The following is a 56,046-nucleotide window of genomic DNA, read 5'->3' on the forward strand; positions in this document are numbered from 1 at the left end:
CGGTGAGCCCAGGGCGTCCCGTCCCCAGCGGCCTCGCCGTGGCGCTGTTCGCCGGGGCGCTCGTGCCCGCCGCGCTCGCGGTGGCGAGCCCCGCCTTCGGGTGGCTGGCGCTCGCGGTGGACGTGGCCGTGCTGCTCCTGTGCGCGGTGGACTTCGTGCGCGCGCCCCGCGCCCGCGACGTGGAGGCCCACCGCGAGGTGGAGCCCATCCTCTCCTCCGGCGTGGACAACACCGTGCGCTGGGAGCTGCGTTCGCGCACGGACCGGCCCGTGCGCGGGGAACTGCGCGACGAGCCGCCCCTGGACGTGGAGAGCCACGGCCACCGGCAGCCCTTCACGCTGGAGGCTTCGAACGCGTCCACGCGGCTGACGTACCGGGTGCGGCCTCCGGCTCGCGGCGACGCGCGCTTCGGCGACGTGAACCTGCGCCTGATGGGGCCCCTGGGGCTTTGCTCGCGGCAGGTGAAGCTGCCCGCGGCCCGCGACGTGAAGGTGTACCCGGACCTGAGCGCCCTGTCGCGCGAGGCGCTGACGCTGGCGCGCGCGTCAGAGGCCGTGTCCGCGCGCACGCTGATCCGCAAGTCGGTGGAAGGCCGCGAGTTCGAATCGCTGCGCGAGTACCGCCCCGGCGACGACTACCGCCACATCGACTGGAAGTCCTCCGCGCGCCATGGCCGTACGCTGGTGCGCACGTGGCAGCCGGAGCGCAACCAGCCGGTGCTGCTCCTCCTGGACTGCGGCCGCCACATGGCGGGCCGGGTGCAGGGCCGCAGGAAGCTGGACCACGCGGTGGACGCGGCGCTGCGGCTGGCGCGCGTGAGCCTGGACGCGGGGGACGTGGTGGGCGTGCTCGCCTTCGCCAGCGACGTGCGCGCCTTTCTGCCCCCGCGAAAAGGGGCGGAGCACCTGCGCCTCATCACCGAGTCCCTCTACCGCGCGGAGGCCGGCCTGGAAGAGAGCGACTACGGCCGCGCGTTCGACTTCGCGTTCGCCCGCCAGACGCGCCGCGCGCTGGTGGTCCTGTTCACCGACCTGGTGGACCCGGACGCGTCCGCCGCGCTCCTCACGCGGACGCTGGCCCTGCGCCCCCGGCACCTGCCTGTCGTCGCGTCGCTGCTGGACGAGGACCTGGAGGCCGCCGCCACCGACGTGCCCGGCGACGCCCCTTCCGCGTACGCACGGCAGGCCGCCTCCCGCATGGAGGCCGAGTACCGCCGCACCGCCACCACGCTGCGCGACGCGGGGGCGCTGGTGGTGCGCGCACCGGCGCGCGGCTTCGGCGCCGCTGCACTCAACGTGTACCTGGACGTGAAGGCGCGCGGACGGCTCTGAGGAGTCCTGTCGCATTCGTCAAGCCCTTTGAGACATCCCCGCGCGTGCGCACGCGTGTGGCGTTTCGCCGAACGCCACGCTTGCCAATCGCGCGGAGGCCGAGTTTTCGGCCTCGGGGAGGACCCCCTTTACAGATGCGGATCGCTGCCCAGAATGGCGCGCCTCAACTGTTCGCGCGCACGCGCGCACGCTCCAAACCGGACGGGAGGCGGGACTTGGCGGAGGTCGCGAGGGGTTTGAAGCTGGAAGTGGAAGCGGACGCCGCGGCCATCGCGGCCCGTGCCGCGGAGGAGCTGGTGGAGGCGGGGCTGACGCCCTTCCACGAGCGGCTCCTGGCCGAGGAGCTTCTGGCGCGCAGCGGTGACACGCAGCAGCGGCTGGCCGGCGCGCTGGCCGAAGCGAAGGTGGACCTCAACCCCCACCAGGTCGAAGCGGCGATGTTCGCGCTGGACGCGCTGTCGCGCGGCGGCTGCATGCTCGCGGACGAGGTGGGCCTGGGGAAGACCATCGAGGCGGGCCTCGTCGTCGCCCAGCTCATGGCGGAGGGCAAGAACCGCATCCTCATCCTGGCCCCGGCGGTGCTGCGCGCACAGTGGGCCGCGGAGCTGCGCGAGAAGTTCGATCTGGACAGCGTCCTCGTCGACGGCCGCGACGTGAAGAAGCACAACAACTGCTTCGACCAGCCCTTCCCCGTCATCTGCTCGCACCCGTTCGCCGCGAACCGCTCCGCGCTGGTGGCGGAGATCCCGTGGGACCTGGTCATCATCGACGAGGCCCACCGCCTGCGGAACGCGCACCGCCCCAACAACAAGACGGGCCAGGCGCTGCGCGCGTCACTTGCCGGGCGCCCCAAGCTGCTGCTCACCGCCACCCCGCTCCAGAACGACCTGATGGAGCTGTTCGGCCTGATGTCGCTCCTGGACGAGCAGATCCTGGGCCCCGAGCACGCCTTCCGCAGCCGCTACCGCGCCGACGAGGGCGGCGGCATGACGGAGGCCGCCGCGTGCGAGCTCAAGGAGCGGCTGGCCCCGGTGGTCCAGCGCACGCTGCGCCGCCAGGTGCGCGAGTACGTCCGCTACACCAACCGCCGCAGCATCGTGGAGGACTTCCTCCCCTCCCCTGAAGAGCACGACCTCTACGAGAAGGTCAGCGAGTACCTGCAGCGCTCGGAGGCCGCGGCCATCGAGCCCGGCAAGAAGACGCTCCTGACGCTGTGCTACCGCAAGCTGCTGGCCTCCTCCACGTTCGCCATCGCGCCCACGCTGCGCCGGCTGTCGGAGAACCTGGAGAAGCGTCTGGCGGCCGCGCGGCTGGGACAGCAGGCCCTGGCGCTCTTCGAACCGGAAGAGGCCAAGCAGTTCGTGGAGGAAGGCGAGGAGTGGTCCGACGACCCCTCCAAGGCGCCGCAGGTCCGCACGCTGGAGCAGGAGGTCTGGGAGCTGCGCCAGTACGCGGACCTCGCGGATTCCATCCGCACCAACGCCAAGGGTGAGGCGCTCAAGCGCGCCCTGGACCGCACCTTCGCGGTGATGCGCACGCACTCCTGGCCGGAGAAGGCGCTCATCTTCACGGAGTCCAAGCGCACGCAGCAGTACCTCTTCAACCTGCTGTCGGAGCACGGCTACAAGGGCAAGATCTCCCTCCTGTCCGGCGACGTCGGCGGCACGCCCGAAGAGCGCAAGGCGCTGGTGGACGAGTTCCGCAACAAGACGCAGATCCTCATCTGCACGGAAGCGGGCGCGGAGGGGCTCAACCTCCAGTTCTGCAACCTGGTGGTGAACTACGACCTGCCGTGGAACCCGCAGCGCGTGGAGCAGCGCATCGGCCGGTGCCACCGCTACGGCCAGCAGCGCGACGTGCTGGTGCTCAACTTCCTCAACCGGCAGAACGCGGCGGACGCGCGCCTCTTCGAACTGCTGGAGAAGAAGCTCAACCTCTTCGACGGCGTGTTCGGCGCGTCCGACGAAATCCTGGGCGCGCTGGAGAGCGGCGTCGACTTCGAGCGGCGCGTGCTGGACATCTACCAGTCCTGCCGCGACCCGAAGGACATCAACGCCGCCTTCGACAAGCTGCGCGAGGAGCTGGAGGGCACCATCAGCCAGCGCATGACGTCCATGCGCTCGGTGGTGCTGGAGCGCTTCGACGGCGACGTGCGCCGCCGGCTGCGCGTGGCGGGAGACGCGGCCAAGGAGGTCGTGGCCAAGCGCCAGCAGGAGGCGAAGGCGCTCACCGCCTCCGTGCTGGGCAGCCGCACCTCCGGACGGCTCCAGGTGGCCAAGGCCGCCTACGCGGTGCGCGACCGCACCCAGGACACCGTCAGCTACCTGCAGTTGGACGCGGCGGGCCTTCCCTCACGGCTGGCGCGGCTGGCCGGCAGCGAGGGCTGGTGGTTCGTCTACAAGTTCGAGACCACCGGCCTGAAGCCGGAGGAGAAGCTGGTCCACCTGGTGCTGGTGAAGGACCGGGACGGCGGCTTCCGCGCCCTGCCGCTGACGGACGGTGTCCACTTCACGAAGCTCGACGCCAAGGAAGAGAAGCGGCGGCAGCCCGCGCCGGTGTCGGTCCAGCTCATGCAAGAGCAGTCGCTCATGACCGCCAAGGATGAGCTGATTCGGGCCGCGGAACGGCGCAACGCGTTGGAGCTGGACAAGGCCAAGGAGCGCGCGGACCGCTACGTCGAGGACTGCCTGATGGAGTCGCGCGAGGTGGTGGAGGCCGCCCGCCAGGCGTGGTTCGACGCGCGCAAGGACGTCTCCGGCATCGAGGACGTCGCGGAGCGCGCGAAGGCCCGGGCGCACGCGGACCGCCTGGAGCGCGACTACCGCCGCAAGCTGGCGTCGCTGCGCAACGAGGAGGAGAAGCGCTACGCCTCCAAGGACCGGCAGCTGGCGGAGCTGGCCAACAAGGGGCGCGTGACGGAGAAGCGCACCCTCATCGCCTCCGCGTACTTCTGGCTGTCCTGAGCCTCCGTTAGAGGGGCTTGAGCCGCACCCACGTCGCGCCCCAGCCTCCGTCCGACTCGGAGGCGGTCCGGAAGCTTTCGACTTCCGGCAGGCCCGGCAGCAGGGACTGCACGGTGCGCCGCAGCGCGCCCGTCCCCTTGCCGTGGATGATGCGCACGTCCAGCACGCCCTTCTGGCGGCAGGCCCAGAGGTACTCGGTGACGAGTTCCCTCACCTCGCGAGGCTGGAAGAGATGCAGGTCGAGGTTTCCATCGACCGGAATTTCTACCGCCTCCAGCTCATCGGGCGGGGGCTCGGGCCCCTCCGGCGGCAGGGGCGGGAGTGGCTTTCGGCGTGACACCGTAGCGGGCCTCCTCCTGGCGCTGCTTCTCCTCGGCCGCCAGACGCTGGCGCTCGCGCGCGAGCCGGAACTGTTCCTTGAGGCTGGTGATCTCCCCCTTGAGCGTGGAGATCTCCTCCTTCACCGCTGCGCGGGGGTGGGCATTCGCCTCGTCGACGTGGTTGCCCGCCCGCTTGCCTTCCGAGCCGGCACCACCGGCGGAGGTCATCTGCATCAGCAGGGCAGCCAGGGTCATCGCCATCATGGACTTTCACGTAAGCAAGCGGCGTGCTCGCGCGCAAGTCATGTTGCGTGAGCAGCGCTTCGCTGGCCGCCCTCCTCCTTGTGTGACACGACGCGTTCCGCGAGCCGGACGGCGGACAAAGGAGCGCTGCCTTCCGCCTTGTTGTTGATGGTCACGAAGACGGGTCGCTCGCGCCGCACGGCGGCCATGCACACGCGGGCCAGCACGTCGCGGGTGCCCACGTCCTCGTCCACCAGCCGGTTGAAGGGCGCGTAGCGGGCGTAGGCCTCCTCGTAGCCGAGGTTCGGCGGCAGCATCCAGCGCACCACCACCGCGCGGGCCTCGAAGGCGCGCGTGAGCTTCGCCTGCCGCGCGACGGGCGGCATGTGGGCCCACACCGCGAGCACCGGGCTCACGCCCGTGTCCGCGAGCGCCTGCGCGAAGGCTTCCGTGAGCAGTTCCTCGTTGCGGACCTCCACCGCGTACAGCGGGCCTTTGGGCAGCGCGGAGAAGAACGCGTGCAGCCGCTCCACGAAGCGGCCCGCGCCGCCCAGCGCCGCGGGGTCCTGCGGCGGGAACTGGAAGACGAGCGGGCCGGCCTTGTCGCCCAGCCCCTCCAGGAACGGCGCCACCACGTGGTCCACCGCGTAGGCCGCCTGGAGGAAGCGGTCGTTCACCTGCCCCCGGTGCGCGCCGTAGCGCTCGTGCACGGGGAAGCGCGCCAGCGTGCACGCCTCGTGGGCCTTCACGAGGAAGCGGAAGCCGTCCGGCACCTGCTGGGCGTACTCGGCGAAGGTGGTGGCGGGCACCGGCGCGTAGAACGTCCGGTCGATGCCCACCGTGCGCAGCACCGGGTGGTGCGCGTAGGCGGCCAGGCCCTCGCGCGCCAACTGGGTGGTGCTGGCCTCGTGGTCGTAGACGAGGCCGTTCCAGCCCGGGAAGGTCCACGACGACGTGCCCAGGTAGACGCCCCGGGGAAGCTGCTCGCCCAGCATGCGCAGGCTGTCGGACGGCTCCGCGGGCCCTACCGGCTGGGTCCGGCGCCGCGAGGACACGGGAGGCTCCTCCACCGCGCCGGTGAAGAGGTCGAACTGCGCGGGTCGTCGCGATGCGCTCATGCGTTCAGCTCCTCTCCCAGCGAGGAAGAAACCAGGGTGGGACCCAGGCAGTAATCCCGGAGCCTGGCCGATGCAGCAGGTTGCCTGGAATCGGGACGACGTTCCAGGTTTCTGGCACGCCCTCCAGGCGGACGGGCACGCACGACCTGTCTCCCTGCTGACGCGGCGGTCTGTGATTGCCGTGTGTCCAAATGCAAACGCAATCGGAGCGCGGTAAGATAGTCAAACCGAGGATTTCAGCATCAAATCTGTAAAGCTTGACCGTGGTTGCAACGGCTGGGGGGCATCATGGACTGGTCGTTGACGGCATCCCTGCTCGCCGAGCGGGACACGCGCCCCATCGTGGTGATGGACCGGCGCGGGCGCATCGAGCTGGCGAACGGCGCTTTCACGTCGCTCTTGTGCCGGCCCCGTGAGGAATTGCTGGGGCGGCGATGGACGGAGGTCTGCTCGCCGCGCGAGCACGGCCGCGAGGTGGGACGCGCGCTGCGCGCCATCTTCACCAGCGCCGAGACCCGGCTGGAGACGGAGGTGCTCACCCGCGACGGCGAGCGGCTGTCGGTGGAGCTGGACGTGGCCGCCGTGGGCCAGCCGCCGCTGCGGCTGGTGGCCATCATCACGCGAGCGTCGCCACGCCTCTCCGTCCCGGAGCGCGCCGCCAGCGTGGAGCCGGCCCACGCCTCTGGACCGCACCAGGACCTGAACTACGAAATCTCCACCGAGCTGGCGTCGTTCGGGACGCTCAAGGCGGTGTGGACCTCCGGGCACGCGCAGCAGGAGGAGATGGTGGGCCGGCCCTGCTTCGGCGCCTTCGCCCACCGGGACGCGCCCTGCCTGGACTGCCCGCTGACGGCGACGTCCCCCACGTCCTGGCCCCACACCATCGTGCGGCAGGCCCCCGCGCACGGCGACGGCTACGAGGTCGTCACCGCCACGCCCACCGGCGCCGGCACCGCGCGCGTCAGCGTGCACACCATCGGAGACGCCACGCTCAGCGGCCTCTTCGAGGCGAAGGTGCGGCGCATGGCGAGCGCGGCGCGGCTGTCGGAGCGGGAAGGCGATGTGTTGCGATATCTCGCGCTCGGCCGCTCGCCCGCGGACATCTCGACCGTGTTAGGGATTACCGAGCGCACCGTAAAATTCCATCAGGCGAACCTGCTCCGGAAGCTGGGAGCGGAGACGCGGTATGACCTGCTCCGCCTGTTCTTCTGACCAGGACCCCTTCCCTCCGGGACAGCTTTCTTAAAGCACGCATTGCGCCATGCTGGCGGTTCGACCCTGGAGTCCGGGGGTCGGGGGGGCCGTTGCCCATGGGCAGCGCCAGTCAAAGCCATACCATCAAAGACATACAGTCTGTCTGGACTTCCGTCCAAGGGCGACCTCTCCGTGGGTGAGACTCCGGGCTGGGACGACGTGATGCGGGAGTTCCTCCTCGAGTCCCGCGAGCATGTGCAGAGCATCGAGGCGACGGTGCTGGAGCTGGAGGCGCAGCCGGGCTCGCAGCCGCTGCTGGCGCAGCTGTTCCGCAGCCTGCACACCGTGAAGGGCACCTGCGGCTTCCTGGGCTTCACCCGCCTGGAAGCGCTGATGCACGCCGCCGAGGAGCTGCTCGGGCTGGCGCGCGACCGGCGCCTGGTGCTGGACCGCGAGCGCGTGTCCACGCTGCTGGCGCTGGCGGACGCGGCGCGCGCGGCGCTGGAGCACATCGAGGCCACCGGGCTGGAGCCCGCGGTGGACCACTCCGCGCTGCTCGCGCGCATGGCGGGCGCGGCGACCCCGAGCGCGCCGGTCGTGGTCTCCGAGCCCCTGACGCCTCCGGGCGCCCTGCCCTGGCGCGGCGCCGCCACCGGCGTGGACGCCAAGCTGCGCGTGGACGTGGCGCTGCTGGACCGGCTGATGAACCTGATGGGGGAGCTGGTGCTGGCGCGCAACCGCATCCTCCAGTGCGCCGCCTCGCCCACGCCGGGCGCGGACCTGATGACCGCGTCGCAGCGGCTGGACGTCATCACCACGCAGGTGCAGCAGGTGGTGATGAAGACGCGGCTCCAGCCGGTGGGCCAGGTGTGGAACCGCTTCCCCCGGCTGGTGCGCGAGCTGGCGCACGGGTGCGGCAAGCAGGTGCGGCTGCAGCTCCAGGGTGCGGACACGGAGCTGGACAAGACGCTGGTGGAGGCGCTGCATGATCCGCTCACCCACCTGCTGCGCAACGCCGTGGACCACGGCGTGGAGACGCCCGAGCAACGCCGCGAAGCGGGCAAGCCGCCCGTGGGGTGCGTGACGTTGAGCGCGTCGCACGAGGGCGGGCTCGTGCACCTGGGCATGTCCGACGACGGCGCGGGCATCGACGTGCAGCGCGTGCGGCAGGTCGCGGTGCAGCGGGGCCTGCTCACGGCCGACCAGGCGGCGCGGCTTCCGGACGCGGACGCGATGATGCTCATCTTCATGCCGGGCTTCAGCACCGCGGAGCGCGTCACGTCGCTGTCCGGCCGGGGTGTGGGCATGGACGTGGTGCGCACGCAGGTGGAGCGCATTGGCGGCACCGTGGAGGTGCACAGCCGGCCCGGTCAGGGCACGACGTTCACCCTGAAGATTCCCCTCACGCTGGCCATCATCCCGGCGCTGCTCGTGACGTGCCGGGGCGACCGCTACGCGCTGCCGCAGGCCTCCCTGCGGGAGGTGGTGTGGCTGGATCCGGCCCAGGCCCGCAGGGACATCACCCGCATCCAGGGCGCGTGCGTGCTCCGGCTGCGCGGAGAGCTGCTGCCGCTGGTGGTGCTGGCCTCCGAGCTGGGCGTGGGTCCCGCGACGCCGGACCTGGACGAGGGCGCCACCCTCGTCGTGTTGCAGGCCGGGGAGCGCACCTTCGGGCTGTGGGTGGACGCCATCCACGACACGGAGGAGATCGTCGTCAAGCCGCTGTGGAAGCACCTGAAGGGACTGGCCTGCTACGCGGGCGCGACGGTGCTGGGAGATGGGCGCGTGGCGCTCATCCTGGATGCCATGGGGCTGGGCCGCCGCGTGGGCACCGTCGCCGAGACGCCGGCCCAGGTCGTCGTCCCCGAGGTCGTCCCGGAGGCGCCTGCTCCCGAGGACGCGCGCGAGCGGGTGCTGCTGTGCCGCACCGGCGCGGAGGGCCGGGTGGCCATCCCGCTGTCCCGCGTGGCCCGGCTGGAAGAGCTGCCCGCGTCGGACGTGGAGCGGCTGAGCGGAGGCATGGAGATGGCGCGCTATCACGGCCAGTTGCTGCCGCTGGTGCGCGTGGCCTCCGTGCTGGAGGCGAGGCCCGGCGCGACGGAGCGGCTCACGCAGGGGCTCCAGGTCGCGTTCGGCGAGTCGCTGTCCGTCGTCGTCGCCACGCACGCGGACACGCGCGTGGGGCTGGTGGTGGACGCCATCCTCGACGTCGCGGAGGTGGAGGTTTCACTCCAGCGCGAGACGCGCCGCCCGGGCGTGCTGGGGTCCATGGTGGTGCAGAGCCGGGCCACCGAGTTCCTGGACGTGGAGGGCACCGTGCGCGCCGTGCACCCGGAGCTGCTGACAGGAGGTGCGCCGTGAGCGCGTCCCGACAGATGTGCTCGTTCCTGGTGGGCGACCACCTGTTCGGCCTGGACATCGAACGCGTGCAGGAAATCCTCATGCCGCCTCCGCTCACGCGCGTGCCCGGCGCGCCCCCGGAGGTCGCGGGGCTGCTCAACCTGCGCGGGCAGATCGTCCCCGCCATCGACCTGCGCCGCCGCCTGGACCTGCCCGACGGCAATGCCCCCTCGGACGCGCCCCACGTCGTCCTGCGCGGCGACGAGGGCGCGGTGAGCCTTCGCGTGGATGCCATTGGCGACATCCTCCCCTTCGAGCAGTCGGACCTGGCGCCCCTGCCGGACAACCTGCGCGGTTCACTGCGCTCGCTGCTCCTGGGCGTCCATGCGCTGCCGGACCGGCTGCTGCTCGTGTTGTCCGCGGACGCGGTGGTGAACGGGCTCGCGCCCGCGACCAGCGCCTCCGCCTCCCCTTCCTTCCCCGTGCTTCCCCAGGAGTCCCGCTGATGGCCCGCTCGACCGCGCCCAACTTGAAAACCACCCTCTTCCAGCGCCTGGGCGGCAAGGCCCCGCTGACGGCCGCCGTGCAGAAGCTCTACGCGCGGGTGATGACGGACGCGCTGCTCAAGCCCTTCTTCCGCCGCGCGGACCTGGTGCAGCTCCAGCGCCAGATGGTCGCGTTCCTCACCCAGCACCTGGGCGGCCCGGCCGTCTATCGCGGCCCGTCGATGGGCGAGGTGCACGCGCGGATGGAGCTGCGTCCGCACCACTTCGAGCGCGTCGCCGAACACCTGGCCACCGTGCTGGATGAGCTGGACGTGCCGGGCCCCGTCGCCCGCGAGCTGCTGTCGGCCGTGGGGACGCCGAGCGAGGCGAAGATCCGCCGGCCCGCCGCGAAGCGCACTCCGGCGCGTGCCCCTCGCACCGAGGGACGCCGGGTCGCCGCGGTGTCCGCGCCCGCGGCCCGTTCCTCCCGCCGCCGCGCGGCCACGCCGCTCTCGGGCGCCTTCAATGAAACGCTGCTCAACGCGGCGCGGGTCAACCTGTTCGTCCTGGACGCGGACCTGGGCGTCGTCTTCATCAACGCGGCCGCCACGGAGGCCATCGAGCGCATCAGCGACGGCGCGGGGGACGCGGCGGGCAACGACTTCCTCGGCCACTTCGAGCACCTGCTGCGGCTGGAGGAGGACCGGCTGAGCACGCCCTCGGGGCTGCCGTACGAGACGACCTTCGCGGTGGGCCCCACGCTGCTCAAGGCCCACGTCGACGGCATCGAGGGCCGTGGCGGAGCGCTCAGCGGCTACGTGGTGACGTGGACGGACATCACGGATCAGCAGCGCGTGGACACGGAGATGGCGCGCCTGCGGGCCATGCTGGAGAACGCGCCCACCTGCGTGATGGCGGCCGACAAGGACCTGAAGATCGTCTACCTGAACCCCGCCTCGCGCCGGCTGCTCCAGCGGGTGGAGAAGCACCTGCCCGTCAGCGCGGACCGGGTGCTGGGGGCCACCATCGACATCTTCCACCGCGACTCGGCGTACCAGCGGAAGATCCTGGCCAACGACAAGAACCTGCCGGTGCGCGCGAACATCCCCATCGGGCCGGAGGTCGCGGACCTGCTGGTGACGGCGGTGTACGACGGCCAGGGCCGATACCTGGGCCCCATGGTGACGTGGGAGCTCATCACGGAGAAGCTCGCCGTGCAGAAGCGCGAGCAGGACCTGGACAGCACGCTGCGCGGCATCTTCCAGGAGGTGACGCAGCACTCGCAGACGCTCGCGGCATCGTCGCAGGAGCTGTCCAGCGTCAGCCAGCAGATGGTGAGCAACGCGCAGGAGACCGCGGCGCAGGCCACCCAGGTCTCCGCCGGCGCAGAGCAGGTCAGCCGCAACGTGCAGAGCGTCGCGTCCGGCATGGAGGAGGTCAACGCGAACATCCGAGAGGTGGCGCGCAACGCCAGCGCCGCGGCCAAGGTCGCGGCGTCCGCCGTCAAGCTGGCGGATACGACCTCCGGCCTCGTCGGCAAGCTGGGCACCAGCAGCCAGGACATCGGCAAGGTCATCAAGGTCATCACCTCCATCGCGCAGCAGACGAACCTGCTCGCGCTCAACGCGACCATCGAGGCGGCGCGCGCGGGCGAGGCGGGCCGGGGCTTCGCGGTGGTGGCCAACGAGGTGAAGGAACTGGCGCGCGAGACGGCCCGCGCCACGGAGGACATCGGTCAGCGGATCGGCAGCATCCAGGGCGACACCGAGGAGGTCGTCAACGCCATCCTGGAGATCGGCGCCACCATCAGCCGCATCAACGAACTGCAGACGTCCATCGCCTCGTCGGTCGAAGAGCAGACGGCGACCGCGGGCGAGATCCTGCGCAACGTGGGCGAGGCAGCCAAGGGCAGCCAGCAAATCTCCGAGAACATGGCCGCCGTGGCGGAGGCCGCGCGCAGCACCACCGAGGGCGCGGGCAGCACGCAGCGCTCCGCGGTGGAGCTGGCGCACATGGCGCAGTCGCTGCAACGGCTGGTCGTGCAGTTGGACACCACGGACAAGCAGACGCGGGCGAAGTAGCGCGGGGAGCCACGGCACGTGCGAACCGGATTGAAGCGGTGGTGGGAGCTGGGTCAGGTGGCCCGCGTCTCCACGCGTCTGCGGCGGGTCTCCCGTCCCCAGGACGCGGAGCGCGTGCGGCGCGAGCTGACCCAGCGGCTCCTGGGCCTTCGAGGGCTGCCACAGAAGGTGGGCCAGGTGCTCACGCTCGCGGAGCTGGGCGCGGAGACGCCGGGGTTCGGCTCGCTCGCGGAGGCGCCCTCCCCGCTCGCGCCGGAGGATGCGCTGGCGGAGGTGTCCCGCCGCCTGGGCCGCCCGTGGCAGGAGGTGTTCACGTCGCTGGACGGCGCGGGCATCGCCGCGTCGCTGGGCCAGGTGCACCGGGGCGTGCTGCGCGACGGACGCACCGTGGCGGTGAAGCTGCGGCACCCGGGCATCGCGGAGGCCGTGCGGGATGACCTGCGCGCGCTGGGATGGCTGGCCGCGCCGCTGGGAGGCTGGCGCGGGAAGCTGGACATGTCCGCCTACCGCCACGAGCTGGCCCGGATGATCCAGGGTGAGCTGGACTACCACCACGAGGCCCAGGCCCTGCGCAACGCGGGCGCGCGCATGGCGGACGTGCCGGGCGTCGTCGTGCCCGTGCCCGTGGACGAACTCACCCGTGAAGACCTGCTGGTGATGAGCTGGGTGGAAGGTGAATCCCTCGCGGAGGGATGGCGCTGGAGCGAAGCGGACCGCCGGGCGCTGTCCACCACGCTGGTCCGGCTGTTCCTCCATGGCTGCTTCACGTGGGGCGCGCTCCACGCGGATCCGCACCCGGGCAACTACCGCGTGTCCCGGGGACCCGATGGCAAGCCCGTGCTGGGGGTGCTCGACTTCGGCTGCGTGAAGCCGCTGGCGCCGGAGCTGGCCGCGGGGCTGGGGCGGTTGATCTCCCTCCTCCGGTGCCCCGACACCACGCCGCGTCCGGAGCAACTGGTCTCCGCGTGGGTGATGATGGGCTTCACGCCGGAGCTGCTGGAGCCCATGGCGGAGGCGCTGCCCGCCGTCAGCCGCGTGCTGCTGGAGCCCTTCCTCCTCGACGGACCCTTCCGCGCGAAGAACTGGCGGCTGGGGGCGCGGCTCACCGAAGCGCTGGGACCGCACCGCTGGAACTTCCGCGCGGCCGGGCCCGCGTCGCTCCTGTTCGTCCTGCGCGCGTTCCACGGGCTGGTGCGCCACCTCGACGTCCTGGATGCGCCCATTGCATGGGGGCCGCTGCTGGAGGAGGCCCGCGCCCCGTCGCTCCCGCCTCCGCCGTCGCCGCCCGAGGCGCGGGTGGAGGGCACCGCGCTCTACCTGAAGGTCCGCGTGACCGAAGGGGAGCACACGCGCGTCGCGCTGACCTTCCGCGCGGACGTGACGGCGCACCTGGAGGACCTGTTGCCGGAGGACCTGCCACGGAAGCTCTCGGCGCGGGGGCTGGATCCGGTCGCCATCGGCGCGGAGGCGGTCGCGGCGGGACTGCGGCCGTCGGAGCTGTTCCACCTGGACGAGGGCGACCGCCACGTCCGGGTCTGGCTCGAGTGAAAGACAGACAAGGACGTGACGCATGGTCACCATCGGCATGAACTACGAGGTGCGTGAGGGCAAGGCGGAAGCCTTCGAGCGGAAGTTCGCGCTCGTCCTGGAGGCGATGCGGACGCTGCCGGCGCACGCGCACACGGAGCTGTTCAAGAGCGTGGGGGCGCCGGGGCGCTACCTCATCGTCTCCGAGTGGCACAGCCGCGAGGGCTTCGACGCCTTCATCGCGTCCGAGGCCTTCCACCGCGTGACGGACTGGGGCGCGAGCGCCATCCTCGCGAGCCGCCCGCGCCACGAGGTGTATGGCGATGCGGCCTCCAGCGTCCCCTCCGGCCGCTGCCCGGTCGCGCACGCGGTCCGGTGACACGGGTGCGAATGAACGCCATCCGGGTCCTGGTCGTCGACGACGCGGCCGTGGTGCGGCGACAGGTGTCGCAGCTCCTGGGCTCGGCGCCCGGCCTGGAGGTCGTCGCCACCGCGGCCAACGGCCGCATCGCCCTGGCGAAGGTGGAGCAGTTCCAGCCGGACGTGGTGCTGCTGGACCTGGAGATGCCGGAGCTGGACGGGCTGGAGACGCTGAAGCTCTTGCGCCAGCGCGCCCCGGAGCTGCCCGTGGTGATGTTCAGCGCGCTCACCGAACGCGCCGGCATGCTGACCCTGGAGGCGCTCGCGCTGGGGGCACGTGACTACGTGACGAAGCCCACGTCCGCGGGCGGGATGAACGTCACCGTGGAGTCCGTGCGCGACGAATTGGTGCGCAAGCTCAGGGCGTTCGACGTGCGTCCCCCGTCCCCCACGATGGCGCCGTTCCCGGCGACGCGCGCACTTCAGCCCCGGCCTCGGGTGCCCGCGCGGGTGGAGGCCATCGTCATCGGCGCGTCCACCGGAGGCCCGGGCGCGCTGGTGCGCGTGGTGTCCGCGCTGCCAGCGGACCTGCCGGTGCCGGTGCTCATCGTGCAGCACATGCCTCCCCTCTTCACGCGGCTGCTCGCGGAGCGGTTGCAGGGCGTGAGCCCGCTCTCCGTTCGAGAGGCCGTGACGGGTGCGTCCGTGCAGCCTGGCGCGGTGTGGGTCGCCCCGGGGGACTTCCACCTCGCCGTGTATCGCGACGCGGGGGGCGTGCGGCTGCTCACGCACCAGGGGCCCACGGAGAACGCGTGCCGTCCGGCGGTGGACCTGCTCTTCCGCTCGGCGGCGGAGGTTTACGGCGCGGGCGTGCTGGCGGTGGTGCTCACCGGCATGGGCCAGGACGGGCTGCGCGGCTGCCGCAAGGTGAGCGAAGCGGGCGGTCAAGTGGTGGTGCAGGACCAGGCCAGCTGTGTCATCGGCAGCATGCCGGGCGCGGTGGAGCAGGCGGGGCTCGCGGATGCGGTGGTGCCCCTGGACGCCCTGGCCCTGGAGCTGGTGCGGCGCGTGGATCCGCGCGGACGGAGGACCTGATCATGTCCCTGCTTCCCGACGACTTCGCGTATCTGCGCAAGCGCGTGCTGCGCCGCTCCGGGCTCGTGCTGGAGCCCGACACGCACGCGCTGGTGGAGACGCGGCTCACGCCGCTCATGCGCGAGGAGCATCTGCCGGACATCTCCGCCCTGGTCGCGCGGCTTCGCTCACAGCCGGAGAGCAGCCCGCTCCACCAGCGGCTGGCGGAGGCGCTGGCCAACCACGAGACGGCCTTCTTCCGCGACGCGCCGGTGTTCGACGCCCTGCGCACCACGGTCCTGCCCGCCCTGCTGGCGAAGCGCTCCCGCACGCGGACGCTGCGCATCTGGTGCGCGGCGTGCGCCTACGGCCAGGAGCCCTACAGCGTGGCGATGACGCTGGCGGAGGCCGGGCTGCTCATCACCGGCTGGACGGTGCGCATCCTCGCCACGGACTTCTCCACCCGCGCGCTCATGCGCGCCAGCGAGGCCCGCTACGACGCGCAGGAGATCCACCGGGGCCTGTCACCCAAGCTGCGCCAGCGCTACTTCCATCAGGACCGCGACAAATGGCGGCTGAACGAACAGGTGCGCAGGCCGGTGGAGTTCCGGCCGCTCAACCTGATGGACGACTTCCCACCGGAAGCGCCCGTGGACCTCGTCTTCCTTCGCAACGTGATGATCTACTGGGACGCGACCACCCGGCACGCGGTGCTCGCGCGCGTGCGGCGGATGATCCACGCGGAGGGCTACCTGGTGCTGGGCGCCGCGGAGGCCTCTCCCCTGGGCGAGGACGGCTTCACGCGGCACCTGATTGGACAGACCAGTTGGTACCGCCCCACGCCCGCGTCGCAGACCAGCGCGGGCGCCCCCATGCGGGATGCGCCGCGCCCTCCCCGCTCCGGCGCTACACCTTGAGGCGGATGGCGCCGGGCAGCAGCGTCATGGTGCAGGGCAGCCGGCCCGGCGTCTCGCCGTCCACGTCCAGGAACACGTCGCCGTCCTCCGACTCCGCGTGGATCGTGCGGCAGCGCAGCCGCCGCGTGCCCTTCCAGGTGACGTGGTCGCCGTTGTAGACGCCCTTCGACTTGAGGACGAAGTCGGACAGGCCGTAGTTGGACCAGATGGTGACGTCGAACAGGCCGTCGTGCGTCACCGCGTCGGGCGCGACGAACATGCCGCTGCCGAAGTAGCGCCCGTTGGCCACGGCCACCGCGGTGACGCTCACCGTCTCCGGCGTGCCGCCATCCACCGTGAGGCGCACCTGCCGCTCCTGGTACTTCAGGAGGCCCTTCACGGTGCCCCACATGAAGCTCAGGTTGCCGCCCAGCGCCTTGCTGCCCTGGTTCACCTCGCGGGCCACCACCGCACTCACGCCAAACGAGGCGATGTTGGCGAAGAAGCGCGTGGCCGGGTTGCCGTCGTTGCCGATGAACTCCAGCCGTCCCACGTCGAACGGCTCCGTCTTCTCCGTGCGCAGCCGCTCCAGCGCGGACGTCAGCTCCAGGTCCCACCCGAAGGTGCGGCGGAAGTCTCCGCCGGTGCCGCGGGGCAGCAGGCCCAACGCCGCCTGCGGGTTGATGACCTTCCCGTCGCGGAAGAAGCCGTTGGTGACCTCGTTGAGGGTGCCGTCACCGCCCACCGCGACGATGCACTCATAGCCGTCGTCGATGGCCTGCCGCGCCAGACGCGCCGCATCCATGCCGCCGCTGGTGAAGCCGTGCCCGAACTCGCCGAGCACCTTGCCCACCTGCGCGGAGATCTCCACCCATCGCTTCCCCGTCTGCCCGTTGGCGCTGCGCGGGTTGACCACGAGGAACGTCTTCATTCAGTGCCTTCTCCCTGCTGCCAGAACGGCCTGTTTACGCAATTGTGCGCCCAGGCTCCACTCTGTGACCCGCAGGAGGACCCCGCCGGCCGGGGTGTTTGTCACCCAGACCGCTCCGTGCTGGGCTTCCCGCCCCCCCTCTTCCGCCCCGGACCCCGAGTGAAAGTCCCCACCGCCACCGAGCAGCTCGCGCCCCACCGGGAGGCCACGCGCGCCCTGGACTGGGCGCTGCCCGCGCTCCGGGCGGACCTGGCCGCGGCGGCGCGGCAGCCCTTCCGGGAGACGGGGACCCAGGAGGACTTCCTCCTGCGCCATGACGCACCGGCCCATGAAACGCAGGGGGCCGCGCGGACGGAGCGCTTCAAGCAGGCCCTGGCCCGGGTGCGGCGACTCGCGGACGCGGGCGAGCCGCTGACCTTCGCCCGGATGCTGGAGGTCCAGTCGGAGCTGCTGGGCGGGCCCACGGGCTTTCGCGACGGCGACGCCTTCGCGTGGGGTGGCGCGCACCGCTACGCGCTCGAGCCCGGGCTGGAGGCGGCCTTCCGCGAGAAGGTGGAGGCGGACGCTCGCGAGGACCGCCATCCGGTGGCGCATGCCACGCGGTTGTACCTGGACCTGTGTTTCTTCCATCCCTTCCCGGACGGCAACGCGCGCGCGGCGCGGCTGTGGCTGGAATACATGCTGCGCCGGGGCCGGCTGCCCACACCGCCGCTGGCGCCCGTGGTGCTGTGGCCCAAGCGTCCGGGAGACGCGGTGAACTACACGCGGCTGGCAAGGCTGCTGGCCCGGACCATCGCGGGGCCGGACGCCCCGTGCCGCAATGAGGTGCCTGAATGAGCAGTGATACTTCGGCGTTCACGTGGCGGCGCATCCGCGACAGCCTGGATGTCTATTCGCCGGAGCAACTGGCCTCCCGGCTTCGGGAGGCGTTGGCTCCGCTGCGGGTCGGCAGCATCCATCCGAGCCGGCTCAAGCAGGCGCAGAACGCCGTCCAGGATCTGCTCAAGAACGAGCTGGGGCCCTGGTACACCATGAGCGGCCTGCCCCTGGGCAATGAAGTCCTGGGGGGCTATTGCTGGTGCCACTCGTTCTTCAACCAGAACCCGCCGCATCGCACGACGGATGTGAATGAGAACATTCAGCTCATGCTGACGTCGCTGGAGCGGATCCGTTCGTTTCTGTACGCGCTGGACGGCGTGTATCAGACCGCGCGCCGTCAGATCGAGGCAGCGGGCGACGACAAGGCCCTCCGGGCGAAGGCGCTCGAGGAAGGGCTGGTGCGGAGCGTGGACCTGACGGCGGAGACGACGTCCTGCGAGGAGACCTGGTACTCGGTCGCGCAGGACGCCATGTCGTGGTGCATCGAGGCGATGGGGCTGCCCGTATCGGACGCCACGGAGGAGCTGCTGGACACCGCCTTCGTCTTCGAGTCCTGGATCGCGCCCCCTCCGGAAGTCCTCCGGGCCGCGGCGGCGCGGGTGGCGGAGATAGCGGTATGACCCGGTCGGCCCTGGGCCACTGGTTGCTCATCCGCGACAGCCTGGAGGGGTATGCGCCGGAGAAGCTCATCCGCCTGCTGCGCGAATACCTGGCGCCGCGCGTGCCTCCGGGGACGCGCAAGCTCACGGACGAGCAGCACGACACGATGGCCAAACACGTCCAGCGGCTCCTCGGCCAGAACCTGGGCCCCTGGTACACGGAGACGGGCCTGTACCTGGGCAATGAGAGCTTCGGCGGCTACTGCTGGTGCCATCGCTTCTTCAGACAGAAGCCCACGCCGAACATGGACGTGGAATACAACATCCAGCTCATGATCGACGCGCTGGAGCGGTCACGCGAATGGCTGTTCAAGCTGGACGCCCACTTCCAGGCATTGAAGCGCGACCTGCCCTCCGCCCCCGAGGACACGGACATCCGGTTGCTGGCGCTGGCGGACGGCATCGTCACCACGATGAACCTCACCATCGAAGCCATGGGCGGCGAGGAGGCCTGGTACACCTTCGCGGATGAGGCGCTGTCGTGGATGTTCGACGCCCTCGGCCTGCGCCCGGGCTATCAGGCCGGCAAGCTGATGCGAAAGCTGTTCGCCTTCGAGTCCTGGCACACGCCGGGCGAGTGGGAGCTGCGCGACTCCGCGGAGAAGGTGGCGGCGGCCGTCGTGGAGGACGAGGGCCGCCGGCACACGCACTGAATCACGCGCCCGTCCCTTCAGTGGATGGGCTTCCCGGGCTTCAGCCGGGCCTGCCCGCCCGAGCCTCCCTTCACCTCGATGCGCTTGCCCTGCGGCTGGGGCTGCGGAAGCTTCAGGGAGACCTCCAGCACGCCGTTCTCGAAGTTCGCCTGGACCGTCTCCGTGTCGATGCCTTCTGGCAGCGGGATGGCCCGGTGGAACGAACCGGTGCTGCGCTCCAGGCTCCAGACCCCTTCGGTCTCCGACTCCTCCTCCTTCTCGAAGCTGCGCTCGCCCTCAATCACAAGCATGTCGCTCAGCAGCTCGACGTGGATGTCCTCCTGCTTCATTCCCGGTAGGTCTGCCTTCACGATGAGATTGCCGTTGCGCTCCAGCACGTCCACCTGCGGTGACCAGAGGCCCTCGTCCAGCACGCTGCTCCGGCCGATGAGGCCCCTGCCCCCGAAGTCGGTGAAGAGCTGATCCATGTCCTCCATCATCCGGCGCAGCAGTCCAAACGGGCTCAGGGGAATGGCCTCCCGCCCGGTGATGGGGGCGTAGGACTCGCGGCGGGTGATGCCCGTACCCTTCCTGGGCTCCTGGGCCTGCGAGCCGCCGCCCTGCACGTCGTCGGCCTGGGTGTTCTTCACGGCGGGCGAGGAAGAGGGCCCCCCCTTCGCCCCCGGATTCGGGTTGTTCGTTGCCATGACATCCTCCCCCGGTGGAGTCCGGCTGGCGCCCGGCCGCCGGCTCGCACCGGTGACTCAAGCGGGGATGGAAGTATCCCCCATCCAAATTAGCCGTGCGTGCGGGACCATCAAGGGCGCGGGGTTCGAGCCCCGCTGTCTGTCATTGGCGGCAGCCTCGCTACGCGAGCAGCGTGGCGTCCATCACGGTGAGGGCCACCCCGCCCACGCGGGCCCGCTCGATGTGGCCCGGCCGCCCGGTGACCTGGATGTCGATGCGGCCCGGCTTGCCCAGCGTGTCGCCCTGCTCGACGCGGCTGGCCACCGTGCCGCCCTGCTCGGGCAGCCGGAGGCTCCCATGCTCGGCCAGGTACGCCGCCAGCGGCCCCGCGGCGGAGCCCGTCACGGGGTCCTCCAGGATGCCGAACCCCGGGACGAAGTAGCGCGCCTGGGCCGCGCTCCCCTCCTCCTTCGCTTCGCGGGTGAAGAGGTAGACGCCGCGCAAGCCGTGCGGCATCAGCAGCGCGTTCATCGCCGCGCCTCGCGGCGTCAGCGCCTCCAGGTCCGCGAGCCGCCGCAGCGGCACCACCAGCCGGTGGCCCTGGCGGATCACCGGCAGCGTCGGGTCCACCTGCGCGGCCGTCCCGCCAAGCGTGGCCATCAGCGCCTCCATGGCCACGGGGTTGGGCTCAGCGGGGGGCTGAGGCGTGGTGATCCACACGCGCGTCCCTTGCCCGCCCCGGGGCTCCAGCTCGATGCCGAAGGTGCCACCGGGGCACTCCAGCGTGTACGTCCCCGGGCACTTCAGCAGCCCCTTCTCCGCGAGCAGGTGGAAGGTGGCCACCGTGGCGTGGCCGCAGAAGGGAATCTCATCCACGGGCGTGAAGTAGCGCAGGCGCACCGTGGCGTCGCCGGGCCGGGACAGGACGAAGGCGGTCTCCGACGCGCTGACGGCCGCGGCGGTCCGCTGCATCGTCGGGACGTCCAGCGCCGTGGCGTCGAGCACCACGCCCGCGCGGTTTCCTGCACCGGCGGTGCGGGTGAAGGCATCGATGATGTGGACCTGCATGGGCGGACTCCGGCCAGGGGAAGGGGCTGGGAAACGGCGCAGGCATGCTCCGCTCCCCCGCTGGCGTCAAGCGCTGGACCGACGCACACGGACGCCGCACAACGGGGTTGAACAGGAGGGCGCGAGCAGGCACAGCGATGGCGCATGGGTCTCCTGAAGTCGTGTGGGTGGGTGGTGCTGGGGGTGCTGCTCCACGCGAGCAGCGCGGCGGCACAGATCGTCAACGTGCAGGCGCTCTTCGATGAGAAGGCGGAGCTGGGGCCGGCCGCGGCCATCGAGCTGGGCGGCGACTGGCGCACGGGCAGCACGGAGCTGTTCTCCATCCGGGGCTCGCTGGTAGGGCAGCTGCGCTCCGAGCGGGACGTCTGGCTGGGCGTCATCCGGGGCGAGTACTCGTTCGCCAGCGGTGAGCGCATCGTCAGCCAGGTGCTGGAGCACGTGCGCTACCGGCGCAGGTTCAACGATCGGGTGTCGGGCGAGGTCTTCGCGCAGCACGAGTACAACGAGTTCCGCCGGCTCCAGTTCCGGGCGCTGCTGGGCGCGGGTCCCCGCTTCGTGCTGCTCAACACGGAGGCCACGGGGCTCACCTTCGGCGTGGCGCTGATGGTGGAGCACGAGCGGCTGCGCAAGGACGGCGAGGTGGACGCGGGAGACCGCTACACGGATCCCCGCGTGTCCAGCTACCTGCTGGCCCGGGTGAAGCTGATGGAGAACATCAACCTGGTGGAGACGGTCTACTTCCAGCCGCGCGTCACCCGCCCCTCCGACCTGCGCGTGCTCAACGAGACGCTGTTCGCGGTGACGCCCAATCCCCGGGTCACGGTGGGCATCGGCTTCAACCTCACCTACGACAGCGCGCCGCCCGCGACGGTGCCGCCGCTGGACACGCAGCTGCGCACCACCGTGGGCGTGAAGTTCTAGGGGTAGACTCCGGACATGGCATCCCATCCCGTTCCCGCACCCGTCGCCCTCCTTGGAGGCGGCAAGCTCGCCGAAGCCATCATCCAGGGGCTGCTGCGCTCCGGCCACGCGCGTCCGTCCGACCTCCGCGTCACAGTCCGCCGCTCCGAGCGCGGCGAGGAGCTGCGTTCCCGGTACGGCGTGAACGTCCTCACGGACAACGCGCAGGCGGTGCGCGGCGCGGCGGTGGTCCTGCTGGTGGTCCGGCAGGCGCAGATGCGCGAGCTGATGGCGCTCATCTCCCCGGCCCTGGAGCCGGGTCAGACCGTGGTGTCGCTTTCCGCGGACGTGCGGCTCGCGCAGCTGGAAGCCGCGCTGCCCTCCAGCGTCTCCGTGCTCCGCGCCATGCCCCACACGCCCGTGCGAGTGGGCGCGGGAGTGACGCCCCTGACGCCCGGGACGCGGGTGACGGAGACCGCGCGGCGGGCCGCGGAGTCGCTCTTCGCGGCAACAGGCCGGCCGCTTTGGGTGTCCGAGGAAGCGCTCACGGTGTGCACCGGCGTCTCTGGTACGGGCCCCGCGTATGTCTTCCGGTTCGTGGAGGCGCTGGCCCAGGCCGCGATGGCGCACGGGATGGACGCGGCGGAGGCGGCGGAGCTCGCTCGAGGAACGCTCATCGGCGCGGCGAAGCTGCTGGCCGAACCCGACGCCAGCACCCCGCGCCTCATCGCGGAGGTGGCGACGCCGGGAGGCATCACCGAGGCGGGACTGAAGACGCTGGAAGCCCAGGGCCTCGCCCGCGTCGTGGGTGAAGCGGTGTCCGTCGCCATCCAACGCACGAGGGAGCGCGCGGACGCCTCCGCCGCGGCCTACGTCACGCCGAAGTGACGCTTGAGCCCCCGCTGGCCTCCAGACGTGACGATGAGGCCACGGGAGTCAGGCTGACGTTCCACCCACCCCAGCGAGAGCACCCGGGATGCGAGCGCCGCGCCCAGCGCCCCCGCGAGGTGGTCCCGCCGCTCGCTCCAGTCCAGGCAGCGGTGGGCGAAGTGGCGCCGCTGTTCACGCACGGGCGTCAGGTCGATGCCGAAGTCCTGGAACCAGGCCTCGCTGCTCGGGGTGAGCGCGAAGGCGCGGCGGCGGAGGGACAGGTGCCCGGCCCGAAGCAGCGCGTCGGTGATGCCCATGCCCAGCCTGCCCGCGAGGTGGTCGTAGCAGTAGCGCGCGGCCCGCAGGGGCTCCGGAGTCGCTGAAGCGCGAGGCCCCCGCACCGCCACGGTCATCAACGCTTCCACCATCCGCGCCACGGTGGGCGTGGCGAGGCGGAACACCTTGTTGCGGCCCTGCTTCGTGGAGCGCACCAGCCGGGCCTGCTCCAACCGCTGGAGGTGCGCGGTCGCCGTCGCGGGGCTGACGCCCGTGCCAAACGCGAGCTCCTTGGCCACGAGTGCCCTGCCCTCCATGAGCAGCTCCAGCATCCGGATCCGCGTGGCGTCCCCCACCGCTCCGGCCAGCGTCGTGAGGTCCGGCCCTGCATTCATCGTTCGGTCCATGGCGAACCATTTCCTAGCACACGGCCAGGGCGGTGGGAGGAGAGTGCCCGGGAAGCGAGGACCGATGAAACCGCCCACCGACCCGTATCAGGCCGTCACCCACCCCGACCCCTACCCGTACTACGCGGAGCTTCGCGCCCGAGGCGGCCTGCACCGCATCCCCGGCTTCGGCCCGTGGATCGCGGCGGACGCGGCCACCGTCCGCGCCGTGCTCACGAGCGAGCACTGCCGGGTCCGGCCGAAGGCAGAGCCGGTGCCCTCGCATCTGGAGGGCACCTCCGCCGGAGCACTCTTCGGGCGACTGGTGCGGATGAACGACGGAGGTCCCTACCCTGCCGTGAAGCAGACGCTGTCACGCGCGTTGCCGGAGGCGCTGCGGGAGGTGGAGGCGGAGAGCCGCCAGTGGGCGAGGCGGTTGTTCACGGAGCCGTCCCTGTCGCGGCTTCCAGACGCGGCCCTTCAGCTTCCCGTGTTCGTGCTGGCGTCGCTGCTGGGCTTCCCGGAGGACACACTGGAGGCGAGCGTGCAGGACGTGGAGGCCTATGTCCGCTCGGTCGTTGATCCCACGGTGAGTGGCGAGGGCGCGGCGAGGCTGACCGAGCGCGTGGCAGCCTGTTTCCACGCCACGCCAAGGACCGCGTTCACGACCCTGCTCATGTCGGGCCTGGGCGCGGAGGACCTGCGCGTTCCGAACGCCGTGGGCCTGCTCACCCAGGCGTATGAAGCGACGGCCGGGCTCCTGGGGGCGACGCTGCGGGCCATTGCTCGCGAGCCCGCGCTGCGGGAACAGCTCTCCCGGGGCGAGTGCACGCTCGACGATGTGGTCCAGGAGGCGACGCGCCACGAGTCGCCGGTCCAGAACACGAGGCGCTTCACCCATGCGCCAGCGACCGTCGCGGGTCAGGAGCTGGAGGCCGGTGCGACGGTGGTCGTCGTGCTCGGCGCGGCGAATCGCGATCCGCGGGAGAATCCCCGGCCCGATGCCTTCCTGCCCCGGCGCGTGGGCCGCCAGACCTTCACCTTCGGCCTGGGCGCGCATGCCTGCCCGGGACCATTGCTGGCGACGGCGATGGCCACGGCGGCGGCGGAGCATGTGCTCGCGACCGGCGTGGACCTGACGCCGCTGTCGGGCCCCGTCACTTGGCGAGCTTCCACCAACACCCGCGTCCTGGGAGGACTGCGATGATTGCTGTCATTTTCGAGGTCTGGGAACACGAGGAGCATCGGCAGCGGTACCTGGACCTCGCGGCGGAGCTGCGCCCACTGCTGGCAGGCATTGATGGCTTCATCTCCATCGAGCGGTTCCAGAGCCTGAGCACACCCGGCAAGTTGCTGTCACTGTCCTACTGGCGCGACGAGGCCGCGGTGGCGGAATGGCGGCGGCTGGAAGCCCACCGTGAAGCCCAGCGCGAGGGCCGGGAAGGCGTGTTCAGCGACTACCGCCTGCGCGTGGCGCACGTCGTGAGGGATTACGGCCTGAAGGACCGGGCGGACGTGCCCGCCGACAGTCGCACCGTGCACGGCTGACGCGGCCGACGCACGGCGGCCGTCCCTCGCATGCGGGTCATGCCTCCCCCACCTTCTCCTGGGGGTGCACGATGAAGCGAGGCCAATGGAGAGGAGCCTGGGGGCTGGCTGCCGCGCTGCTTGGGCTTCCGGCGATGGGGCAGCTCGAGGAGCCGCCCGAAGACGCGCCGCAATACTCCTGCTTCGAAGCGGCACGAGAGGCCGGCGTGTTGAGCGAAACCAACGCGGCCCAGCTCTGCCAGGGAGCCCGTTCGGACGCCCCGGCGAAGTGTTTCCAGCGAGTCCAGGAGGAAGGGTTCCTCTCAGAGCCGCAAGCGCTCCAGCTCTGCCAGTATGCCCAGCCCTCGGATGATCCCGCGTCCTGTTTCCTCAAGGCGCGGAAGTCCTCGTTCCTGGACGAGACACAGCTCCTGCTGCTCTGCCGCCCGCTCATCGCGGATCAGATGAACCTGTATCCCTACGGTCTTTGACTCAAGGGGCTGAGCGCCCGCCAATCGCAGGGAACCGCTCGTAGGCCCGCAGGAGCGCGTCCAGGTGGGCAGGGGTGTCCAGGTCGAGCGGCGCGTCGGTGAGCTGCACGACCCATCCGCCCGACTCCGTGCGACGCGCTCGCGAAAGCAGGTCCGCATCCCGGGCCGGGTCCGGGAATCCAATGGCCTGCGCGGCAGCGGCCGACCAGTAGTTCAACCACCCAAGGTAATAGGGAATCTCAGGCGAGCGGATGTGCTCGAAGAGCTTCAGTGCGGGAAGCCCTCGGCGCGGGGACGGTGGACCTTCCAGAGTGGGAGCAGTCTGATACGCGATGTCCACAGCGGTGTCGTATGGCGTCGCGTGTCCCCATGACGCGCGCGCTCCTTCCGCCAGGCCCTCGATTACAGCCGCCGCTGACGCGATCACAGGCTCGTCCAGGGGCATTTTTGCGTGCACCTCAAACTGGGCCTGACCGCCTGCGCTGAAAAGCCCATCTCTTGCCCTGCCCCAGACCGTCACGGGGTAACGCAGGTCCCCATTGCACACGATGGGAAATCCGCCGTCCTCAATGCTGTCAAGGAGCCAAGCGTCTCGTTGCGGCAATGCAATGGGGCGCCCGCCTTTGGAGAGGCGCCAATCTAAGCGCAAGCCGGGCAGCGCCCTCTCCATTCCATGAACGCAATCAGCAGTGCGTCGGTCTTTTCCCACGAGCGCAGGCGCATAGACAATGACAGCAAGTTTTCTTCGCGCAGTCATCGCTTACACCCTGTGACAACAACATTCAGAGACTGGTCCGCCTGCTGCAGCGCGTCTTTATGCACTTGAGTGCTCACCCCAACAACAAAGCCATACCCACACGCCGTCGCAGCTCTTCTTTCTTTCGTCAGCTGCTTGACTTCTTTTGCAATCTCTCGCTCCTGGACAAAGTCATTGTAAGTGTCGAACTGATGGGTCTTGATCTCCCACAGCTTGGGCACGCCGACTTGCAGCGCATCGAAGCGTACACCGTCCACAAGCACGTCCATGCCGGGATAACGGTTGGGCGGGAACTCGTCGGCGCACTCATTATGCGCGTCGTCTTCGCCTGCGTGGGGCACGGGAACAGGCTCGCAACTGGCGCGGCCCGTCTGGCCCACGGGCACGGGCGGCACCGGGGGCTGCCTGCTCTGCCCCGCTGGCTGGGGCTTCAGCCTGGGACTGCGTTGCGCTTCAGCTTCCCGGGAGGCCACCTTCGTTCCACGTGAGGTCCCTGCTTCCTCGGGGTAGGCGTGGCGGAACTCATACGCATCCAGCTCTTCCTTGATGGCGGCGGCGACCACCACCACGCCAAGCACGATCACGGCTCCCACGGCGATCTCAGGGGCCGCCAGCACGCAGAACCCGACTCCCACAGCGGCGGCGTCAGCGGAGGCGACCGCGCATCTTCCCTCCGTGTCGTGGAACTCGATCCGGTCATGGTCGAGGGCCGGGTAGCAGCGCTCCACCAGCACGGGCCAAGGCTGGGAAGCCTCACGAACGACGCACCGCCCCCTGTCCGACCACGGCAGCGTCGCTGCGCGCTGGAGGTTGGCGTGCCTCGGATTCCGCGCCGCGCGAGCCGCTGGGCTCGGCGCGGACGTAGCGCAGGCAGAGAGGAAGAGAAGAAGTGCGATGCCTGCTCGGAGATGCATGGTCCCGTTCTAAACGACCGCGCATGAATCCCGATCGGCTCGGAGGGTAGGCAGGCGCTGGGAGCTGAAGGAAAGGGGCAGGAGCTCGCGCCGTTCGGCCTTGTGTGCGCAAGAACCGGATGAAGAAGCGAGCCCTGCCTCAGGGAAGGCAACAGCTGCGCCTGCGATGTCCTGACCGCAGGCGGCTGATTCGCTGGGGAGAGAGGACTGGCTGCCCGCTCACCCTGCGGCGGTGCCTGGCGGTAGCGAAGGTGGCCAGTGGTCAGTCACGGGCGCAAGCAGCGCGGCAGTTGCTGTGCGCCACGTCCACGGTGGTGTCCGCGGTTCAGCGCTTCCAGAAGTCAGGCCGAGAAGGCCTCTCGGACAGGCGCGCTCAGAATGGGCCACGCAAAGTGGACGAGCGATTTCGGCAGACGCTGCGCCGGGTGCTGGAAGGCACGCCGCAGCAGTCCGGTTGGCGGCGCACGACGTGGACGCGCGAGTTGCTGGTGCGTGAGGTGCAGAGGCGAGGCCGGGTACGCGTCTCGCCCGCGACGATGGGACGCGCCTTGGCCTCGGTGGGAGCCCACAGAAGGCGTCCGCGTCCCGTGGTGCGCTGCCCTTGGCCGGAGCGCCGACGTCGACGGCGCCTCTGGCAGCTGAAATGCCGTGCGGCCTTCGCCCGGCCCGACGAGCCCGTGCTTTTCGAGGATGAAATGGACGTGCACCTCAACCCGAAAATCGGCCCCGACTGGACGTTGCCCGGACAGCGCAGAGAGGTCGTCACTCCCGGCAACAACCAGAAGCGTTTCGTGGCAGGGGCGCTGGATGCGAGCACGGCCCGGATGACTTGGGTGCAGGGGGAGAAGAAGACGAGTGCGCTCTTCATCGACCTGGTGCGCGCCGTGGACGCCGCCTATCCCAGAGCGAAGCGCCTACATTTCATCCTCGACAATGCCGCCACCCACTCCAGCAAAAAGACGCAGAAGGCGCTGGAGGCTCTGGGTGAGCGGCTGGTGCTGCACTTCCTGCCGCCGTACTGCCCGGAGGGCAACCGCATCGAGCGCGTGTGGTGGGACGTGCACGCCAACGTCACCCGCAACCATCGCTGCAAGAAGATGGAGGCGCTCATGACCGAGGTGGACGCCTACCTCGACGCACGGAACACCCAGAAGTCCGCCAGCCCCTTGCTGCGCGTCGCCTCCGCTCGACGCGCAGCTTGAGACCGTTCGAGAATCACGATCGGTCGTTTAGCGCGGAGGCGAGCGCCGTGGGGCGCGGCCTGCTACGTGGGAGTGGCCGGGATGACTCCCTCGCGGTTGTCTTTGAGGAGCTGGGTGATGCGGACCTTCGCCTGGGGTCCCAGCGTGGGATTGAACATCAACGACGGCAGATAGAAGCGGTAGGTGCCGCCGTCCTGCCAGCGGTCCGTGTTCCAGACCTTGTCACAGCGAATCGACGCCAGCACATCCTCCGGGGCCACCTCCTCACAGGCCACCTCCCGCGCCGCGAGTGGCCACGCGACCTGGTCCTCGTGTGAATCGAAGATGGGCGGGTAGTACTTTCGCAGCAGCTCCACCTCCGCACGCTGCTGCTCGTACGTGTTGAAGCCCTCGCGGAGGAAGCACACGAAGACGTAGGTCTTCGTCACGGCCGTGTCGTTCGGGAAGATGGTGGCCCCGGTCACCCGCGCCGAGAAGCAGTGCGCGGACTCCGGGAAGATGTCGCCGACCTTGGGAAAGGCCTCCTGGTCCAGGGTCATCCCGATATACGAGTTGGTGCGGTACTGAATCGTCCATGGCTTGCCGCCATCGTCATCATTCTTCCGCACGGGAAAGCCCTTCTTGAAGATCTTCAAGCAGGTCAGCGGGCTGGGCAGGTTGAGTCCGCGAAACGCCAACATGTTCAGCGGGCCCTGCCGGTACGTCACATCGGTATAGGCAAACGAGGGCTCGAACCCGATCTCCGCGGTCCAGAGGAAGTACGCATCGCACCTGTCGCACGAATACATGGATGCGTTCGTGTTGAAGATGCCGTCCGCTCCCTGCCGCGTTACGTCATCCGAACGGCAATTGAGCAGCGGACACCGGGGCTTGAAGACCATCGTCTGCTTGCTCTTCTCCATCGCCACGACCTGCTGCGCCTGGGTCAGCGCTCCGAGCACCGGGGCGGAGTGACGCCGCTCCAGTCGCGGTGGGCCGGGCTGCCGGTTGACCTCCTCGTTGAGGAGCTTCTGGCAGTAGCGACAGGACGTGGCGCGCCCTTCGGACATGAAGGTCTTCATGCAGCCGTAGCACTTGTAGAACGGCATCGACGCACCTCGCCCACGGGAGCAGCGCCGGCCCTTGGCGCGTGGAGACCCGCCTCACGCCAGTAGCAATTCAGGAGCCACGCGCAGGAGCCCGGCGTCCACCACGAACCCCTCTCGCGAGACACCCGGAACGCGTCCGCACAAGACGCGCCCGCGTTGCCCAGGGACGCGAAGGGGCCGCGCACACCGCACCGCAGCGGATGCGCCCCAGGGCATGCCGGCGCTCATTGCGGTGCGCGGTGATACCGCTCAGTCGACGGTCAACAGCACGAACTTGTTGTTGATGTCCCGGTCCACGGGCGTCACCACGTGGTCCGGCCCCACCGCGTCGCGCACCAGGTTGAGCCGGTTGTGCTCCACCAGCACCCATACCCGGCCCGGCCGCGCCGCCAGGTTGCGCATTCGCGTGCTGGCGTCGCGGGCGCGGAACTGCTCCACCGTGTTCTGCGAGTAGAACGTCTCACCGCGCCAGTTCATCATGTACGCGACGATGGGCTCGTCCGCCTTGCGCTGCTCGTAGTAGCGCCAGAAGAGGTCACGCTGCGTCCAGTGGTGGGCCAGGTCCACCCAGTGGCTCCAGTTGAACCAGAGGGCCACGCCCGCGGCGAGCACCCAGAACGTACCGAACAGCATCACCCGCGCGCGCCTGAGGGCCGCCACCACCGCCAGCGCCCCGGCCACCGCGAAGGTGAAGCCCAGCGTCCTTTTGATGTTGACGGGCTCGGTCAGCGCCTTGAGCAGCGAGTCCTCCGCCACCGGCTGGCGGAAGCCCCTCACCGCGAGCGCAACGCCCACCACCGCGATGAGGCCCGCCACCGTCCGCAGTGACAAGCGACCCTCCGCGCCCGGGCGAGAGGACTGCCAGCCCAGGAAGCCGGCCACCGCCAGGAACGCCAGCCCCAGCAGCGCCTCCGCGGACACCTGCGCCCGCGACGCCACCGCGCCCAGCGTGGCCGCACCGGACAACAACAACAGCAGTGCCACCGCGCGCGCGCCCGGCGAAGCTTTCTCCTTCGCGCGGGAGGCGAACGCGTCGAACGCGAGGTACACGCCGAAGGCCAGCAGCACCAGCGTCACCAGGTCACCCGCCCACAGCGGGCGAGCGGCGAAGAAGGCGATGGGCTTCGTTACCAGGTCCTGCGGATACGGCCGGTCGTAGTTGAAGACAAACAGGTCGGTGAAGTTCTTCGGGTTCTCCGCCAGGTCCTTGCCCACGAGGATGAAGAGCATGAGCCCGAAGATGAGGCTCACCGCGTGCGCGGAGATGCCCTCCTCCCACAGCCGGTCCGCGAAGAGGGCCAGCAGGATGGCCAGGCCCGGCAGCACGGGGAAGACGTAGTGGTGGAACTTCGTGGCGCTGGAGGACAGCAGCCAGAACGCGAAGGCCACCCACAGCACGGCGATGAGGGCCAGGTGGTCCGCCTTGCTCGCCGAGCGCAGGCGCAGCCGCGACACGACGGCGAAGGCGCCGGGCAGCAGCGCCACCCAGGGGAAGATGGCGAAGCCGCCCTGCTCGATGAAGTAGATGAAGGTGCCGCCCGGCGTGGTCGTGTAGACGCCCGCCGTGAGGCGGTTCAGGTGGTCGTGGATGAAGAAGCGGTACCAGAAGAGCTTGCCCTCATCGTCCACCTCCTTGAAGAGGGACAGGGTGAGGTACCAGGGCACCGCCACCGCGAGGAACACGAGGATGCCCGTGCCCAGGTGCATCCGGAACATCTGCCCCCACAGCACGGGCATGGGCAGCCGACCCTCGCGCACGTCCTTTCGGAAATCCTTGTCCGACAGCCAGCGCAGGTGCCGCTCCACGCTGCCGCCGTCCCAGGGGATGACGGCCAGCGCCGCGTACAGCACCAGGATGACGGCGGGCAGGCCCACGCCGAGCAGGCCCTTGGCCAGCGTGGCCAGGCCGGCGAAGAAGTAGAAGCCGTACCACCACGCGGCGCGGTGCTTCGTCGTCTCATCCAGCTGACCGATGAGCGCGCACGCCATGGCGCAGATGAAGGTCGTGACGAAGGGCGTGTCCGTCACCGTCTGCCGCGTGAGCAGGAAGTACAGCGGCATGGTGGCCAGGATGAAGCCCGTGGCCAGGCCCGCGCGGTGGCTCACCACGCGCGCCACCGCGAGCGAGAGGAGCGCCACCGCGGTGATGCTGAGGAGGGCGAAGGGGATGCGCATGCCCCACTCGGTGTAGAGGGCCACCGCGCCGCTGCCGCGCACGGTGCCCACCACCTGCATGCCCAGCGCCTGCATCCACATGGTGAGCGGAGGCTTGGAGAAGAAGTGGGCGCCTTCCCAGAAGGGATACACGTAGTCGCGGCGCTCGATCATCATCCGAGCCACCTCGCCGTAGTGCGTCTCCCAGCAGTCCCACAGCCCCACCGCGCCCAGATACGGGAGGAACAGGAGGGCCGCGAAGCCGGCGGTGGCCACCACGACACGCGTACTGAAAGGCAGCCGAAGCCACCGCTTCATCCAGGTCGTGGAGAGGGTTTCCTTGCCGAGAATGGCCTCGGTGAAGGTCTGCTCCGGCTGCTGTTTCCCTTCGCTCGCCACGGACTGAAGCTCCTTGAGTCGTTTCGGCCGGGTGGACCGTGCAGGTCACCGTATCCCAGACTCACCGGGTGCGGAGGAATGCCTTGACGCTCGGGGCCTGGACCTCCTGGGCCTTGATGCACAGACGGATGGACTCCAGGGCCCGGGCGAGTGCTCGCGGACCGCCTTCAATCTTGCCCACGCGGGGCGAGAGGAACGTCTCCACCTGCGCCAGATCCATCTCGTTGCAGAGGTTCCCTGTCTGTCCAATCAGCCGTCCCAGCTCATCCGAGCGCAGCCGCTGGCTCAGTGCATCGAAGTGCGTCTGGTAGAAGTTCCACGCCAGGGACTGCGACTCCGGCGACATCAGCGCCATGCCGAGGATGACCTGCGAATCGCGCACATCGAAGTCCGGTGAGACCACGACGCCCAGCGCCCGCCACAGCAGGTCCGGGTTCCGGAAGTACGCCAGCGACGACAGCAGCCGGGAACGCTCGCTGCGGTCCTGCTCCTGCTTCGCCGCCTCCAGCAGCGCGTCGAACAGCGCCGCGTCGCCATGCGTCGCCGCCCGGGGCAGCGCGCTGCCAAACGCCTCCGGATCCACCGACTTCCGATCCGCCAGCCACGCGCGCACCAGGGGCAGCGCTTCCTTCACCAGTTGCGGATCATCCCCGGTCCCACCGGCCAGCCGGAGGAACAGCGAGCGCGACTCCTTCACCGAGTCGTCCTCGCCCGGCTTCGGCACCCAGCCCATCGCCCTTGCGCGTGCGGAGTAGAGCGACGCCACCCACGCGCGGAAGCGCTTGCGCTCCTCCTGCGTGAGCTGATCCACGCGCACCTGCCCGAGCAGCGAGGCGCCGCTCTGCACCACGAGCCGGTTCGCCGACTTCGCCGAGGCCGGCACCGCCTTCAAGGCCTCCCCCAGCGGCAGGTCTCCGCGCGACACCGCCGCGTCCACGTCCGCCCAGAGGGCCACCTGCTCCGCCGGGGTGAAGGCTGCGACCGGTGTTGCGAGCAGCTTCGTCAGTTGCTCGCGCGTGTAACCGCCGCGGTAGTAGCCCGTGCCGCCCGCGTTGAGCAGCACCCACGCCGGGCACTGCTTCGTGGGCAGCGCCACCTCCGCCGACGGCCCCTGCAACATCGAGCACACCCGCGACGACTGCGTCCCCGTCCCTACGCGCAGACACACGGGCACCTGCCACTCCTGCTTCGCGTCCGCCTTGGACCCCACGGGCAGGTAGCGCTCCTGTGACAGCTTCACCGCCGGCGCGCCGCCCGCCGGGCACGACACCTGGGCGGTGATGCGCGGCGCCCCCTTCTGCACGATGAACCCGCCGAAGGACCGCGCCACCTCCGGCCCCGCCGCCTGGGACAGGTCCGCGAGGAAGTCCTCCATCGTCGCGACCTTCCAGGCGTGCTTGCGGATGTAGCCCCGGATCACGTCGCGGAAGCGCTCCGGCCCCAGCCAGGCCTCGTACATGGCGATGACGGACGAGCCCTTGTCATACGTGGTCCCGTTGTCGAACGAGCCCACGATGTCGTCATTGCTCTCCACCGGCTTGCGCACGGGCAGCGCGGCCTCCAGCGCATCCGACTCCAGCGCGGACCGCGTCGCGGACATGGCGCGCTCCTGCTGGTAGTCCCAGGACGGCTCCAGCCGGTCCACCGTCTGCCGGTCCAGCCACGCGGTGAAGGACTCATTCAGCCAGATGTCGTTCCACCACAAGCAGGTGACGACGTCGCCGAACCAGTAGTGGCCCAGCTCATGGTTGGCGATGACCGCGTAGGACTTGCGGCGGACCAGCGTCTCCTCTTCGGGCCGGATGAGCGTGAGCGGCTGCCCGAGCGCGACGATGCCCGGGTGCTCCATGGTGCCCCAGTACCGGGGCACCACGGCCACATCCAGCTTCTCGTACGGATACGGCTGGTCGAAGAAGTCCTCCAGGCCCTTCACGATGCGAGGCGTGATGCTCGCGGCGTAGCGCGTCTCCGCGCCCCGGCCCTTCGGGACGATGAAGCGCAGCGGCACGTTCGTGCGGCCCACGGTGCCCGCCTCCACCACGTCGAACGGCCCCACCATGAAGGCCACGAGGTAGCTGGGCATCGGCTTGCTCTCCGCGAACGTGACGCGCTCCAGCCCGTCCGCCAGCGGTTCGCGCGACACGACGGGATGGTTGGCCAGCGCCACGTGTCCGGCCTTCACGGTGAAGCGCAGGCGCCACGGCACCTTGAAGGTCGGCTCATCGAAGCACGGGAAGGCACGGCGCGCGTCGATGGGCTCGAAGAACGTGTAGAGGTAGGGCTCACCACCCTCGGTGACGCCATAGAGGCCCTGGCTGCGCTCGCGGTCCACCTTGCCGGTGAAGTCCAGCAGGAGCTGTGCCTTGCCGACGGGCAGTTCCTCCGGCAGCAGCAATCCCAGACGTCCCTCGTTCGCGGTGACGGGCTTCGCGTCGAACGTGCGGCCATTCACGGTGACGCGCGCCCGGGTGACGTCCACGTCCTGCGCGTGCAGCCACACCTGTCGCACCGGCTCACGGACCTCCACGTCGATGGTGACGCTGCCGGGATACGTGTCCTCCGATGGCACGAGCTTCAGGTCCAGCGCGTAGTGCACGGGCCGCACGGTGTCCGGCAGCCGCAGCGCGGGAGGCAGGGCCTCCGGCCACGACACGGCGGCGGACGGCGCGGGAGCCGGCGGGGCGGCCTCCGGCGCGTGCGCACAGCGGACGGTCAACACCACCAGGACAAGGAGTGGGATCAGTCGCATGGGGGCGCAGCCTAGACCAGGGGGATGCCGCGTGAGGTACTGTGTGCCCTGATGGCGGAAAGCCGGAACCCAACCTCCATGCCCCTGGGAAGTCCACGACACGAGAGCCTTCTGCGCGACGTCGCAGTTCGTCTCGAAGCGCTGAAACCTCGCCTTGCCTCGGCGCGGCTGACGCCCCAGATCCAGGGCCTTCTAGCCGCGATTTCACGGCACGTCACGGCGGCGAACGAGTATCTGCTCGGTGCACGTCGCGGCATGTCGCTTCCACGGATGGATGTGGAGATGCACCTGGAGCAGGCGCTCGCGCGTTGCAAGGAACTCGAGGCAGCGCTGAATCGAATGTAACGGGCGCGCTGTCCCGGGAACCGCGACGGTCCCAGCTCCCCCCGTTTCAGCGACAAGCCGAGGGAAAACTCGTTTCGTTGCAGCCCAGGCCTGCCTCCTTACGCAGTAACCGACAGTCGGGGCCGGGGGCTCTCACGGGTCCCCGCGTCCCGCGTGTCTTCCAGATGCACGCGGCGGTGGACTGGGCAAGGATGCGCCCCATGTCCAACCTCCAAGGCAAGACCCTCTTCATCACCGGCGCCAGCCGCGGCATCGGCAAGGCCATCGCGCTGCGCGCCGCCCGTGACGGCGCCAACATCGTCATCGCGGCGAAGACGACCGACCCGCACCCCAAGCTGCCCGGGACCATCTACTCGGCGGCGAAGGAGATTGAAGAGGCCGGTGGCAAGGCCCTCCCCTGCGTGGTGGACATCCGCGACGAGGCGCAGATCCACGCCGCCGTCGCCAAGGCCGTGGAGACCTTCGGCGGCATCGACATCCTGGTGAACAACGCCAGCGCCATCAGCCTCACCGGCACGCTGGAGACGCCGCTCAAGCGCTTCGACCTCATGCACGGCATCAACACGCGCGGCACCTTCGCGTGCTCGCAGGCGTGCATCCCGTACCTCAAGAAGTCCTCCAACCCCCACATCCTCAACAACTCGCCGCCGCTCAACATGGAGCCGCGCTGGTTCGGCCCCCACGTGGCCTACACCATTGCGAAGTACGGCATGAGCCTGTGCGCCCTGGGCATGGCCGAGGAACTCAAGGACGACGGCATCGCCGTCAACACGCTGTGGCCCCGCACCGTCATCGCCACCGCCGCCGTGCAGAACCTGCTGGGCGGTGACGACACCATCAAGGGCAGCCGCACCCCGGAGATCATGGCGGACGCCGCGTACGCCATCCTCACCAAGCCCAGCCGCTCCTTCACCGGCAACTTCTGCATCGACGACGAGGTGCTGCGCGCCGCGGGCGTCACCAACTTCGACAAGTACCAGTCCGTGCCCGGCGCGGAGCTGCTGCCCGACTTCTTCCTCTAAGGACGTCCGGCCTGAAGGCCCCATGCCCCCGCGCAAGCTCCAGCGACACCTGGTCTGGCTCGAGTCCTTCACCGCCGCCGTGGAGGCCGGCAGCATCGACGCCGCCGCGGAGCACCTGGGCGTCGCTCGCTCCGTCGTGAGCGAGCACATCCGCGCCCTGGAGGAAGTGCTCGCGGATGGCGCCGCCCTGCTGGAGCGGGGGCCGGGCCGGCGCCTCCAGTTGTCCGCGCGCGGCGAGCGCCTCTACGCGGGCACCCAGACGCCGCTGCACCAACTGGACGTGAAGCGGCTGATGGACCTGGCCCGCGTGGAGCCCACCCTGCGCCTGGGCCTCAACCCCACCCTCTCCATGTCGCTGCTGGGCGGCATCGCGCATGACGCCGCCGCCACCGACCTCAAGCTGGTGGTGGGCTTCGGCGGCTCGCATGAGCTCATGCGGCAGGTGCAGACGCGGCAGCAGGACCTGGTGCTCGACTTCACCCCCCTGCCCCCGCATGAGGGCGTGGACACCGAGTCCCTGCTGCGCATGTCCTTCGTCGTCATCGCCGGCCCTGACTCCGCGCTCGCGAAGGCGCACGCGTCCCGCCGCTCCCTGGACGTGAAGGACCTCGACGGCCAGCGCTTCGTGGACTGGCTGCGGGACGACCCCTACGGCGGCGCCAACAGCGCACGCTTCGCCGCCCACGGCGTCTCCGTCACGGAGGTCGGCCGCGTGGAGAGCTTCCTCCACCTCTATGAGCTGCTGCGCGCCTACAAGGCCTGCACCATCGCCCCCGACGTGCGCCCCACCCAGCCCTTCCCGCCCGACCTCCACGTCTGGCCCCTGCGCGAACAGGAGCCCCAGGTCGTGGAAGTGGTGGCCCTGTGGCCCTCCGGCGGCCTCAGCCCCGGCGGCCAGAGCATCCTTGACGGGCTGCGTCGTCGGCTGAACAAGCGACGATAATCCGACGAAGACGTCGATTTCTGCCGGATTTCCGTCTTCCAGTGCGATGCGTATTCTTCAGGAGTCCTGTTTCTCTTGAAGGAGCCGCCCCGATGACCCCCACGGAACGGACCATTGCCCGCCTTCCCGCGCACCTGCGCCGCTACGTCGTGGCCCAGGACTACGCGGCCTACACGCCGCGCGACCAGGCGGTGTGGCGGCACATCCTGGGGCAGCTGCGCGAGCACCTGAGCGACAAGGCGCACCCCGTCTACCTGGAGGGCCTGGAAGCGACGGGCATTGGCGCGGAGGCCATCCCCAGCCTGGACGAGATGAACGAGAAGCTGTCCAAGCTGGGCTGGTCCTGCGTGGCGGTGCGCGGCTTCATCCCGCCGGCGGTCTTCACGGAGCTGCAGGCGCTGGGCGTGCTGGCCATCGCGGCGGACATCCGCACGCACGAGCACATCCAGTACACGCCCGCGCCGGACATCGTCCATGAGAGCGCGGGGCACGCGCCCATCATCGCGAACGCGCGGTATGCCCAGTACCTCAAGTCCGTGGGGCTGGTGGGCTTCAAGGCCATTGCCAGCGTGGAGGACCAGGCCGTCTTCGAGGCCATCCGCAACCTCTCCGTGGTGAAGGAGGACCCGACCGCCACCGAGGAGGAGATTGCCCACGCCCAGGCCCGCCTGGAGGCCGCCAACGCCAGCCACCGCTACATCAGCGAGAGCACCCGCGCGAGCCGCCTGTACTGGTGGACGGCGGAGTACGGGCTGATTGGCGACCTGAAGCACCCGCGCATCTACGGCGCGGGCCTGCTGTCCAGCATCGGCGAGGCGAAGCACTGCCTGACGTCCGCGGTGCACAAGCTGCCGCTGGGCGTGGCGTGCGCGGACACGGACTACGACATCACCCGCATGCAGCCGCAGCTCTTCGTGGCGCGCGACTTCGAGCACCTCTTCGAAGTGCTGGCGGAGTTCGAGTCCACGCTCGCGTGGAAGCGCGGCGGCGACTTTGGCCTCAACGAGGCGCTGCGCGCCCGCACGGTCAACCACCTGGTGCTCGCGGACGGCCGCGAGGTGACGGGCAAGGTCGTGGAGCTGCTGCCGGCCCCGAAGGACGTGGCCCCCGGCCTGTCCACCGCGCTGGCCCGGCTGGAGGGCCCCATCCTCACGTCCCAGAACGGGCACGCCCTGGACAAGCCGTTCAGCGGCGCGGCGCTGGTCGCATTTGGCCAGGGCACCCTGCCGGAGCGCGGGAGCTTTAGACTCGCGCTCGACAGCGGCCTGGTGCTGGAGGGCTTCGCGGTGGGCGGCGGCGAGGTGATTGCCCTGAGCGGCACGCTGGCGGGGCGCGAGCTGACGCTGCCGTCCATGGCGCGCCTGTACCTGACGGAGCGGCTGCCGTCCGTGGCGGGTGGCCCCGCCGACCCGGGCACCTGGGACGAGTGGTTCGGCGAGATGGACGCCTTCACCGCGGGCGACGGCGAGGCCCAGGCGCGCGAGCGCAAGGCGCAGGCCCTGCACCCGTCGCTGGCGGCCCTCTACACGGAGGTGCGCCGCATCCGCGAGACGGGGCAGCTGGCCCCCGAGCGGCTGGAGCAGATCGCCCGCGCGTCCTCGGACTTCCCGACGGACTGGCTGCTGCGCGCCGAGGTGGCGGAGCTGCGCGGCGAGGTGCCCCCGCGCCGAGACACGGCGCACGCGTAGACCGCCTGGCTTCAATGACAGACGGATGACGTGAAACGGCCCGGTCGACCTCCTCACGAGGTCGCCGGGCCGAATCACTTCCTGGGGGGTATCTCTTCGCCGGGACTAGCCGTTGATGCGCACCATCGCGACGTCGTAGTGGCGGTCCGTCACGTAGCCGTTCGCGGCCTTGCCGGGGCGGTACATGTTCCCGGTCTTGTCATCCACGTAGAAGCGGTTGTTCGGGTTCGTGTCCTTGCCCTTGCTGGCGTTGGTCGTGCCCGGGTCGTGGAACGTGTAGTAGGTGCGGCCCTTCTCGTCGACGCCGCGGCCCGTGATGGTCACGAAGTGGTCCGTGAGGCCATCCACGTTGTAGTTCGAGTCCTTGTGGCTCACGCCCACGACCACCGGCTTGCCGGCGTTCAGCTGCTGGTCGATGTACTTGCGGCCCTCGGCGGCCTTCTTCGAGTCCACGTTGAGCGCGCCGACGCCGTTCTCGCTCTTGCCCACCTGGATGCGGCGGTCGGGGCCCAGCACGTTCGCGCCCTTCGCGCCCGCCATCGCCACCGCGGCCTTGAAGCACGCCGTGTCGCTGGGGGTGTAGCCGTGGCCGCCCTCGAACTGGCTGTAGTACGGCACCTTCACGTGCACCGCCGGGCCCGACTTGGACGGGGCCACCTGCTGCGTGTCCGTGCGGTCCGCCTCCGTGGTGGGCTTGGAGGTGTTCGTCCCCTGCGTCGTGCCCGGCTTGGAGCCGTTGCTCACGGACGGGGGCACCACGCCCGTGTTGGTGTTGGACGGCTTCGTCGTGCCGCCCGCCTGCTCGTTCTTGAGCATGGCGAGCGCGTCCTTCACCTCCGACTTGAAGCGGTTCGCCACGCCCTTCTGCACGTCCTTGGAGTTGCCGGAGAAGTGCACCAGGGTGCCGCTGGCGTTCGTACGGCCGCGCTCGGCGTAGATGTCCTTGATGAGCTGCTCGTCGCTCACCTTCGCGGGGTCGCGGCCGGCCAGCGCCTTCTTGAAGATGTCGTCCGCCGCGCCCGGGCCGTGCTGCACGGAGGTGGACCAGGCCACGTCACGCAGCGCCGCGGAGCGCTTGTCCAGGTCGATGCCCGTCGCCTTCTTGATGTTGGCGGCGCCCGGATCGTAGTGCGTGGCCTTGATGTAGTCGTGCTGCGCCTTGTCGAAGCCCTTCGGGTCCTTCGCCGCCAACTGCTTCCACTTGGCGGAGAACTCCGCGGAGCCCGGCTTGCTGCCCGACAGCGCCTGGTAGTAGTCCGGGTTCGACTTCTTCAGCGAGTTGACGAAGGACTGCGCGGAGCCGTTCGCGGACGCGAACTGGTAGGAGCCGTAGGACACGCCGCCCTTGTCACCCTTGCCCGTGGACACGGTGCCGGGGCCGCGCGCCTCGTACTTGCGGCTCAGCGAGCCCAGCTCTCCGCCCGCCTGGGTGCTGGTGCCGCCCTCGGGGGAGGGGGTCGTCTTCTGCGTGCCGTTGGTGGACTGCGTGAAGCTGTCGCCCGACGTCTTGGTGCCCGAGCTCGACTTCGTGCCCTTCGACTCGAAGCCGTCCCCCCGCACCTTGAGCGTCTGGCCCGCGAGGATCTTGTTCGGATCCTTGATGTTGTTCGCCTTGGCCAGCGCGTCGACGGTGGTGTCGTAGCGCTTCGCGAGCCCGGAGAGCGTGTCGCCCGAACGAACCTTGATGTTGGAGACGGTCATGGGGAGCCCCTCATGTCAGGCCGCGAACACAGGCGCGCGGACGTGCTTGGAATGCGGTGATTATCGAAAGGCAATCCGCTCAGTTTCGCATTCCCAGTCACAATCGCGCTAAACCAGTGATTCCAGTGACTTCAGTTTCGACAGATCAATCCGCCGAGACTAGAGAACCCGCCCAGGAGGCCCAATCGGATGTCCAGGATCCAACCGGATTTCAAAAGTATGGCGTTGCTGTTTGCCGTATGTGTCATGGGCGCGGTCCCGGACGCCCTGGCCCAGCAGGGGGCTGATGGCCTCACGGGGGTCTATTCGAGCAAGAGCGGGACGCTGGCCATCGTCGAGGGCAGCAACGAGACGCTGGTGCACTTCTCGGGGTCGTTCCCGCAGGGCAGCAGCGCGGGCACCTGTGATTGCGCCTGGGTCGTCCAGAAGAAGACGGCCACGGCCTGGACCCTGAGCCAGACGGATGATCCGACGCCCTGGACGCTGCGCGTCAATCCCAAGCAGTTCGTGCTGGAGTCCGGCCCGACGCCTCAGTGTTGCGGTGCGGGCTACCCGGGCAAGGACTCGTTCGCGCGGAGCACGTCCAAGCCGCTCGGCATCTGCAAGGTGAAGGCGTCCAAGGCGGGCTTCCACGCGTCGGACGCGGCCAACAGCGCGCGCAAGGCGTTCGTGGTGTCCGGCGACGCGGTGGAAGCGTACGTCGACCCGCTGGAGCCGGACTTCCTCGCCGCGCGCTTCCAGGGGCCGCAGAAGGCCACCGCGGGGTTGATCAAGCGCGAGGACCTGGACTGCGCCGCGGACTCAGCGCCCACGACCGCCAAGGCGCCGGTGGCCTCGGACAAGCTCCAGCCCTTCGCGGGGACGTGGGTGGAGCTGACGCGCCAGGGCAAGGGCTTCGTCGTCCTCAAGCCCTGTTCCGCCGCGACGCGCAGCTTCACCGTCAAGCCCGCGACGGGCGAGGTGGAAGTGCAACTGGGCCAGGAGGCCACGACGCTGAAGGTGACGTCCGTGGAGCCGGGAAAGGGCGCCGGGGCCTGGGTGCTGGGGCTCACGTCCTCCGACGGCAAGCCGGAGGCGCTCCAGTGGAAGACGGCCGACGCCGCGAAGGGCACCGTGACCGTGACCAGCCCGGACCTCTTCTCCCAGAGCCACGACTACGTGCGCCAGGAGAAGAAGTCCGCGTTCCCGTCCAAGCAGGAGACGGGCTGCGACGAGTACGAGCGCTGACCTGTCGTCGCTCCGGCGTCAGGGGGTGGAGTCTCCGGGCGGCTTCGGCGCGTTGTGGGCGGACAGGCGCGGCTGGCCTCCGGGGCCGAGCAGGCCCTGCATGGCGTCGAAGAGGTTCAGGTTGGAGCCGCTGGGGAGGAAGACGACCTTGTCCAGGCCCCCGACGACGGCGGCCTGCGCCTGCGCGGCCACGGCCTTCACGAAGTTCTCCCCTCCTCCCAGGGACTCCACGCGCTGGCGGAACTGCGAGGCCTCCACCTCCGCGAGCCGGGACTGGCGCTCCACCTCCAGGTCGTTGAGGCGCTGCTGGCGCTCCAGCGTCACCTGGGTGGTGAGCCGTTCACGCTCGGCCTCCGCCTCGGCGCGGATGCGGGAGGCGCGAGCGTCGGACTCGGCGCGGGCCAGGGCCTCTTCGCTCTCCACGCGGGCGCGCTCCAGTTGTGCCTCCGCCTCCACCTTGGCGCGGCTGAGCGTCTCCAACTGGTGGTTGCGGTTCTGCAGTTCGATGAGGGATTGGCGCTCGGCCTCTGACTTGCGGTGGCTGGCGATGTCCGCGAGCTGCTTCTCCTCCTCGCTGCGGATGCGCTTGAGCTCCGCGGCGGCCTGGGCCTCCTGGCGCGAGGCGTCCAGTTGGATCTGGATGTTGGTGTCGATGGCCTCGCGCAGCTTCAGGGCCGTCTTCTCGTCGACGGGGGCGATGTCCTTGATGTCGATGTCGATGATGCGCAGCTGGTTCTCGGAGAAGAGGCGGTCCTTGCGCGCGCGGCCCGCGTCGTCCATGCCGAAAATGGCGCGGCGGATGAGCACGCTGGCGTTCTTGTGGAAGGTCTCGAACTCGTTCTCCGCGGCGACCTGGCGGATGCGCGACGCGAGGTTCTCACACACGTACCCGATGAAGTCGTTCACCCGGAAGATGGCCTTGTCCTTCTCCGGATCGCCCTGCACGTCGAACTGCCACTTGTAGGAGAGCTTGATGCGCAGCCGTGCGTGGTCGCGCGTAGCCACCTCGAACAGGTCCGTGGCGAAGTCCGGCCCCAGCCGCAGCATCAGCACCTTGAGCTGGCGCGGGCGCTTGGGCGTGCTGCCGGACAGGTCCAGCACGGTGACGTCCTCGTACGGGCGCAGCATCACCTTCGCGGGGCCGAACTCCACGCGCGCGTGGTTGGTCTCGAAGTCGTTGATGAGGACCGCCGTGTTGTCCTCGATGCGCAGCACGATGGCGCGCGTGCGGTCCCCCTTCTCCGCCGGAGTCGAGGGACGCGGCGCGCGGGCGTCCTTCAGCTCCACCGGAGGGGGCAACGGCGGAGCCAGGCCCAGCAGCGCCTCCGCGTCTGGAGACAGCCGCTTCTCGTGCAGCTCCTGGTGCGCCTCCGGCATGAACTGACACGGCCCCTGGACGAGCGACACCTTGCCCGAGCGCAGGTCGCGCACGTACAGACCTTCCCCCTGTCCCAGCGACAGCGCGGAGATTTCACGGTGGATGAGGACCTTCTCGCTGGGCACGTAGGTGCGCGGCCCCCGGACGATCCATGTGTCACCGGCCTTGCGAGCGCGCGGCTCGCCGCCTTCGTTCTCGGAGAGGTCGTCCAGCGCCTGGAGCTTCAGGCCCTGGAGCTCCGACAGGACGTGCTTGCGGCGCACGTCCCCTTCCAGCGCTTCACCGGGCTCCAGGAAGAAGACGTCCGGACCGGAGACGACCTTGCGGCGACCCTCCTGCACGCGGCCGGTGGCGCGGTCCACGGGGTTGAGGATGACGCAGTACTCGGTCTCCTTGAGGACGCGGGCCTTCTCCAGCGACACGACGGTGACGGCCTCGCCCGGCACGTAGCGGCCGGGGCCGCGCACCAGCCACTCGTCACCGGCCTCGCGGCGGCGGGGCGCGTCCGCGACGCTGGTGTCCATGAAGGCGGTGAGCGCGCGCAGCCGCAGCGCCTCGGACACGCCCAGGACGTACTCCGGGACGATGTCGCCCTCCAGCTCCTCGCCGGGGTACAGCGGGAAGACCTTCGGGCCCACGCGGACTTCTCGGTCGCCGACCGCGACGCGGGCCTGGCCGAAGTCGTCCAGCGCCACCTGGCCGTCCACGCGCACCACGGGGTTGCGCACCACGCACCAACTGCCAGCGCCCACCTCCACCATGCGCTCCTTCGCGACGAGCGTCAGGTGCGCCTCCAGCGTCAGCACGCGCGGGCCAACTTCCATGAGCACGACGCCGCGGTTGGCGTCCTCGATGTAGGCGTACTCGCGGTTCTTCAGGGAGATGCGCTGGATGGCTTCGGTGCTGGGGGCGGACGGCACGGGACACCTGCTCGGTCGGGAGGGATTGCCCGTGAGCCATTGCGAGCCGCGTGCCTCTCTCCTCCGCCCTGGGATGGCTTTTCCCTGCTCCGGACTGGCGCGGCCGCCCGCTCCATTCCGGTCCGGACAGTGCGCCAGGCTGGAGCACCGGCGAACTTGGATCACCTCTCCGCGTCTGTTCGAATGCCCTCGCAGTGTGGGCCCGGATGCTCCGGCCCATTCCCCCCGGAGGAAGCATGAACACGTCGCGACTGAAGCGGGTCCTTCCCGGACTTGCCCTGATCATCGGCGCCATGGCGGGCTCGGCCCTGGCCATGGTTCCCGGCCCGGCGCCGGAGACGACCGACACGCAAGCCGTCCGGATGATCTGCTCGGCCAGCTGCAAGCCTTGCTACACCCAGAATGACTGTGGCCAGGGCGAGGGCTCCTGCGGCGTCTGGCGTTGCATCAACCCGTAGCGCGAAACCCAAGAGCCTCCGAGTCCAACGACCCGGAGGCTCTTGCCCGGCCGTCAGCCGCGAGCAGCGCGGGCGTCGCGGCCCCGGGCGCGGGCGGCCTTGGAGAGCACGTCGCTCCCCTTCTCCTCGCCCTTCATCCAGGCCTTCATCGCGGGCACCACCTGCTTGCTCCAGGCGCGGCCGGCACGCACGGCCAGGAAGTCCTGCACCAGCGCGTCGATCAGCGCGGAGAGCTGCTCGGTCAGCTCCAGACGCTCGGAGAGCTGATCATCCTCTTCCTCCGTCATCAGCGCGGGCAGCTTGGCGGCGCGGATGTCCAGGAACTCGGAATCGAGCGTGACTTCGTACTCGCGCTCACCGTGCGACACGCGCAGCCGTGCCTGGGACACCAGCAGGCCCCGGTCCAGCGAGTGGCGCACGTTCTCCGAGTACGGCGCCAGCGTGCCCTTGGCGCTCATCTCCGTCACGTCGCCCGCCACGCCGCGCAGCACCACCTTGCCCAGGAAGAGGACGACGACGCCCGCGCCGTCGTGCTCGACCAGCGGGTCGCCCGACTCCGAGCGCCACAGCAGCCACGTCATGAACTCGCGGCCCAGGTAGGCCCGGCCGCGCAGCAGCTGTTCGCGCGCCTTGCCCTTTTCGACCTCGGCTTCGTCCTTCTCCTCCTCGGTGGCGACGCCGTCCACGCCGACATCGCCCCGCGCGAACGCCGCCTCTTCCCTCGCCTGCTCACGCCTCGCCATGGGCGTCCTCCACCGAAGCCGTCGCCGGCAGGTCCATGCCAATGAGCTCCGCCGTGGGGCCCAGGGCCTTCTCGTCGATGCCCGCGCGCTGCGCCATGGACGCGGGCGTGATGCCAATCACCTTCACCGCCAGGGCGCCTTCCAGCGCCACGCAGATCTCATCCACCGTCTTGCGCGACGCGGCCCAGACCTGCACCGTCTGCGTCTTCAGGTTCCACGTCACGTCCAGCACGCTGGTGCGCGGGACGGCGCGCTGACGCAAGAGCTGCTTGAGCTCCGCGCGCTGCTTGTTCTTCTCCGCGCGCGCGGGCGGCCGGCCGTTCTCCTTGCCGAAGGCGGCGGACCACTTGTCCAGCTCCGACTTCATCATCGACCCGGGCACCTTCAGCGTGTCGATGCGGAAGGCGAACAGGGCGTACTCGCCATAGAAGAGGTTTCCGGTGGCGAACTCGGAGGACTCCGGGTTCTCCAGCTCCACGAACCCGGCGGCGCGCTCCTCCTCGGAGCGGCGGTCGATGGGCTCGAAGGCATGGGACTTGAGTCCCTTGGTCAACCAGCGCTTGACGTCGGACGGCGCATCCTTGGCCGGCTCGGTCCGGAAGCGCGAAAAGGTCACGGCACCACGTAGGACAGGCATGGGGCGCGGCAGGATGGGGGGCCTGTGACGCCGCGTCAAGGCACTCGGTGTGGCTGGACGCCACGGCCCGGGAATAGCCCGCGCGCGAAACCGTTTGCCCGACCGCCGTCCAACCGTGCACGCCTCCGCCCCACCCCGCTGGCGGGAAACCATGACACTCCCAGGCACGCGACATACGGTGGCCGCCGCCATGCGCCGCGCCCTCCATCCCGCCTGCGTTGCCCTCCTCCTGTCCGCCTGCACCCACGCGCCCGCCACGCCGGGCGGCGCGAACGACACCCTGACCGGGGTGACGGACGCCCTGCTGGAGACCCTGGAGGCGGACGGCGCGCTCGCGGGCGCGTATGTGGTGGATGCGCGCACCGGGGAGCCCCTCTTCACCCACCGGGAGAACGTGCGGCTGTTGCCCGCGTCCACCATGAAGGTGGTGTCCACCTCCGCCGCGCTGTCCGCGCTGGGGGCGGACTTCCGCTTCGTGACGCCGGTGTCCCTGGAGGGCTCGCAGACGGGAGGCCTGTTCCTGGGCGACGTGGTGGCGCAGGCGTCCGGCGACCCGTCGCTGGGCTCGTGGCGCTTCCCGGAGACGGCGCTCGCGTGCGACCGCATCGCGGAGGCCTTCCAGGCGCGCGGCATCCACCAGTGGCGCGGCAACGTGCGCATCGCCGGCACGGACGGCCTGGACGGCGGCATGGGCCCCGGCTGGGCCTGGGACGACGCGGCGTATGCCTACAGCGCGGCGCCCACGCCCTTCGTCTTCCGCGAGAACGTGGTGGACCTGGCGCTCGCGCGCGCCCCCGGCGCCACCTGCGCGGACGCGCCCTCCATCCAGTGGACCCCCACCTTCGCCACGCTGTCCGCGGTGGTGAACGTGGACGTCAACGCGGAGCGCGCGAACCTGGCCTGCGTGCGCGGCGGTGGCGGCGTGCGCTGCACGTGGCGCTCGCCGTCCGGTGGGCCGTGCCCCCAGTCCGCCGCGGTGAAGCTGTCCGTGGACGCGCCGGAGGCCCTCTTCGCCGCGTGCGTGGACGACGCGCTGGCGCGCCACGGCGTGACGCGGCTGCCCATGTCGCTGGAGGCCCCCACCTCGCCCATGCCGCCGGTGCCGGTGCCGCTGGTGGAGCTGATCAGCCCGCCCCTGTCGGAGCTGGTGCGCGCGACGAACAAGGAGAGCCTCAACCTGTACGCGGAGCGGCTGGGCATGCGCTTCGCGCGCGAGCGCACCGGCAACGAGGGCTACGCCGCGCTGCGCACGGCCCTGGTCGCGGAGCTGACGCGCCGGGGCGTGCCCACCAAGGACCTGCGCCCCGTGGATGGCAGCGGCCTGTCCCGCTACAACCTGGCCACGCCCCGGGGCATGGCGCGGGTGCTGCTCACCAGCCTCCAGGAGCCCTACGGCGCCGCGCTGGTGGACAGCCTGCCGGTGCTGGGCGTGGACGGGACGCTGGCGGGCCGCAAGACGAAGCCGTCCACCGCGGGCCGGATCCGCGCGAAGACGGGGACGCTCACGGGCCAGAAGTGCTTCGTGGGCGTGGCCGAGCGCCCCAACGACACGGAGCACCCGCGCGTCGTCTTCGCGCTGATGCTCGGCAACATGGACGAGGGCACGAAGCCCAACGCCAACGAGACCTTCGACACCTTCTCCACCGCCCTGGTGGAGCTGCCCCTGCGATGAGCGTCCCGCAGGGGTCCACCCGCATGCGAGGTGAACCATGAAGTCGAGAATCGCAGTGACGACCGCCGCGCTGCTCGTGCCGCTGGTGGCGGGGGCCGCCGGCAAGGCGCCCGCGAAGCCGGCCGCCGCGGAGAAGCAGCCCGTGGAGACCACCTACCACGGCACCACCGTCGCGGATCCGTACCAGTGGATGGAGTCCGCCACCGACCCCAAGGTCCAGCAGTGGACCGACTCGCAGAACGCGTACACGCGCGCGTACCTGGACAAGCTCCCGGGCCGCGAGCCGCTGCGCCAGCGCATCTCCGAGCTGCTGTCCTGGAAGTCGCCCTCGTACGGCGGCCTGGATGAGCAGGGCGGCACGCTCCTGGGGCTGAAGTTCCAGCCGCCCAAGCAGCAGCCCACGCTCATCGTGGTGGGCTCGCTGGACGACACGTCGAAGGAGCGCGTGCTGGTGGACCCCACGCAGGTGGACACCTCCGGCAAGACGACCATCGACTGGTTCCAGCTGTCGCACGACGGCAAGAAGGTCGCGGTCTCCATGTCCAAGGGCGGCACGGAGAGCGGCGACGTGTCCGTGTGGGACGTGGCCACGGCGAAGGCGATGCCCAACGAGCTGGTGCCCCGCGTCAACGGCGGCACGGCGGGCGGCAGCCTCGCGTGGAACGCGCAGGGCACGGGCTTCTTCTACACGCGCTACCCGCGCGGCGAGGAGCGCCCGCCCGTGGACCGCGAGGTGTACCAGCAGGTGTACTTCCACGCGCTGGGCACGCCCACGGAGAAGGACACGTACGCGCTGGGCAAGGACTTCCCGCGCATCGCGATGACGGACCTGGAGTCCAGCGACGACGGCCAGTACACCTTCGCGCGCGTGGCCAACGGCGACGGCGGCGAGTACGACCTGTACCTGCACGGCCCCAAGGGCGCGTGGACGCAGGTGGCGAAGTACGCGGACAAGGTGGTGGCGGCGCGCTTCGGCAGCGACGGCGCGGCGTACCTGCTCAGCCGCAAGGACGCTCCCAAGGGCAAGGTGCTGCGCCTGCCGCTGGCCACGCCCACGCTGGACAAGGCCACCGTGGTCGTCCCCGAGGGTGAGGCGACGGTGCAGGCCGTGGTGCCGACGAAGAGCCGCCTGTACCTGCTGGAGCAGCTGGGCGGCCCGTCGCAGCTGCGCATGGTGGACCTGACCGGGAAGGCGCTGGGGCTGGTGCCCACGCTGCCGGTGTCGGCGGTGGGCGGCGTCGTGCGCCAGGGCGCGGACGACGTGCTCTTCGTCAACGGCAGCTTCACCCAGCCGGCCGCGTGGTTCCGCTTCACGGCGGCGGACGGCAAGGTGGCGAAGACGGCGCTGGCGCGCACGGCGCCCATCGACATGAGCGACGTGGAGGTGGTGCGCACGGAGGCCACGTCGAAGGACGGCACCAAGGTGCCGCTCACCATCCTGAAGAAGAAGGGCACGAAGCTGAACGGCAACAACCCCACGTGGCTCACCGGCTACGGCGGCTTCAACGTGTCCATCAACCCGGGCTACAGCCCGCTGACGGGCATGTGGCTGGAGCAGGGCGGCGTGTTCGCGGTGGCCAACCTGCGCGGCGGCTCCGAGTTCGGCGAGGAGTGGCACAAGGGCGGCTCGCTCACGAAGAAGCAGAACGTGTTCGACGACTTCTACGCGTGCGCGAAGCTGCTCACGGACCAGAAGTACACGCAGCCGAAGAAGCTGGCCATCCAGGGCGGCAGCAACGGCGGCCTGCTGATGGGCGCGGCCCTGACGCAGCACCCGGAGCAGTACGGCGCGGTGGTGGCGCGCGTGGGCATCTACGACATGCTGCGCACGGAGCTGACGCCCAACGGCCAGTTCAACGTGACGGAGTACGGCTCCGTGAAGGACCCGGAGCAGTTCAAGGCGCTATACAACTACTCGCCGGTGCACCAGGTGAAGGACGGGACGAAGTACCCGTCGGTGCTCTTCACGTCCGGAGCCAATGACCCGCGCGTGGATCCGTTCCACTCGCGCAAGATGGTGGCGCGGATGCAGTCGGCGTCGGCGTCCCCCAAGCCCATCCTGCTGCGCGCCAACGCGGAGACGGGCCACGGCATGGGCACGCCGCTGTCCGCGCGCATCGAGGAGGAGGTGGACGTCTACTCCTTCGTCTTCAACGAGCTGGGCATGACGTACAAGCCCAACGCGACGAAGAAGGTCCAGGCGCCCGCGCCGAAGTAGTCCTGCTTCTCCCAACGCCCGTCTCCGGCGCCACGTGGCCCTGGGGACGGGCGTTTCTTCTTGTGGATTTCGTGGCAGCCTGCCGCCCCATGAGCCCGCTCATCCCCTACTTCATCCTCTCGCCCATCGTCGCGGGCGGCCTTGCCTGGTGGACGCTCACCCGCCTTGGAAAGAAGCGGAACGCCCGCGCGAAGGGCTCGCTGGACGCGGTGGTGGAGAAGCTGCGCGGCCAGAAGGTGCTGGGCGCGGTGGACCTCGTCGTCCAGGACGTGTCCTGGTCCGGCGACACGGAGCTGTCACCGCAGAACTGCCGCGTGCGCGTGGTGATGGGCGGCGTCGACGCCGCGAGCATTCCCCCGCGCTTCGAGGTGGAGAGCGCCCCGGGAGCGCCCCGCCCGCCCGCGGAGGTGCTCACCGCGCTGCGCGTGCTGGATGCGCAGGCGACAGAGGCCCTGAAGTCCGGCGGCTGGAGCTGGCAGCGCCCGACGGTGGCCTTCGAGCCCGCTGCGAAGCAGTAGCGCGCGTGGCGTTGCCTGCCGCACGTCCAACGGGATTCGGGTGACGGGTCGAGGAGCGCGGTGCCAGCATGCGCCGCATGTCCTCGACCTTCCTCGACACGCTCGACACGCCCGCCGCCATCGTGGACCTGGACCGCGTGGAGTGGAACCTCCAGCGCGTCGCCACCTACGCCCGTGAGCACGGCCTGCGCTGGCGTCCCCATACGAAGACGCACAAGACGGCGGAGCTGGGCGCGATGCAGGTCGCGGCGGGAGCCACCGGCGTCACGGTGGCCACCCTCCTGGAAGCCGAGGTCATGGCCTCCGTGTCCGACGACGTGCTGCTCGCATACCCGCCCGTGGGCGCACGCAAGCTGGCGAGGCTGATGGCCCTCCCCCCGCGCGTGCGGCTCACCGTGGCGCTCGACTCCCATGACGTGCTGGAGGGCCTGGCGCGCGCGGCCCGGGACGCGGGGCGCACCGTGGGCGTGCTCGTGGAGGTGGACCTGGGCATGCGCCGCGTGGGGCTGCGCACGCCGGAGGAGGCCGTGGCCCTGGCTCGCGCGGCGGCGTCCACGCCCGGCGTGGCGTTTCGTGGAGTGACGTTCTACGCGGGCCATATCCGCGTCCCGCAGGCGGAGCTGCCCACCGCGATGAACGCCCAGTCGGAAGCGCTGGCGACGTTCGTGGGTGCCTTGAGCCACGCGGGATTGCCGCCGGAGGTGGTGAGCGGCGGCTCCACGCCGACCCTCTGGCAATCCCATACGGTGAAGGGCCTCACGGAGATCCGCCCCGGCCTCAACGCGCTGAACGACCGCAACGCGGCGGTCATCGGCGCCTGTGATTGGACGGAGTGTGCCTATTCGGTCCTGGCCACCGTGGTGAGCACGGCCGTGCCCGGCCAGGTGGTCATCGACGCGGGAGCCAAGGCGCTGGTGAAGGAGGAAGGGCTGGCGCCAGGCTATGGCGTCCTGCTGGACCGGCCGGAGGTCGTGGTGAAGAACCTGTCGGAGGAGCACGGGCTGCTGGACGTGTCCGGCACGACGTGGCGCCCGCGCATCGGCGAGCGCGTGCGCGTGGTGCCCAACCATGTCTGTGTTTCCGTCCCGCAGCATCCCCGGCTGTACGTCTTGCGCGGCGACACGCACGTGGCCACGTGGGAGGTCGCGGCGCGCGGCTGGTAAGCCTCAGGCGATGCGCTTCAGCTCCTGCGTCAGCATCTCCTCCAGGTGCCGGATGTTCCGGTAGACGAGGCACCGGTAGCTGGAGACGTCGAAGCGAAGCTCCTTCACGTCGCGCACCAACATCAGGGTGGGCTTGCCGCGTCCCCAGGCGTAGCCCACCTCCAGATAGACATTGGGGTTGGCCAGCGACAGGTCCGCGATGACGACCTTCGCCGTGTCGATGCGGTCCCGGATGCGCTGGATGATGGGGCCGTCGAAGACGGCCTGGTCCACGCGCTCACACAGGAGCCCGGCTGCCTTCACCGGGTTCAGGATGCCGTAGTGGTAGGTGTCCTCCAGCTCCGGCGCGAAGGGCATGGCCACGAAGGCATGGGGCTTCTCGTTGGAGTTCGCGCCCGCGGACGCCATGGGCGGCGCCTGGACGAAGCGGGACGTGCGCCGGACGCGGAAGCCCGTGGCCCCCATCAGCGGCTCCACGCCCGGCGTGAGCCCCAGGCCCAGCGCGATGGCCTTGCGCAGCCGCTCCACGCGCTTGGGGTTCAGCTCCACCACCGTGATGCGCTCCAGGTCGCGCGGACCGCTGCCGCGCTGGAACGCGTCCACGAAGCCGCCCACCAGGGCCAGCACGGCCTCGTCCTCGTCCAGCCCGTAGTTGGGGCCGTGCACCGTGCACGCGAGGTGGCGCACCTCGTGCCGTGGCTCCAGGAGCTGGAGCGCGCGCACGGAGAACTGGCGGATCTCGTGGTAGCCGAACTGCCGCAAACGCACCGTGCCCAGGAAGAGCACCAGCGGAGCCCCCAGGCTCCGGCGCGTGTCGATGAAGCGGTGGTCCCCGGGGAGCAGGTCGAAGGCGTCCATGCCCAGGCCCGCCGCCTCCAGCCGGCGCGACACCGCGCCGTCCGCCCCGTGGAAGCCCTGCGCGTACTTCAGCAGCACGGCGTCCGCGGCCGTCTCCGCCACGTCTCCCAGGTCCACCACGACGTCCAGCGTGTCTCCCATGGGCCCGGGACTGTAGGGCGTCCCGGTCCGCCCACGCCATCCCCCGCGCCCGTCGCCTTGCGTCAGGAGGGCGAAACACAGACGTGACAGGAGCCGTCAATCCCTGCTCAATGACGCCTTGCGCCTGCCTGGCTGTCTTTCAGGCCAGCCCTGGCGTGCCTGTGAAGCGCTTCACAGTTTCCGCCTGGCCGCCCCGGTAGCATTTGCGCACCATGTCCCTGTTCGCGCGCCTGCAGGCCCTGCTGTCCGCCCACCCGTCCGCCCCGGTCTCCTCCGGCGGGCAGACGTCCGCGAGCTCCGCCTCGGCCCCGGCGGTGGCGAGCGCCCCGGCGGACGCGGAAGGCGCTCCCGCGCCGCCTGTCTGCACGCGCTACCTGCCTGCGGGCCAGGTGGTGGTGCGCGAGGGCGACCCGGGCCACTCGATGTTCGTCGTGCTGGAGGGCCGCGTCGCGGTGCTGCGCGGCGGCGACAACGGCGCCAACACGGAGGTCGGCCGCCTGGGCGCCGGCGAGTTCTTCGGCGAGCTGGCGCTGCTCACCGGCACGCAGCGCACCGCCACCATCGTGACGGTGGAGGACGCCGTGCTGCTGGAGCTCACCCAGGCCGGCGTCCGGGAGCTGGGCAAGGACTACGGCGTCAAGGGCGAGCAGATGCAGGTCACCGCCCGGGAGCGCCTGCTCGCGGACGCGCTGCGCAGCAACCCGCTCATCGCCGCGCTGCCCCCGGAGGTGCAGCACGAGCTGGGAGACGCCTTCGTCCCCTGTACCGTCCCCGCCGGAGAGACGCTGCTCACCCGGGGCCAGCCGGGCGACGCGCTCTACGTCCTCATCCGGGGCCAGTGCGAGGTCTTCCACACGCACGGTGACGGCCGCCAGTCCCCCTACCCCACGCTGGAGGAAGGCGCCCTCTTCGGAGAGATCTCCCTCTTGCGCAGCCGGCTGGCCACCGCCACCGTGCGCACCGTGACTCCCTGCACGCTCCTCAAGCTGGAGCGCGACGTGTTCAAGAAGGCCTTCCTGGGCCAGCCCGACCTGCGCGGCGCCCTGGTGCGCCTGGGCCTGGAGCGGCTCAAGCACACGATGGAGGTCATGGGCGAGCCGAAGTAGTCCGCCGTCCTGCGCCATCCCGTCTTCTACCCTCCGAGAGTGTCTATCTTCACCGAGAGGGAAATGGTTCATCCCAGACATGCGGTCGCCTGACGGACGCGGCCGTCTGTCCAACGCCTCACGACTGGCATTGTGAATGCAATCACGCCCTTCCGGAGCAACCGGGAGGCGTCATGCAAGGCAGGGCTGTGCGTTGGGGCGTGAGAAGTATGGGGTGGCTGTCCGCGTTGGTGCTGTGCACGCATTGCGGTGGGGTGGCGGAACAGGACGGGCCCGGGGAGCCCCGTCCGTCTGGAACAGCGAGCGTCGAGTCGCAGGCCGTCAGTTGTCCGTCGGAGACCGTCTACGACACCGTCGGCACCCAGGACCGGGGCGACGCGTACGTGGACGCAGCGCAGCCGACGGTCAACTTCGGAGAAGCCGACCTGCTGCTGACGGATGGCTCGCCGCGGCTGGAGTCGTACCTGAAGTTCGAGGTGACGCACGACGATCCCAACATCCCCATCGTCGGAGCGCGGCTGCGCCTGTTCGCGGTGGATGGCAGCACGGACGGCCCCGCGCTCTACCGTGCGGACAATGAGTGGACGGAGGGCACGCTCACCTGGAACACGCGGCCCGCGCTGCTGGGCGCGCCCCTGGGGGACCTGGGCGCCGTGGAGAACAACAGCGTGGTGGAGTACGACGTGAGCACGGTCGTCCGCTCGGCGGGCGACTACAGCTTCGCGCTCATCCCCACGGGCGGGAACGGCGTCGACTTCGAGTCCTCCGAGTCCACCTATTACATGGGTGGGGCCTCCCTGGAGCTGACCCGCGCCATCACGTTCTGCGCCCGCCAGGGCACGGGCGGAGCCCTTCAGGGCGTGCGGCGGTACGGCGGTCCGGGCGAGGAGGTGCCCAGGGGCGTGGCCGCCGCGCAGGATGGGGGATGGGTGGTCGCGGGCCGCTATTACAACTCCGGTGACTTCGGCGGCGGGCCCCTGGAGCCGTTCGGGTACCTGGTCCTCGCGAAGTACGGCGCGGACGGCAGCCATCAGTGGTCGCGCACCTACGCGCCCTACCCGGGCTCCATCTCCGAGGTCAACGTGGGCGGCCTCACCGTGACGCCGCTCGGGAACATCCTGGTCGTGGGCTCCTACACGGGCAGCCCGGACTTCGGCACGGGAGCACTGCCAGCCACCTGGGGCTATACGCCGGGCCTCTTCATCGCCAAGTTCTCGCCGAACGGCACACCGGTCTGGTCCAAGGGCTTCCTCGCGGGGACTCCGCAGGTGGGCTCCAACACGAAGGCTCCCATCCAGGGACTCGCCGTCGCCACGGACGCCGCGGGCAGCCTCGTCGTCACGGGCACCTTCTCCGGTCAGGTGAACCTGGGAGGCGGGGTGCTGGACGCGGGCGCGAGCGCTTCCGGGGTGAGCGCGCTCTTCGTGGCGCGCTTCTCCTGGGAGGGTGACCCCCTCTGGTCCCGCGTCCATGCGGCCGGGAGCACGGGGTCGGAAGGACAGGCGCTCGCCACGGACAGCACGGGCGCGGTGCTGCTCGCGGGCGTCGCGAGCCCGCACGCCACCAACACCGTGCTCGGCGTGCAGGGCCCCCGGACGCCCTTCGTGGCGAAGTACTCGGCCACCGGGACGCCGCTGTGGTCCCGTGCGCTCAACGGCGGCCGGGGCTCGATGCGGGGCGTCGTTTCACGGCCGGGTGACGCCGTGGCCTTCGCCGCGGATTTCGGCGGCACGTTCTCCTTCGCGGGGCGCTCGTACAGCGCGGCTCCGGAGGGTTCGCAGGACGGCCGGACGGACGTCGTCCTGGGCGCGCTCTCCGCGTCGGGCTCGGACCAGTGGGGACGGCAGCTGGGCGGTCCGGACAAGGATGACGTCCGGCGACTCGCGGTGGACTCGCAGGGACGCCTGACGCTGGCGGGCTATCTGGGTTCGCAGGCGGACCTGGGCGGCGGGCTCATCGGGCACCCGAGCTATCCGACGAACTACGTGGCGCGGTACGCGGCGGACGGCACGCACCTGTGGTCGCGCGGCCTGGACATCCGCCTCAGCCTGACCATGGCCGGCAACGGCGCGGGGGAGACGCTGCTCGTCGACCAGCTCGACCGGACCGTGCAGGTGGATGGAACAGCCTACTCGCCAGTCGATGGGAGCACGGACCTGCTGCTGCTGAAGCTCGCGCCGTAGGCACCGCTTCACGCTGGAGGCCCGCGGCCGTGAGCGCGGGCCTTCAGCCGTGGAGCGTCTCTCCGGCCTCCAGCATGGCGATGAACTTCTCCAGCCGCCGCACGCGCGTCTCGGGCTTCTTCGCGTCGTGGAGCCGGTAGAGGATGGCGTAGCGGTTGGCGCTCTTGAGCGTGGCGAAGAACGCCTTCGCCTTCGGGTTCTTCTCCAGCGCGAGCGTCAGGTCCTCCGGCACCTCGATGGTCTTCGCCCCCGCGTACGCCGCCTCCCAGCGGCCGTCCGCGCGCGCGGCCTCCACCTCGCGCAGGCCCGCGGGCTTCATGCGTCCGGAGGCGACCAGGGCGTCCACCTTGGCGCAGTTGATCTTCGACCACTTGCTGCGCGGCTTGCGCGGCGTGAAGCGCTGGAGCCAGTACTCCGCGTCGAACGCGTCCTTCTGCCCGTCAATCCAGCCGTAGCAGAGCGCCACCTCCAGCGCCTGCGGGTACGTCACGGACGGGATGCCGGACTCCAGCTTCGCGAGCTTCAGCCAGACACCCGGCGAGTCGGCGTGGTGCTTCTCCAGCCACTTCTCCCAGGCCTTCTCCGACGCGAACGGCATGGTGGGGAGTTCCTGCTGCTTCGCCT

The 56,046-nt window shown here is 70.2% G+C and carries 49 protein-coding genes (1 of these 49 only partly in view); 31 read left to right on the forward strand and 18 right to left on the reverse strand.

The window, feature by feature from the left end; translation table 11 throughout:
* Positions 1 to 2: 2 nt before the first annotated feature.
* Both JYK02_RS32890 and JYK02_RS32895 read left to right on the forward strand, forming a co-directional pair.
* Positions 3 to 1,331 (forward strand): DUF58 domain-containing protein, encoded by a 1,329-nt coding sequence (locus JYK02_RS32890; RefSeq protein WP_207056868.1) that lies wholly within the window; start codon positions 3 to 5, stop codon positions 1,329 to 1,331.
* Positions 1,332 to 1,573: 242 nt separating this feature from the next.
* Complete coding sequence (locus tag JYK02_RS32895; RefSeq protein ID WP_242589491.1) at positions 1,574 to 4,294, forward strand: SNF2-related protein; 2,721 nt, start codon at positions 1,574 to 1,576, stop codon at positions 4,292 to 4,294.
* A 7-nt stretch (positions 4,295 to 4,301) separates the two neighbouring features.
* Here the strand turns inward: JYK02_RS32895 and JYK02_RS32900 are convergent, their stop codons facing one another.
* The 3 genes from JYK02_RS32900 to JYK02_RS32910 are packed head-to-tail and all read right to left on the reverse strand — an operon-like array spanning position 4,302 to position 5,975.
* The gene (locus tag JYK02_RS32900; RefSeq protein WP_207056870.1) at positions 4,302 to 4,634 is read right to left on the reverse strand and encodes a Smr/MutS family protein; all 333 of its coding nucleotides are present in this window, start codon (positions 4,632 to 4,634) and stop codon (positions 4,302 to 4,304) included.
* Positions 4,573 to 4,878 carry a hypothetical protein gene (locus JYK02_RS32905; protein ID WP_207056871.1) on the reverse strand — a complete coding sequence of 102 codons (306 nt, stop codon included), beginning with the start codon at positions 4,876 to 4,878 and terminating at the stop codon, positions 4,573 to 4,575. The genes JYK02_RS32900 and JYK02_RS32905 overlap by 62 nt, the downstream gene beginning before the upstream one ends.
* A 38-nt stretch (positions 4,879 to 4,916) precedes the next feature.
* Entirely contained in the window at positions 4,917 to 5,975 is a 1,059-nt protein-coding gene (locus JYK02_RS32910; RefSeq protein ID WP_207056872.1) for a DUF72 domain-containing protein, read from the reverse strand.
* 288 nt (positions 5,976 to 6,263) lie between these two features.
* Here JYK02_RS32910 and JYK02_RS32915 point away from each other — a divergent pair, with 288 nt between their 5' ends.
* From JYK02_RS32915 to JYK02_RS32950, 8 genes are all read left to right on the forward strand, one after another.
* A complete protein-coding gene (locus JYK02_RS32915) occupies positions 6,264 to 7,187 on the forward strand; it encodes a LuxR family transcriptional regulator (RefSeq protein WP_207056873.1) in 924 nt (307 codons plus the stop codon).
* A 174-nt stretch (positions 7,188 to 7,361) separates the two neighbouring features.
* Entirely contained in the window at positions 7,362 to 9,530 is a 2,169-nt protein-coding gene (locus JYK02_RS40605; protein ID WP_207056874.1) for a chemotaxis protein CheW, read from the forward strand.
* On the forward strand, positions 9,527 to 10,015 hold the full coding sequence (locus JYK02_RS32925; protein WP_207056875.1) for a chemotaxis protein CheW: 489 nt from the start codon (positions 9,527 to 9,529) through the stop codon (positions 10,013 to 10,015). Before JYK02_RS40605 ends, JYK02_RS32925 begins: the two co-directional genes overlap by 4 nt.
* Positions 10,015 to 12,075 carry a methyl-accepting chemotaxis protein gene (locus JYK02_RS32930; protein ID WP_207056876.1) on the forward strand — a complete coding sequence of 687 codons (2,061 nt, stop codon included), beginning with the start codon at positions 10,015 to 10,017 and terminating at the stop codon, positions 12,073 to 12,075. Before JYK02_RS32925 ends, JYK02_RS32930 begins: the two co-directional genes overlap by 1 nt.
* Positions 12,076 to 12,093: 18 nt before the next feature.
* On the forward strand, positions 12,094 to 13,623 hold the full coding sequence (locus JYK02_RS32935; RefSeq protein ID WP_207056877.1) for an AarF/UbiB family protein: 1,530 nt from the start codon (positions 12,094 to 12,096) through the stop codon (positions 13,621 to 13,623).
* Positions 13,624 to 13,645: 22 nt separating this feature from the next.
* Positions 13,646 to 13,981 carry an antibiotic biosynthesis monooxygenase family protein gene (locus JYK02_RS32940; protein WP_207056878.1) on the forward strand — a complete coding sequence of 112 codons (336 nt, stop codon included), beginning with the start codon at positions 13,646 to 13,648 and terminating at the stop codon, positions 13,979 to 13,981.
* Positions 13,982 to 13,992: 11 nt separating this feature from the next.
* A complete protein-coding gene (gene cheB / locus JYK02_RS32945) occupies positions 13,993 to 15,057 on the forward strand; it encodes a chemotaxis-specific protein-glutamate methyltransferase CheB (RefSeq protein ID WP_207056879.1) in 1,065 nt (354 codons plus the stop codon).
* Positions 15,058 to 15,059: 2 nt separating this feature from the next.
* The gene (locus JYK02_RS32950) at positions 15,060 to 15,953 is read left to right on the forward strand and encodes a CheR family methyltransferase (RefSeq protein WP_207056880.1); all 894 of its coding nucleotides are present in this window, start codon (positions 15,060 to 15,062) and stop codon (positions 15,951 to 15,953) included.
* On the opposite strand, the gene JYK02_RS32955 is transcribed toward JYK02_RS32950, so the two are convergent.
* Entirely contained in the window at positions 15,943 to 16,863 is a 921-nt protein-coding gene (locus tag JYK02_RS32955; protein WP_207056881.1) for a diacylglycerol/lipid kinase family protein, read from the reverse strand. The two genes, JYK02_RS32950 and JYK02_RS32955, sit on opposite strands and share 11 nt — an antisense overlap.
* Positions 16,864 to 17,022: 159 nt before the next feature.
* Between JYK02_RS32955 and JYK02_RS40825 the strand changes: the two genes are divergently transcribed.
* Genes JYK02_RS40825 through JYK02_RS32970 form a run of 3 tightly spaced genes read left to right on the forward strand, consistent with a single transcriptional unit; the run spans position 17,023 to position 19,054 of the window.
* Positions 17,023 to 17,700, forward strand: a complete 678-nt coding sequence (locus JYK02_RS40825; RefSeq protein ID WP_207056882.1) for a Fic family protein — start codon at positions 17,023 to 17,025, stop codon at positions 17,698 to 17,700.
* The gene (locus tag JYK02_RS32965) at positions 17,697 to 18,362 is read left to right on the forward strand and encodes a hypothetical protein (RefSeq protein ID WP_207056883.1); all 666 of its coding nucleotides are present in this window, start codon (positions 17,697 to 17,699) and stop codon (positions 18,360 to 18,362) included. Before JYK02_RS40825 ends, JYK02_RS32965 begins: the two co-directional genes overlap by 4 nt.
* A complete protein-coding gene (locus JYK02_RS32970; RefSeq protein ID WP_207056884.1) occupies positions 18,359 to 19,054 on the forward strand; it encodes a hypothetical protein in 696 nt (231 codons plus the stop codon). Before JYK02_RS32965 ends, JYK02_RS32970 begins: the two co-directional genes overlap by 4 nt.
* Before the next feature lie 17 nt (positions 19,055 to 19,071).
* Here the strand turns inward: JYK02_RS32970 and JYK02_RS32975 are convergent, their stop codons facing one another.
* Entirely contained in the window at positions 19,072 to 19,740 is a 669-nt protein-coding gene (locus JYK02_RS32975; protein WP_207056885.1) for an Hsp20/alpha crystallin family protein, read from the reverse strand.
* Between the two features lie 160 nt (positions 19,741 to 19,900).
* Positions 19,901 to 20,788, reverse strand: coding sequence for a PhzF family phenazine biosynthesis protein (locus JYK02_RS32980; RefSeq protein ID WP_207056886.1), 888 nt, complete (start codon positions 20,786 to 20,788; stop codon positions 19,901 to 19,903).
* Positions 20,789 to 20,932: 144 nt separating this feature from the next.
* On the opposite strand from JYK02_RS32980, the gene JYK02_RS32985 reads away from it, so the two are divergent.
* Complete coding sequence (locus tag JYK02_RS32985) at positions 20,933 to 21,709, forward strand: DUF481 domain-containing protein (protein ID WP_207056887.1); 777 nt, start codon at positions 20,933 to 20,935, stop codon at positions 21,707 to 21,709.
* A gap of 15 nt (positions 21,710 to 21,724) precedes the next feature.
* Positions 21,725 to 22,576 (forward strand): pyrroline-5-carboxylate reductase, encoded by an 852-nt coding sequence (gene proC, locus JYK02_RS32990; protein ID WP_207056888.1) that lies wholly within the window; start codon positions 21,725 to 21,727, stop codon positions 22,574 to 22,576.
* On the opposite strand, the gene JYK02_RS32995 is transcribed toward proC, so the two are convergent.
* Positions 22,558 to 23,241, reverse strand: a complete 684-nt coding sequence (locus tag JYK02_RS32995) for an ArsR/SmtB family transcription factor (protein ID WP_207056889.1) — start codon at positions 23,239 to 23,241, stop codon at positions 22,558 to 22,560. The genes proC and JYK02_RS32995 overlap by 19 nt on opposite strands.
* 64 nt (positions 23,242 to 23,305) lie before the next feature.
* Between JYK02_RS32995 and JYK02_RS33000 the strand changes: the two genes are divergently transcribed.
* From JYK02_RS33000 to JYK02_RS33010, 3 genes are all read left to right on the forward strand, one after another.
* Complete coding sequence (locus JYK02_RS33000; RefSeq protein ID WP_207056890.1) at positions 23,306 to 24,427, forward strand: cytochrome P450; 1,122 nt, start codon at positions 23,306 to 23,308, stop codon at positions 24,425 to 24,427.
* Entirely contained in the window at positions 24,424 to 24,768 is a 345-nt protein-coding gene (locus JYK02_RS33005) for an antibiotic biosynthesis monooxygenase family protein (protein ID WP_207056891.1), read from the forward strand. Before JYK02_RS33000 ends, JYK02_RS33005 begins: the two co-directional genes overlap by 4 nt.
* A 134-nt stretch (positions 24,769 to 24,902) precedes the next feature.
* A complete protein-coding gene (locus JYK02_RS33010) occupies positions 24,903 to 25,238 on the forward strand; it encodes a hypothetical protein (protein ID WP_242589486.1) in 336 nt (111 codons plus the stop codon).
* Position 25,239: 1 nt separating this feature from the next.
* On the opposite strand, the gene JYK02_RS33015 is transcribed toward JYK02_RS33010, so the two are convergent.
* On the reverse strand, positions 25,240 to 25,995 hold the full coding sequence (locus JYK02_RS33015; RefSeq protein WP_207056893.1) for a DUF5953 family protein: 756 nt from the start codon (positions 25,993 to 25,995) through the stop codon (positions 25,240 to 25,242).
* Positions 25,992 to 26,909, reverse strand: a complete 918-nt coding sequence (locus JYK02_RS33020) for a DUF6310 domain-containing protein (RefSeq protein ID WP_207056894.1) — start codon at positions 26,907 to 26,909, stop codon at positions 25,992 to 25,994. The genes JYK02_RS33015 and JYK02_RS33020 overlap by 4 nt, the downstream gene beginning before the upstream one ends.
* Positions 26,910 to 27,028: 119 nt before the next feature.
* On the opposite strand from JYK02_RS33020, the gene JYK02_RS33025 reads away from it, so the two are divergent.
* A complete protein-coding gene (locus JYK02_RS33025) occupies positions 27,029 to 28,111 on the forward strand; it encodes an IS630 family transposase (protein WP_431603473.1) in 1,083 nt (360 codons plus the stop codon).
* Positions 28,112 to 28,173: 62 nt separating this feature from the next.
* Here the strand turns inward: JYK02_RS33025 and JYK02_RS33030 are convergent, their stop codons facing one another.
* The 3 genes from JYK02_RS33030 to JYK02_RS33040 form a co-directional block, all read right to left on the reverse strand.
* Positions 28,174 to 29,199, reverse strand: coding sequence for a hypothetical protein (locus JYK02_RS33030; protein ID WP_207056895.1), 1,026 nt, complete (start codon positions 29,197 to 29,199; stop codon positions 28,174 to 28,176).
* A gap of 249 nt (positions 29,200 to 29,448) precedes the next feature.
* Positions 29,449 to 31,752, reverse strand: coding sequence for a glycosyltransferase family 39 protein (locus JYK02_RS33035; RefSeq protein ID WP_207056896.1), 2,304 nt, complete (start codon positions 31,750 to 31,752; stop codon positions 29,449 to 29,451).
* A 61-nt stretch (positions 31,753 to 31,813) separates the two neighbouring features.
* Positions 31,814 to 34,501 carry a M1 family metallopeptidase gene (locus JYK02_RS33040; RefSeq protein ID WP_207056897.1) on the reverse strand — a complete coding sequence of 896 codons (2,688 nt, stop codon included), beginning with the start codon at positions 34,499 to 34,501 and terminating at the stop codon, positions 31,814 to 31,816.
* A 78-nt stretch (positions 34,502 to 34,579) separates the two neighbouring features.
* Here JYK02_RS33040 and JYK02_RS33045 point away from each other — a divergent pair, with 78 nt between their 5' ends.
* The 4 genes from JYK02_RS33045 (at position 34,580) to JYK02_RS33060 (ending at position 38,499) form a co-directional block, all read left to right on the forward strand.
* Positions 34,580 to 34,846: a hypothetical protein gene (locus JYK02_RS33045; protein ID WP_207056898.1), complete on the forward strand. Its 267-nt coding sequence runs from the start codon at positions 34,580 to 34,582 to the stop codon at positions 34,844 to 34,846.
* Positions 34,847 to 35,046: 200 nt separating this feature from the next.
* Positions 35,047 to 35,868 carry an SDR family oxidoreductase gene (locus JYK02_RS33050; protein ID WP_207056899.1) on the forward strand — a complete coding sequence of 274 codons (822 nt, stop codon included), beginning with the start codon at positions 35,047 to 35,049 and terminating at the stop codon, positions 35,866 to 35,868.
* Between the two features lie 22 nt (positions 35,869 to 35,890).
* Positions 35,891 to 36,811 (forward strand): LysR family transcriptional regulator, encoded by a 921-nt coding sequence (locus JYK02_RS33055; RefSeq protein WP_207056900.1) that lies wholly within the window; start codon positions 35,891 to 35,893, stop codon positions 36,809 to 36,811.
* A 92-nt stretch (positions 36,812 to 36,903) separates the two neighbouring features.
* Positions 36,904 to 38,499 (forward strand): aromatic amino acid hydroxylase, encoded by a 1,596-nt coding sequence (locus JYK02_RS33060; protein ID WP_207056901.1) that lies wholly within the window; start codon positions 36,904 to 36,906, stop codon positions 38,497 to 38,499.
* Positions 38,500 to 38,604: 105 nt separating this feature from the next.
* On the opposite strand, the gene JYK02_RS33065 is transcribed toward JYK02_RS33060, so the two are convergent.
* On the reverse strand, positions 38,605 to 40,200 hold the full coding sequence (locus tag JYK02_RS33065; protein WP_207056902.1) for a LysM peptidoglycan-binding domain-containing protein: 1,596 nt from the start codon (positions 40,198 to 40,200) through the stop codon (positions 38,605 to 38,607).
* A 219-nt stretch (positions 40,201 to 40,419) separates the two neighbouring features.
* Here JYK02_RS33065 and JYK02_RS33070 point away from each other — a divergent pair, with 219 nt between their 5' ends.
* Positions 40,420 to 41,427 (forward strand): hypothetical protein, encoded by a 1,008-nt coding sequence (locus JYK02_RS33070; RefSeq protein ID WP_242589487.1) that lies wholly within the window; start codon positions 40,420 to 40,422, stop codon positions 41,425 to 41,427.
* Positions 41,428 to 41,445: 18 nt separating this feature from the next.
* On the opposite strand, the gene JYK02_RS33075 is transcribed toward JYK02_RS33070, so the two are convergent.
* Positions 41,446 to 43,725, reverse strand: coding sequence for a hypothetical protein (locus JYK02_RS33075; RefSeq protein ID WP_207056904.1), 2,280 nt, complete (start codon positions 43,723 to 43,725; stop codon positions 41,446 to 41,448).
* A gap of 236 nt (positions 43,726 to 43,961) precedes the next feature.
* Between JYK02_RS33075 and JYK02_RS33080 the strand changes: the two genes are divergently transcribed.
* Positions 43,962 to 44,183 carry a hypothetical protein gene (locus tag JYK02_RS33080; RefSeq protein WP_207056905.1) on the forward strand — a complete coding sequence of 74 codons (222 nt, stop codon included), beginning with the start codon at positions 43,962 to 43,964 and terminating at the stop codon, positions 44,181 to 44,183.
* Between the two features lie 53 nt (positions 44,184 to 44,236).
* On the opposite strand, the gene JYK02_RS33085 is transcribed toward JYK02_RS33080, so the two are convergent.
* Entirely contained in the window at positions 44,237 to 44,926 is a 690-nt protein-coding gene (locus tag JYK02_RS33085) for a hypothetical protein (RefSeq protein WP_207056906.1), read from the reverse strand.
* Positions 44,913 to 45,563 carry a recombination-associated protein RdgC gene (gene rdgC, locus JYK02_RS33090; protein WP_207056907.1) on the reverse strand — a complete coding sequence of 217 codons (651 nt, stop codon included), beginning with the start codon at positions 45,561 to 45,563 and terminating at the stop codon, positions 44,913 to 44,915. Before rdgC ends, JYK02_RS33085 begins: the two co-directional genes overlap by 14 nt.
* 190 nt (positions 45,564 to 45,753) lie before the next feature.
* Here rdgC and dacB point away from each other — a divergent pair, with 190 nt between their 5' ends.
* From dacB to JYK02_RS33110, 4 genes are all read left to right on the forward strand, one after another.
* Complete coding sequence (dacB, locus tag JYK02_RS33095) at positions 45,754 to 47,235, forward strand: D-alanyl-D-alanine carboxypeptidase/D-alanyl-D-alanine endopeptidase (protein ID WP_242589488.1); 1,482 nt, start codon at positions 45,754 to 45,756, stop codon at positions 47,233 to 47,235.
* A 37-nt stretch (positions 47,236 to 47,272) separates the two neighbouring features.
* Complete coding sequence (locus JYK02_RS33100) at positions 47,273 to 49,453, forward strand: prolyl oligopeptidase family serine peptidase (protein ID WP_207056909.1); 2,181 nt, start codon at positions 47,273 to 47,275, stop codon at positions 49,451 to 49,453.
* Between the two features lie 89 nt (positions 49,454 to 49,542).
* Positions 49,543 to 49,971, forward strand: a complete 429-nt coding sequence (locus JYK02_RS33105) for a hypothetical protein (RefSeq protein WP_207056910.1) — start codon at positions 49,543 to 49,545, stop codon at positions 49,969 to 49,971.
* A gap of 77 nt (positions 49,972 to 50,048) precedes the next feature.
* Positions 50,049 to 51,134 (forward strand): alanine racemase, encoded by a 1,086-nt coding sequence (locus JYK02_RS33110; protein ID WP_207056911.1) that lies wholly within the window; start codon positions 50,049 to 50,051, stop codon positions 51,132 to 51,134.
* Between the two features lie 3 nt (positions 51,135 to 51,137).
* Here JYK02_RS33110 and JYK02_RS33115 read toward each other — a convergent pair whose 3' ends face one another.
* Positions 51,138 to 52,133: a hypothetical protein gene (locus JYK02_RS33115; protein WP_207056912.1), complete on the reverse strand. Its 996-nt coding sequence runs from the start codon at positions 52,131 to 52,133 to the stop codon at positions 51,138 to 51,140.
* A 212-nt stretch (positions 52,134 to 52,345) separates the two neighbouring features.
* Between JYK02_RS33115 and JYK02_RS33120 the strand changes: the two genes are divergently transcribed.
* The gene (locus JYK02_RS33120) at positions 52,346 to 53,239 is read left to right on the forward strand and encodes a cyclic nucleotide-binding domain-containing protein (protein ID WP_207056913.1); all 894 of its coding nucleotides are present in this window, start codon (positions 52,346 to 52,348) and stop codon (positions 53,237 to 53,239) included.
* A gap of 209 nt (positions 53,240 to 53,448) precedes the next feature.
* The gene (locus tag JYK02_RS33125; protein WP_207056914.1) at positions 53,449 to 55,422 is read left to right on the forward strand and encodes a DUF7594 domain-containing protein; all 1,974 of its coding nucleotides are present in this window, start codon (positions 53,449 to 53,451) and stop codon (positions 55,420 to 55,422) included.
* A 43-nt stretch (positions 55,423 to 55,465) separates the two neighbouring features.
* Here the strand turns inward: JYK02_RS33125 and JYK02_RS33130 are convergent, their stop codons facing one another.
* A protein-coding gene (locus JYK02_RS33130; RefSeq protein ID WP_207056915.1) for a YdeI/OmpD-associated family protein crosses the window boundary here: on the reverse strand, positions 55,466 to 56,046 show its 3' portion. The gene runs 16 nt beyond the window's last position; the window shows 581 of its 597 coding nt (coding positions 17–597); its start codon lies beyond the right edge, outside the window; it ends in the stop codon at positions 55,466 to 55,468.

This window comes from Corallococcus macrosporus (assembly GCF_017302985.1).
Classification (GTDB): domain Bacteria; phylum Myxococcota; class Myxococcia; order Myxococcales; family Myxococcaceae; genus Corallococcus; species Corallococcus macrosporus_A.

Bases quoted from the DNA above. Each gene is read 5' to 3' on its own strand.
- JYK02_RS32905 (WP_207056871.1), bottom strand. From the start codon at position 4,878: ATGATGGCGATGACCCTGGCTGCCCTGCTGATGCAGATGACCTCCGCC.
- JYK02_RS32910 (WP_207056872.1), bottom strand. From the start codon at position 5,975: ATGAGCGCATCGCGACGACCCGCGCAGTTCGACCTCTTCACCGGCGCG.
- JYK02_RS32915 (WP_207056873.1), top strand. From the start codon at position 6,264: ATGGACTGGTCGTTGACGGCATCCCTGCTCGCCGAGCGGGACACGCGC.
- JYK02_RS32930 (WP_207056876.1), top strand. From the start codon at position 10,015: ATGGCCCGCTCGACCGCGCCCAACTTGAAAACCACCCTCTTCCAGCGC.
- JYK02_RS32940 (WP_207056878.1), top strand. From the start codon at position 13,646: ATGGTCACCATCGGCATGAACTACGAGGTGCGTGAGGGCAAGGCGGAA.
- cheB (WP_207056879.1), top strand. From the start codon at position 13,993: ATGAACGCCATCCGGGTCCTGGTCGTCGACGACGCGGCCGTGGTGCGG.
- JYK02_RS32950 (WP_207056880.1), top strand. From the start codon at position 15,060: ATGTCCCTGCTTCCCGACGACTTCGCGTATCTGCGCAAGCGCGTGCTG.
- JYK02_RS32955 (WP_207056881.1), bottom strand. From the start codon at position 16,863: ATGAAGACGTTCCTCGTGGTCAACCCGCGCAGCGCCAACGGGCAGACG.
- JYK02_RS32965 (WP_207056883.1), top strand. From the start codon at position 17,697: ATGAGCAGTGATACTTCGGCGTTCACGTGGCGGCGCATCCGCGACAGC.
- JYK02_RS32970 (WP_207056884.1), top strand. From the start codon at position 18,359: ATGACCCGGTCGGCCCTGGGCCACTGGTTGCTCATCCGCGACAGCCTG.
- JYK02_RS32975 (WP_207056885.1), bottom strand. From the start codon at position 19,740: ATGGCAACGAACAACCCGAATCCGGGGGCGAAGGGGGGGCCCTCTTCC.
- JYK02_RS32980 (WP_207056886.1), bottom strand. From the start codon at position 20,788: ATGCAGGTCCACATCATCGATGCCTTCACCCGCACCGCCGGTGCAGGA.
- JYK02_RS32985 (WP_207056887.1), top strand. From the start codon at position 20,933: ATGGGTCTCCTGAAGTCGTGTGGGTGGGTGGTGCTGGGGGTGCTGCTC.
- proC (WP_207056888.1), top strand. From the start codon at position 21,725: ATGGCATCCCATCCCGTTCCCGCACCCGTCGCCCTCCTTGGAGGCGGC.
- JYK02_RS32995 (WP_207056889.1), bottom strand. From the start codon at position 23,241: ATGGACCGAACGATGAATGCAGGGCCGGACCTCACGACGCTGGCCGGA.
- JYK02_RS33000 (WP_207056890.1), top strand. From the start codon at position 23,306: ATGAAACCGCCCACCGACCCGTATCAGGCCGTCACCCACCCCGACCCC.
- JYK02_RS33005 (WP_207056891.1), top strand. From the start codon at position 24,424: ATGATTGCTGTCATTTTCGAGGTCTGGGAACACGAGGAGCATCGGCAG.
- JYK02_RS33010 (WP_242589486.1), top strand. From the start codon at position 24,903: ATGGGGCAGCTCGAGGAGCCGCCCGAAGACGCGCCGCAATACTCCTGC.
- JYK02_RS33015 (WP_207056893.1), bottom strand. From the start codon at position 25,995: ATGACTGCGCGAAGAAAACTTGCTGTCATTGTCTATGCGCCTGCGCTC.
- JYK02_RS33020 (WP_207056894.1), bottom strand. From the start codon at position 26,909: ATGCATCTCCGAGCAGGCATCGCACTTCTTCTCTTCCTCTCTGCCTGC.
- JYK02_RS33025 (WP_431603473.1), top strand. From the start codon at position 27,029: ATGAAGAAGCGAGCCCTGCCTCAGGGAAGGCAACAGCTGCGCCTGCGA.
- JYK02_RS33030 (WP_207056895.1), bottom strand. From the start codon at position 29,199: ATGCCGTTCTACAAGTGCTACGGCTGCATGAAGACCTTCATGTCCGAA.
- JYK02_RS33040 (WP_207056897.1), bottom strand. From the start codon at position 34,501: ATGCGACTGATCCCACTCCTTGTCCTGGTGGTGTTGACCGTCCGCTGT.
- JYK02_RS33045 (WP_207056898.1), top strand. From the start codon at position 34,580: ATGCCCCTGGGAAGTCCACGACACGAGAGCCTTCTGCGCGACGTCGCA.
- JYK02_RS33050 (WP_207056899.1), top strand. From the start codon at position 35,047: ATGTCCAACCTCCAAGGCAAGACCCTCTTCATCACCGGCGCCAGCCGC.
- JYK02_RS33055 (WP_207056900.1), top strand. From the start codon at position 35,891: ATGCCCCCGCGCAAGCTCCAGCGACACCTGGTCTGGCTCGAGTCCTTC.
- JYK02_RS33060 (WP_207056901.1), top strand. From the start codon at position 36,904: ATGACCCCCACGGAACGGACCATTGCCCGCCTTCCCGCGCACCTGCGC.
- JYK02_RS33065 (WP_207056902.1), bottom strand. From the start codon at position 40,200: ATGACCGTCTCCAACATCAAGGTTCGTTCGGGCGACACGCTCTCCGGG.
- JYK02_RS33070 (WP_242589487.1), top strand. From the start codon at position 40,420: ATGGCGTTGCTGTTTGCCGTATGTGTCATGGGCGCGGTCCCGGACGCC.
- JYK02_RS33080 (WP_207056905.1), top strand. From the start codon at position 43,962: ATGAACACGTCGCGACTGAAGCGGGTCCTTCCCGGACTTGCCCTGATC.
- JYK02_RS33085 (WP_207056906.1), bottom strand. From the start codon at position 44,926: ATGGCGAGGCGTGAGCAGGCGAGGGAAGAGGCGGCGTTCGCGCGGGGC.
- rdgC (WP_207056907.1), bottom strand. From the start codon at position 45,563: ATGCCTGTCCTACGTGGTGCCGTGACCTTTTCGCGCTTCCGGACCGAG.
- dacB (WP_242589488.1), top strand. From the start codon at position 45,754: ATGCGCCGCGCCCTCCATCCCGCCTGCGTTGCCCTCCTCCTGTCCGCC.
- JYK02_RS33100 (WP_207056909.1), top strand. From the start codon at position 47,273: ATGAAGTCGAGAATCGCAGTGACGACCGCCGCGCTGCTCGTGCCGCTG.
- JYK02_RS33105 (WP_207056910.1), top strand. From the start codon at position 49,543: ATGAGCCCGCTCATCCCCTACTTCATCCTCTCGCCCATCGTCGCGGGC.
- JYK02_RS33110 (WP_207056911.1), top strand. From the start codon at position 50,049: ATGTCCTCGACCTTCCTCGACACGCTCGACACGCCCGCCGCCATCGTG.
- JYK02_RS33115 (WP_207056912.1), bottom strand. From the start codon at position 52,133: ATGGGAGACACGCTGGACGTCGTGGTGGACCTGGGAGACGTGGCGGAG.
- JYK02_RS33120 (WP_207056913.1), top strand. From the start codon at position 52,346: ATGTCCCTGTTCGCGCGCCTGCAGGCCCTGCTGTCCGCCCACCCGTCC.
- JYK02_RS33125 (WP_207056914.1), top strand. From the start codon at position 53,449: ATGGGGTGGCTGTCCGCGTTGGTGCTGTGCACGCATTGCGGTGGGGTG.